This window comes from Paenibacillus sp. FSL R5-0887 (genome assembly GCF_038002305.1).
Lineage (GTDB): Bacteria > Bacillota > Bacilli > Paenibacillales > Paenibacillaceae > Paenibacillus_AQ > Paenibacillus_AQ odorifer.
This window is the reverse complement of the sequence record NZ_JBBOCE010000001.1, coordinates 3,343,470-3,401,140: the sequence shown is the minus strand read 5'-3', so window position 1 is coordinate 3,401,140 and position 57,671 is coordinate 3,343,470. Positions and strand designations below refer to the sequence as shown.

The following is a 57,671-nucleotide window of genomic DNA, read 5'->3' as shown; positions in this document are numbered from 1 at the left end:
CCCAAAGAACAGCCTGCTGCTGAAGTAGTGCCTGCACCTAAACCAGAAACTAAACCAGAAGTAAAACCAGAGACCAAGCCAGAAGCTAAACCTGCACCTAAACCAGTGACAAATATCTCACCTGAATCCAATTCTGCACCACACCCATCGCTAAACATCGCCCCTATTAATACACAAAATATTGCACCCAATCCTGCGCCTAATATGCAAATGGAAGTTGCTCCAGTGCAAGAAATTGAAATGCAGAGTTTATTTGTTCAGATTACGGTTCCAAATCAAGAACCGATTGCTCAACAAGAAGCACCTAAAGCTGAGAAGAAAGCAGACAATGATTGCACATGGGATAATTCCAACGGATACCCGGGCCTGGGAGGAAATCCTTATCTCTATGATTCATATCAAAATAGCCCTAATATGAACATGAACTGGGCACCAAGTTATGTTCAGCCAATGGCTTATGCACCAGAATGTATTTCACCATGTTATTTTTCGGGCAATATGTATTCTAATATGAGTCCAGAACAGTGGAATCCCAATGCCGCGCCAAACATAAGCCCGGAACAGTGGAATCCAAATGCCGCGCCAAACATAAGCCCAGAACAATGGAATCCCAATGCCGCGCCAAACATAAGCCCAGAGCAATGGAATCCCAATGCAGCGCCTAACGTGAGCCCAGAACAATGGAATCCCAATGCTGCCCCTAATATGAGTCCAGGACAGTGGAATCCGATGGAGGCTAATGTTGCTGGCATGAATGTTGGCGGGGATTTCTCCCCGTATGCTGTTCCTCAATATGGAGGACAGACGCCGAACCTTCCTTGGCCAACTTGTGGGTGCGGAGGCGTGCATATTCAACCAGTGCAAACTTATTCATATGACATGCCTGTATATAACACCTATCCTGAATATGGGAATCCAAACGCTTTTTCCGCATATGGAGCAGGAATGCCTAATCAGGGAACGGTACCTACTTCTACGCTTGGAGCATTTGGTGGACCGGATAACTCTAATATTCCATCCAATCCGCAGTATCCAGGGATAGGTAATTATTCGCAGCATAATCGGGTGCCGGAAATTCAAGAACCTGAAGCGTTCGTGCAGGAATCTCCCGAAACGGCTAGAACAGAGAGTGATGAGTCAACTTCTAACGCATCTCTCAAGAATAAGGGGAATGTAGCGAAGGAAACAGCAACAGGCAAAAAAGCAAAGACCTCAGGTCAACCTAGTAGCAAGAAAAGCAAAACTGCTACGAAATCTCAAGGTTCAGCAAACGAGTACTAAAAAACGTAGAAATCCTTGGATTTCAAACTAATAAATTTATATATTAAGCCGTTGTTTGACTTACGTGTAGATTCTGTATCCTTAGAATCTACACGTTTTTTTATAGGTAAATAGGGATAAAAGATGTTAAATAAAGTGGGGCAAAAGCACTTATTTATAAAATATAAATTTTTAAGTGTTGTTTTTATGTAGGGATATATGGTACATTATAAATCCAGTCGCAAAGAGGAACTATAAAGCTTTCGGTTGGTGAATGATAATCTGAATTAGATTGCAAAGAACTTTGAAAAAAGAGTTGCAATAAATCAGAAAGCATGATATATTATAAGAGTTGCTGCTGAGACATTAAACGGCGCCAACGAGAACTTGATCTTTGAAAACTGAACAACGAGTGAGTAGGAAATCACGTAAGTGAAATCCAAAATTAGAGAATTAATTTTCTCGTCAGATGTTTCAAAATGAGCATATCGCTCTTTTCAATACTAATTGGAGAGTTTGATCCTGGCTCAGGACGAACGCTGGCGGCGTGCCTAATACATGCAAGTCGAGCGGAGTTATTTTGAAAGCTTGCTTTCAAAATAACTTAGCGGCGGACGGGTGAGTAACACGTAGGCAACCTGCCCTTCAGACTGGGATAACTACCGGAAACGGTAGCTAATACCGGATAATTTCTTTTTTCTCCTGAGAGAAGAATGAAAGACGGAGCAATCTGTCACTGAGGGATGGGCCTGCGGCGCATTAGCTAGTTGGTGGGGTAACGGCCCACCAAGGCGACGATGCGTAGCCGACCTGAGAGGGTGAACGGCCACACTGGGACTGAGACACGGCCCAGACTCCTACGGGAGGCAGCAGTAGGGAATCTTCCGCAATGGGCGAAAGCCTGACGGAGCAACGCCGCGTGAGTGATGAAGGTTTTCGGATCGTAAAGCTCTGTTGCCAGGGAAGAACGTCCGGTAGAGTAACTGCTACCGGAGTGACGGTACCTGAGAAGAAAGCCCCGGCTAACTACGTGCCAGCAGCCGCGGTAATACGTAGGGGGCAAGCGTTGTCCGGAATTATTGGGCGTAAAGCGCGCGCAGGCGGCTATTTAAGTCTGGTGTTTAAACCTTGGGCTCAACCTGAGGTCGCACTGGAAACTGGGTGGCTTGAGTACAGAAGAGGAAAGTGGAATTCCACGTGTAGCGGTGAAATGCGTAGATATGTGGAGGAACACCAGTGGCGAAGGCGACTTTCTGGGCTGTAACTGACGCTGAGGCGCGAAAGCGTGGGGAGCAAACAGGATTAGATACCCTGGTAGTCCACGCCGTAAACGATGAGTGCTAGGTGTTAGGGGTTTTGATACCCTTGGTGCCGAAGTTAACACAGTAAGCACTCCGCCTGGGGAGTACGGTCGCAAGACTGAAACTCAAAGGAATTGACGGGGACCCGCACAAGCAGTGGAGTATGTGGTTTAATTCGAAGCAACGCGAAGAACCTTACCAGGTCTTGACATCCCTCTGAATCTGCTAGAGATAGCAGCGGCCTTCGGGACAGAGGAGACAGGTGGTGCATGGTTGTCGTCAGCTCGTGTCGTGAGATGTTGGGTTAAGTCCCGCAACGAGCGCAACCCTTAACTTTAGTTGCCAGCAGGTTAAGCTGGGCACTCTAGAGTGACTGCCGGTGACAAACCGGAGGAAGGTGGGGATGACGTCAAATCATCATGCCCCTTATGACCTGGGCTACACACGTACTACAATGGCCGGTACAACGGGAAGCGAAGCCGCGAGGTGGAGCCAATCCCATCAAAGCCGGTCTCAGTTCGGATTGCAGGCTGCAACTCGCCTGCATGAAGTCGGAATTGCTAGTAATCGCGGATCAGCATGCCGCGGTGAATACGTTCCCGGGTCTTGTACACACCGCCCGTCACACCACGAGAGTTTACAACACCCGAAGTCGGTGGGGTAACCCGCAGGGAGCCAGCCGCCGAAGGTGGGGTAGATGATTGGGGTGAAGTCGTAACAAGGTAGCCGTATCGGAAGGTGCGGCTGGATCACCTCCTTTCTATGGAGAATCGTTCTCTGCAATGAGAACATTCAAATCGGAAGTTTAACTTCCACAATCTCAGGTTTAGGCCTGTTACTCACTCGTTGCTCAGTTTTGAGAGTTTAAGCTCTCAAGTAAGACTTGATCCTTGAAAACTGGATACCGAAACGAATTTGCGTTTTAGAACATCTTTTAGCAACTTGTGCAAACAAGTAAATGTTATTAGTGAGATGATTCCAAAGAGAATGTCATCGTATGATATTTTCCTGCGGAAAAATCAAGGTTAAGCTAATAAGAGCACACGGAGGATGCCTAGGCGCCAGGAGCCGACGAAGGACGTGGCGAACAACGAAACTGCCTCGGGGAGCTGTAAGCAAGCTTTGATCCGGGGGTGTCCGAATGGGGAAACCCAGCTGTGGTAATTCGCAGTTACTCATTTCTGAATACATAGGAAATGTAGAGGCAGACCAGGGGAACTGAAACATCTAAGTACCCTGAGGAAGAGAAAACAATAGTGATTCCGTCAGTAGCGGCGAGCGAACGCGGAACAGCCTAAACCTAAGAGCTTGCTCTTAGGGGTTGTGGGACGTCTCACATGGAGTTACAAAGGAATATGGTAGGTGAAGAGGTCTGGAAAGGCCCGCGATAGAGGTAAAAGCCCTGTAGCCTAAACTGTGTTCTCTCCGAGACGGATCCCGAGTAGTGCGGGGCACGTGAAACCCCGTATGAATCCAGCAGGACCATCTGCTAAGGCTAAATACTACCTGGCGACCGATAGTGAAACAGTACCGTGAGGGAAAGGTGAAAAGCACCCCGGAAGGGGAGTGAAATAGAACCTGAAACCGTGTGCTTACAAAAAGTCAGAGCCCTATTAATGGGTGATGGCGTGCCTTTTGTAGAATGAACCGGCGAGTTACGTTTAACATGCAAGGTTAAGCCGAGAAGGTGGAGCCGCAGCGAAAGCGAGTCTGAATAGGGCGACTTAGTATGTGGACGTAGACCCGAAACCGTGTGATCTACCCCTGTCCAGGGTGAAGGTGCGGTAACACGCACTGGAGGCCCGAACCCACGTACGTTGAAAAGTGCGGGGATGAGGTGGGGGTAGCGGAGAAATTCCAATCGAACTCGGAGATAGCTGGTTCTCCCCGAAATAGCTTTAGGGCTAGCCTCGGTATAAGAGTAGTGGAGGTAGAGCACTGATTGGGTGCGGGGTCCGCAAGGATTACCAAGCTCAGTCAAACTCCGAATGCCATATACTTATTGCCGGGAGTCAGACAGTGAGTGCTAAGATCCATTGTCAAAAGGGAAACAGCCCAGACCATCAGCTAAGGTCCCCAAGTGTGTGTTAAGTGGGAAAGGATGTGGAGTTGCACAGACAACCAGGATGTTGGCTTAGAAGCGGCCACCATTGAAAGAGTGCGTAATAGCTCACTGGTCGAGTGACTCTGCGCCGAAAATGTAACGGGGCTAAACACACCACCGAAGCTATGGCTAGATACGTATGTATCTGGGGTAGGGGAGCGTTGTGTAGGGGTTGAAGGTGTACTGAAAAGAGCGCTGGACACTACACAAGTGAGAATGCCGGTATGAGTAACGAAAAGATCAGTGAGAATCTGATCCGCCGAAAGCCCAAGGTTTCCTGAGGAAGGCTCGTCCGCTCAGGGTAAGTCGGGACCTAAGGCGAGGCCGAAAGGCGTAGTCGAAGGACAACAGTTTGAAATTACTGTACCACCGTAATCCGCTATGAGCGATGGGGTGACGCAGGAGGGTAGTGACGCGGACTGATGGATGTCCGTCTAAGCAGTGAGGCTGATGTGTAGGCAAATCCGCACATCGTTAAGGCTGGGCTGTGATGGGGAGCGAAAATTGTAGTAGCGAAGGTCATGATCTCACACTGCCAAGAAAAGCCTCTAGCCAGGAGAAGGTGCCCGTACCGCAAACCGACACAGGTAGGCGAGAAGAGAATTCTAAGGCGCGCGGAAGAACTCTCGTTAAGGAACTCGGCAAAATGACCCCGTAACTTCGGGAGAAGGGGTGCCCCGGTAGTGTGAATAGCACGAGGGGGCCGCAGTGAAAAGGCCCAAGCGACTGTTTAGCAAAAACACAGGTCTGTGCGAAGCCGCAAGGCGAAGTATACGGGCTGACGCCTGCCCGGTGCTGGAAGGTTAAGGGGAGTGGTTAGGGGTAACCCGAAGCTATGAACCGAAGCCCCAGTAAACGGCGGCCGTAACTATAACGGTCCTAAGGTAGCGAAATTCCTTGTCAGGTAAATTCTGACCCGCACGAATGGCGTAACGACTTGGGCGCTGTCTCAACGAGAGATCCGGTGAAATTTTAATACCTGTGAAGATGCAGGTTACCCGCGACAAGACGGAAAGACCCCATGGAGCTTTACTGCAGCTTGATATTGAATTTGGGTACGATCTGTACAGGATAGGTGGGAGCCGTAGAAATCGGAGCGCAAGCTTCGGTGGAGGCGCCGTTGGGATACCACCCTGATCGTATCTAGGTTCTAACCTAGTACCCTTACCGGGTACGGGGACCGTGTCAGGCGGGCAGTTTGACTGGGGCGGTCGCCTCCTAAAGAGTAACGGAGGCGTTCCAAGGTTCCCTCAGAATGGTTGGAAATCATTCGCAGAGTGCAAAGGCATAAGGGAGCTTGACTGCGAGACCTACAAGTCGAGCAGGGACGAAAGTCGGACTTAGTGATCCGGTGGTACCGCATGGAAGGGCCATCGCTCAACGGATAAAAGCTACCCTGGGGATAACAGGCTTATCTCCCCCAAGAGTCCACATCGACGGGGAGGTTTGGCACCTCGATGTCGGCTCATCGCATCCTGGGGCTGAAGTAGGTCCCAAGGGTTGGGCTGTTCGCCCATTAAAGCGGTACGCGAGCTGGGTTCAGAACGTCGTGAGACAGTTCGGTCCCTATCTGTCGTGGGCGCAGGAAATTTGAGAGGAGCTGTCCTTAGTACGAGAGGACCGGGATGGACGTACCGCTGGTGCACCAGTTGTTCCGCCAGGAGCATGGCTGGGTAGCTACGTACGGACGGGATAAGCGCTGAAAGCATCTAAGCGTGAAGCCCCCTCAAGATGAGATTTCCCAATTAGTAAGACCCCTTGAAGACGACGAGGTAGATAGGTTGGAGGTGGAAGTGCAGCAATGCATGGAGCTGACCAATACTAATCGGTCGAGGGCTTATCCTAAAAATACCCCAAAAAGTGAAGAAGAAGCTGCGAAGCTAATTCCGAATACTTTCCGGGGGCCCCGTAAGAAGGGCAAACGCAAATTCGTTTCGGATTCAGTTTTCAGGAATCAAGCTCAGATTTATATAGTCCAAGTGACTGTGTGATGATGAATTTGTTTTCAGCATTTGGCGATGCTGAGACCTGAATAATGCATTTGTACCGCAAATGCCCGTTTGGTGGCGATAGCGGAGGGGTTCCACGCGTACCCATCCCGAACACGACCGTTAAGCCCTCCAGCGCCGATGGTACTTGGACCGAAGGGTCCTGGGAGAGTAGGACGTTGCCAAGCACGCAAGACCACTGTTGAGTAATCGACAGTGGTCTTTTTGTTGTACGATGTTTAGCAGTTTATTATAAGGATAGGCAATCACTGTGAAGTGGTTTTTGAATGAAAATTAGTTCATGGAGGCAAATGATCATGATTATATGGATAAATGGTGCTTTATCATTTTAGTTTGTGTGCCTCCCGAGAGACCTTGCTTAAGAGATTAAGCGTTAGAGTGAAGGAAAAGACTCTTGGGCTGCTCAGCAGATCGACAGGTGCATCAGAGGGCTTGATCACGAGGTATTTAAGCAGCATTTAGACACGAATGATAGAACTATAGGTGAAATCGTTGAGATAATATCTCAAAAGCTTCATATCAATCTATTACCTAGGGAAGAGTAAAAAGAAAAATAATTAGTTTAGGTATTGCTATACTTAATAATACATGATATAATCTTTTTTGTTGTCAAAACAATTTGTTTTTAAAACGGCCCGTTGGTCAAGGGGTTAAGACACCTCCCTTTCACGGAGGTAACATGGGTTCGAATCCCATACGGGTCACCATTTCTTCTTGAAACAGCTTCAGACTTCTAGAAAAAATGGTTGCATTACAGATTTGATTATGTTATGATAATTAAGTTGCTTCTTTATATGGAGGCTTAGCTCAGCTGGGAGAGCATCTGCCTTACAAGCAGAGGGTCGGGGGTTCGATCCCCTCAGCCTCCACCATAACACATCCCCAAAAGTGAGGTTAATGCTTCACTGAGGATTCCGGATACTTTCCGGGGGATCCAAGGGAATTAATACTTTTTTACTGACGCGGGGTGGAGCAGCCCGGTAGCTCGTCGGGCTCATAACCCGAAGGTCGCAGGTTCAAATCCTGCCCCCGCAACCAATTTTCATTAAGCAATTATTCTTCTGGAACCGTGGTGTAGTTGGCCTAACATGCCTGCCTGTCACGCAGGAGACCGCGGGTTCGAATCCCGTCGGTTCCGCCATTTTCTTGCTTTATGAGCCATTAGCTCAGTTGGTAGAGCACCTGACTTTTAATCAGGGTGTCGAAGGTTCGAGTCCTTCATGGCTCACTTCTTTAGTGAGTCGGACATCAATACATACCGTGTGCGGACGTGGCTCAGCGGTAGAGCATCGCCTTGCCAAGGCGAGGGTCGCGGGTTCGATTCCCGTCGTCCGCTCCATATAAATTTTGCGCCCTTAGCTCAGCTGGATAGAGCGTTTGACTACGAATCAAAAGGCCGGGAGTTCGAATCTCTCAGGGCGCGCCATATTTTAACTTAATACTTTGCCGGTGTGGCGGAATGGCAGACGCGCTCGACTCAAAATCGAGAGGGAAACCGTGGAGGTTCGAGTCCTCTCACCGGTATATCGAAAAAACTTGTAAGATTGCTTCCAGCAATTTTACAAGTTTTTTTATTTTCTGAGTATTGGTCATACCCCTGTCAAGTAGACAAATGAAAAAAGCTATGCTGCCAGCGCGCACCGATAGTTTTGCTTGAAAGCGGTGATATTTTTGCTCTTGAATTACACTGTTTGAGGTACAACTTCTCTGTTTTGAGATACGAAAAGAAGGATTCGAAACATGCATTATCTAGGGAGGTAGCTTTGCGAGAGTGCTGCCTTTAATGCCGAATACCTATTGTATGCCTGAGACGTGCATTGGAAGCCCTGAACCGAATGGAGCACGGCTTCCAATGTACGTCTCTTTTTCTTGTCCACTTCGTAACCGTATCCAACACGAGTTGAACATCGTTACGTTCTGACAATTGCAAAGTGACAATCTCGTTGTTGAATAGATCTTGTATGACGGATAAGTAATGAAAGTTAGTTCCGTCCGAAATATAGGTAATATCCGTTACCATTTTTTGCTGTGGTGCTGTGGTGCTGTGGCATGAAATTTACGTTTTAAGCGATTCGGGAAAACGATAGAAAGGGTATAACTAGACTGTCTTCGATTCTTTCGAATGATAGATTTGATCGATAGTTCTTTCATGATTCGCCATACTTTCTTGTGATTCACGTTGAAGCCTGCCTCCTACAAGGCAGTCGAAATGCGAGGATAGCCTAAATCTGGATGCGAAAAATGAATGGCCATCATGTGTTCCTTGATCTCTTGATTTTTGTCATTCCTGGCTCTGACGCTTAGGCTATGTAGCTAGCCATTTGTAGTAACTGGTCCGTGATATCCCTGCAATCGCTATGAGGTCTGTAATATGATGCGGGTAGCGTAGTTCTCTCGCTGCCTGGGAGCTTCTCCTTTATTAGATTTGGATACCGCTTTTTTAAATATCCACCTGCGCTTTCAGGTAGTCACTTTCTTCTTCGACACTACCAAAGGACGTGCGAGAGCGACCTTTCCTAGGATTCATCTCTTTTTCCTCATTTTTACGTTCATCGAAAGAATCTCCGTTTTTCCATTTTCTCACCCAAACCTTCAATTGCGTGCAACTACGGATACCTTGTTGTTCAGCTATGATCGTATAGCTAGATGATCCATCTAAGTAGGTTCTAACCGCCTTTAATTTAAATGCTTCTGTATACATCTGAAATGTTTGTCCTTTTTTCGCCATAAAAATATCCCCTCCAAGTGTTACTCGAATCTCCATGATAACATGTAGTTTTTTTCGAGTGTCTACTTGAAGGGGATAATACCACTGTTCAATAAAACGGAAGTTTTATTTGTTCTTGTTCTCTTTATCTTTTCAATTACCGATTTTTTCGGATGAAGCTGTTCAATTTTTTATAGTGATGCGAAATGGTCATACAAAAAATTCGGCTACAGACTGATCTCAAGATCTATCATTCAGGAGATTTTACTCATAATACCATTGACAACCATTTGTTAATAAAAATTTAAGATCTACACACCTAGATTTTTAAGGTGTTCAATCTATAATTTGTACCAAGAAGAATAGGTATAAAATGGAAGTTGAGAAAATTGGTGATAAATTAAAGTTATACGAAAGATTAAGTCAGTTGAAATAAACGATAAAATGTAGAATTACATATAAAAAATGGAGGTGTCTTAGTGAAAAAAATCTTAATGTTTGTATTAACTATAACCATTTTGATTGGAGGAAGCCTCTACTTCCAAAATCAAAGCAGCTACTCAGAATATGCAAGCATACAGGATGATAAAACCATCTCAGAGGATTTAATTACCTTAGATAATAATCCGAAGGATGTAAAGTCAGAGAATAAGAATCCGGGCAATGAGGAATCTCCAAAGGATGCAACGCTAGATGATAAAAGGACTTTTGAGGATATTGCTTTGGACAAACGTCTTGATGAAGGGAGGAAAAAAAATGAAAGAACTTATCGGGAGCAAGGAAGAAAAGAGTCTTCAATTAGGCCAACAATAGAAGTTCCATCTCTTTCTATCGAGGATATAACAGGCATCTACAAAACAGTTGATGCATACATGAGAGAAAATTCAGATCGGTTTCCCGAACCAGCGGACAATGGCACTAGGGGAAACACTGATGATCCGAGAATCCAAAATATTCTATACAAGGAAGAAAAAACAGGTATCATAGTAGGATTCGAAAATGAAAATCTGTTCGCATGGGAAGTGAAAAAGCTGGACGGAGAATATACCAACCTCCTGTTAGGTAGAAAGTCTACGGGAGAAGAATGGCAAGTTCTCTCGGAAGGAGACGTATATCAATTGAGAGAGGAAATTAGCGATGGAAATTAAAGCGGAGAATTTAACAAGAACATTTGGAATGAAACGGGCAATCAGTGAACTGAATTTTACATTGCCTGAAGGTGTGTATGGGCTTTTGGGAGATAATGGGGCAGGGAAAAGCACCTTGATGAGAATCCTTGTGGCAATTGACCATCAAACTAGTGGTAAGGTTACCTTTAACGGCAAGGATATCTTCCATATGAACGACGACTACCGGAATCTTGTGGGATATATTCCCCAGGATTTCGAGGTTTATTCCGCGTTTACAGCAACAGAATATCTGGAATATATGGGAGCACTGAAGGGGTTGTCAAAAAAAGAACTGATGCACAAAGTTCCAGAGGTATTACAGTTTGTCAACCTGGAGAATGTTGCTAATAAAAAGGTCAAAACCTTTTCCGGAGGGATGAAAAGGCGGGTGGGCATTGCCCAAGCCATTATTAACGATCCGAAGATATTAATTTTTGACGAGCCCACCGCTGGGCTTGACCCCCATGAGCGAATCCGTTTTTCAAACATCATAAGCGAAATGGGACAGGACAAGATCATCTTGTTTTCTACCCACATTATTTCGGATATCGAAGCAATTACCACCAATGTGATCATCCTAAATCAGGGGAAAATTAAAGAGCAAGGTAATGTGCAAAAGATGTTATCCGGGATTAAAGGAAAAGTATTTACTGAGGAGATGGACAGAGAGCGACTGGCCTCCTTTAAAAAGGAGCACCTGATCGTACGGATCCGGCAGGAAGAAAACGTTGTTAATGTCCGTTACTTGGGAGAAAAGGAATCAGGCGCAATCGTATGCGAGCCCACGCTGGAAGATTACTACATCTACTTAGGGAGTGGGAGCCATGCGTAATTTCATTCCATTAGAACTGAAAAAAATATTAAATAAAAATACAGTAATTATCAGCCTACTCTTTCTCACTATTATTCTGATCCCCTGGATTCAAACCGCCAAGAGTATAGATGTCTTGGATGATGAGGGAACCATACATAGCGGTCTTGGAGGCTGGAAAATTTTAAGGGAGCGCACGGTTGAGGGCACGATGACGACGGATTATTTATTACAAATGAAACAAAACTACGAAAACAGCGTGGACAAACCTTATATTGAAGGCGAAGTAGATACAGATCGCAAGTTGGGAAAAAGATTAACTTTTCCTCACGATGCGCTGAACTGGGAACTGAACTTTCCATATATAAAGTACCGTGTTCTCGATAACAGCTTAAATTTAACGGATGAGCAGCTCTCCAATTTTTATGTAGATTGGAAGGGCAGTTTTACCGAATATTTATCCACTGAACAAAATCTATTTCCTTATACAGAGAAACAAATCGAAATCATATCCCAGAAAATGCAAAAAGTACCCACCCCATTTTTATTCAAATATGATAGTGGCTGGGAGTACCTGAAAATAGGTTTATTAAATACGATCTACCTTTTCTTTATGTTCTTGGCGTTTATCCTATGCGAAGGATTCTCCAAAAACAGCAGCAAAGGAATTGACAAGGTGACCTTATCCACCAAGGAGAGCAGGAGGAGGCTGCTCAGCTACAAGCTTGGTGCCGCTTGTGTGTTTTCTACGATAGCCTATTTTGTGTATATTGCGATCATACTGCTGTTTATTACCGCAGTGTATACGCTGCACGGCTGGGACTCTTCGGTTCAAATCGGAACAATTACATTTTATTCTATGAATCAGCTTCAAGAGGGGTTACTCTATATTTCCATGGGATACTTTTCCACACTTGTCGTGACGCATCTTATCCTGTTTTTGTCCGTGGTTTTTAAAAGAGGGAAACTGGTATTAGCACTTTCACTGATTTATTTTTATCTCGTAAATACTTATCAGATGGGGAGGGGGGCGCTGATTGAAAAAGTGATGGTCTTCATGCCCCAGAACTTTATCAATAATCTTATAGGCATAGAGAAATTATATTTTGTGGGTAATACTGTATTTCCTTATGTTTTTGTCGCCCTGTTTCTGGGTACTGTGTACATTCTCTTATCTCGAATCGGTATCTCTATATGGATGAGAAGATATTATTTACAGTAGAGGAAGGTAGGTGAAATCATGAGCTATTTATCAAAAGTAAACAGAAGTAAAATCCTAAACATAAACATATTCGGTTTTTTGTTGGCATTGTTTCTGATACTTACCTTTTACAACTTAGACACCATCAAAACAGGTTATTTAAATCAGGCAAGATATGAGGTAACAGATGGGACGGAATACCGGTATTTCTATCAACCGGAGGTATTGGATGAAGTTGAGATTAATAAAATTTTGGAAAAATACAGAGAACTTAGCCTACCAGAAGACAGGAATAAAGCGGATGTTGCAGATTTGCCAGCCTTGGATATAATTATCCAAGTGTATGGCTGGAACTGGACTGGAATACGGGATGTCTCAGCAGAACAATTTTATCAGGACAGGGCAGACATCATCAAAAGTGCACAGAAGGAAGCGGGGAGTTCTAGGGAAGGAATCAGCAACGGGAATTTTGCAGCGGCTTCTCTCTCCGAACCTATCCGGATGGGTTATGCCGAGGGATGGAAGAACGTTAACTCAGGGATGAGCCAGTGTGTTTTTATTGTCCTGGTTCTCATTTCCATTCTACTGGTCCCAATTTTTAATGAAGACGAGACCTTGGGCGTGGACGGACTGGTCAAATCCACGAGGTTTGGAAAACGTAAGCTGAGTAGGATACGGATTATCAACGCCTTCCAGCTCTCTTTATTGCTTTATCTGACGGCGGTAGCGATTTACATTACGCCTATATTCTTTATGTACGGTTTACAAGGAGCGGATTTGCCTATACAAAGTAGTCCACAATTTTTTTTATCAATGGTTGCGGTGAATTATTTCGAGCAGTTTTTAATCAACCTGGTTATTGGATATGTGGCAATCTCACTGATGACAGGGATTACTTTATTGATCAGCGTATTAGTCACACAGATTTATACTGGCTACGCCCTGTTACTATTCACCATAGCCATATCTTACGCCATTCAGATGAGCGAGGTATTCTTTCTGAAACATTATGTGGGCAATTTTCTGCCCATGCAGATAGCCAAGTTCAATAGCTATTACACAAGTTTTGAACCCTATGGAGGTATTTCTAGAATTATTGCCGTTCCTTCCATTACTGTTGCAGTTTTATTTATACTCCTACTATTTTTGCCAAGATGGATTAATAAAATGAGGTTTACTTCTTAGATTGAGCATTACGCATAAAGTTAAAACACATCAAGGATAAAAAAATGAAGTGAAGTTCGGAAAGAAGGTAGATGATGTATTCATTTTTTATTTTATGCGAAGCTGGATCAGAAAAAGATGGTATTAGCAACAACGGTTTAGCTCACGTTCTAGAGCACTTTGTTATACTGGCGATGCTCAAAGATTTTTTCACAGAGAAAGAAAGTAATTTGAGAGGACAAACAAGTTACTGCTATTGCTTATATAGTTGGAGCAATGCGAAGTACCAAGTAGGTTTAAACCTTATCTTTGAATTTGAAAACTATGTGAGGAGGATATTAGATAATAAAAATGAATATTATGACTTAATGTTAATGGCCATTAGAGAGGTCGAGGAAGAAATACTATCGAAACACAATGAGGTGGCAAAGATCAATGTAATGATTCATTTTTTAAATAAAGATATTGTTTCTCGACCAATAGGCCTACTTGAGGACGTAAAAAGTTTGAACGTTGACCAATTATTTGAGACTTTAAGTAGTATTTATGTAGCAGGAAATTTAAGATATTTCATTTTTAATCATGAAAAAAATGAGTTTGTTATTTCTGACTTGCCTCAAAAAACAAAGCGAAAAGGTTGTGTGGAAAAGCAAGAATTCCATGACAAAGAACTGGAACGGATAGCATCTAATTTAAATATAGATGTACAAATATTTAAATTATTTTGTAATAGTGATAAAAAAGTTGCACTTTCTAGTACTTATTTTTCTAAGATTTTTAACAAAGAACAAACGATTCTCAATGAATTGTACTTGATAAGTATTTGCAAATTATTAGATAAAGCTTATGGTGTCAAAAATAACTGTAAATTTGAAATTATATTTTTTAGTAATGAGGACTCTACTAGAATTTACTATATATTTGAATTAACGAGCAGCAATGATATTTACGAGACTCCAAATAAGATAACCATAGATGTGGAACAGATAATAAATTTCATGCTTGAAAGTGTAAATTTCCACGAGTTAAAAGAGGAGTTAAGGATAAATGTATACAGTAATAGATTTAGTCCAATAAGTCGAAGTGAATGCGAAGCAGAGATATTGAATAAAGTTTACTTTAATAATTTTCAAGTAATAAAAGATTATGAAGATTTTGCTGATATTTTACGGAATGTTACGATTGATAAATTCAAAGGATTCTTGTATTTTGCGTTAGGGGAGGATAGATGACTTAATTATTTTTGAATAACGTAAAAGACAGGCCGATAGTTTTCCTCGCTTTGGAGTCTAGAGTCCATTTTCATTGATCAAAATAAACTTGCCGGATGACTGACTTCTATGATACACCACACTTTCACTAGACGAATGGTTTCATTATATAAATTGGTACGGGTGTCGCACCTGGTCATCAAGTCGCCCTCAATGCGAATATGTGGATTGATTCGCTTCTTTACCTTCACAATGATCTGAGCAGTTGAGTGCTACCAAAGCATTGATATTGAGTAAGCCAAGTGTTGATAGGAATCAGGTCAATGTTACCTTGAGAATGAATGCACTCTTCGGGCGATGGAAGCGGTTCGTCCGTCATCATCGCGTTCTTGATGTTGAACATAGAGTAAGGGAGTTTATCAGGTTGTTCGATACCAAAGTACATCGTTAGATTCCCTTGAGGATCAAAATCAATCAGTAATATCTTTTTTCCTTCATTATATAAGGCGTAAGCCAGGTTATAAGCGGTGGTGGTTTTACCTGTACTGCCTTTTTGATTAGCGATAGTGTTTACTGTTGTTTTTCTCATATCAATTCCCCTCCCTGAAGCCAAAGCTTCGATATTATCTGTCAATGATAGGGAGCGGGCTGATCTGTTATAGTTCTCTCCGAGTTCTCTCATTTGTGCAAAAGCGACTACTATTTGAGAAGATTCCCGGAAGCCTTGCGGCGTTTAAATCTAACGAAAGAACCTGCAAAAAAACTTGATCTTACAAGGATTTTCGCGGGCTTTAGATTCCTTTTCTTTGACTTAGTTTCTGCTATCTTCCCGATAGCATGAGCGACTCAAAATCGAGAGGGAAACCGTGGAGGTTCGAGTCCTCTCACCGGTACCAACTAAATCAACTCAAAGTTCATTAGATACTATATCTGATGAACTTTTTTGTTTGTTTTTTTACAATTCCGTTCATGCCTGTGCCGGAAAACTTTTGATACATCCTTCAAGTGTGAATAAGAAATTGTACTTAGTTGTACTGAGGAAGATTAATGTAAGCGGATATGTGAATGAGATAGAGGCATTCCTGAGGAAGCTCCATTTCGAAAGCTATAAGCAATCATGATACTAAACAGCGATTGACAAAATAGAGGAACTACCTAATACTAATTGATAATCATTATCATTTATTGTGAAATATAATTAATTCAAATAGATTGTGGAGCAGATCGGAGTGTATTGCAAAGATGAGGCTGAAAGATCATATTTTCGCATGGAATTATGCCGCTGTTAAAGTACTTGATATTCGACATGCTGTGATGAAGCCTGGGGACAAGCTGCAAGGCTATGTATTACCAGCATGTGGATTTATCTACTGTGTGCGGGGTACGGCCAGCTTGAATCTCAACGGCATAGATTACGACGCAGACCGTCACTTTATTGTGCATGGTGGCAAGGGCATGAGACTAAGTATAGAGACAGGGAAGTTGTTTCAATACTATTTATTATTCTATAGAGCCTCCTTGCCAGGAAGAAAGGATTTAGCAAGACTTTTAGAACGCAGCAATCCATTTCGGATGCAGTATAGCTTCGAATCTTTGGAGCCATTACCACTGCACTATCAACTAATGGCAATGGAACAACTTTGGGCACAAGGAAGCCAATTGGAAAGAATTCAAGTTAAAGGCTTGTTCTATCAGTTTATACATGAATTATTAAAGCAGTTCACAAAGGATGGAATTAACCTCAGGCAACCGGATGTCATTGGGCAGGTTGTCCGTTATATTGAGGAGCATTATCGTCATAATTTATCACTAGAATCTATAGCGGAGCAATTTAATTATAGCCCTCGTCATCTATCAACCCGCTTTAAAGGGGAGACGGGGTTTAGCTTAATTGAATATTTGATACGATTCCGGCTTAAACATGCAGAAGAGCTATTACGATGTACCGATGCTCCACTTCGCGAAATTGCAGAAGAAGTTGGATATAGCGATGTATATTACTTCAGTCGTATGTTCAGTAAATACAATGGTCAATCTCCCATCCGGTTCCGCAAGGAAAGCAGGCAGGTGAGCTCATCGGACAATCGTCCATTTACCACCGCCAAATTCTCCATTGGCGAGCACATATCCTCCCGATATAATGTTATTGAGTATGATAATCATTATCATTACTATTACCAAAATGAAATAACCGGAGGGTCTTCACCTATGAGATTAACAAAGACGTCAAGTTTTATTGTAGCGATGCTGCTTAGCTTTACCTTGCTTTTAAGTGCATGTGGATCTGCAAGCGTTGGTTCTAATGCCACGAATTCTAATGGATCCAAAGCTTCTGAAGTTACATCATCACCAGCAAATAATTCAATTGCAGCTGACAATGTCAATAAGGAGGCTCAGACAAGAACTATCTCTACAATAAAGGGAGATATTGTTGTTCCAGCTAATCCAAAGAGGGTTGTCGTGTTATACCTTCAAGGGGATCTTGTGGCCCTCGGCATTAAGCCAGTAGGGACTTCGAGTGTTTTTGAAGGAGCGGCCTTTGCAGAAGAGCTGGGGGGGATTGAAGATCTAGGTTCATGGTATGAGCCTAATCCAGAGGCTATTATGGCAGTAAAGCCGGACTTGATCATAGCTGCTTCTGAAGAAACTTACGAAATCCTTAAGGATATTGCACCGACCGTTCCAATTCCCTATGAAAAAATGGCGACGGATGAACGTGTAATGAAGATTGGCGAGGTATTTGGCAAGGAGCAGGAGGCACAAGCTCTACTAGATAATTTCCACGAGAAGTTGGAGAAGAGCAAGCAGCAGCTTGATGAACTTGGAATTTTGGATAAGACAGTAACCATTATCGAAGGCGGCAAAAAAGAGATGGCGGTGATCGATAGCAAGCTTTATGGAAGGGGCTCTCAGATCATTTATGAATATTTAGGGCTAAAAGCACCAGAGATTCTTCAGAAAAAGATTGATGGCAGAGAGAAGGCTACTGGAGGGTTTGTTTCCTTAGAGGTGTTACCTGAGTATATAGGAGACTTCGTGTTCCGCTCTGTATGGGATGGGGCTGATGATTTGTCGGACAATCCAATTTGGAACAGCATTCCAGCAATCAAAGAAGGTAGATTGATCGAAATCGGGTTTGATTTTTCATATTATTCCGATATCTACTCTCTTGATAAGCAGCTAGATTTTGTAGTTGAGAAGCTAGTGTCAGCGTATGAAAAAAAATAGAAAGCTAGATGATAGAACAACCGTTATCCCTGATTTAAGAGGGAAATCGTATTTCGGTCTGTTTCTACTCCTAGGGATACTGCTGCTGCTGCTTTCAGTAGCAGCTTCTATCTCATTTGGCTCTGCTTCTATGAGCCTGAAGATGGCATGGACAGCGATTTTTAATTTTGATCCTGAACTGACCGAGCATCAGATTATTCATGCCCTTCGAATTCCGCGTACAGCAGCTGATATTATTGCGGGTATGTGTCTCGCGGTAGCAGGAGCGGTTATGCAGGGCTATACGCGAAATCCCTTAGCAGATTCCGGATTAATGGGAGTAAATGCAGGAGCAGCTCTTGCAATGGCCGTTACACTGGTTTTTCTTCCAGGGCAACTGCAGACAACAACCTTGCTGGTTAGCTTTATTGGCGCAGGACTTGGAGCAGGATTAACGTACCTTGCCGCTTCATTGAATCGTTCAGGAATGACACCTCAACGACTGGTGCTAGCTGGAATATCAATTACAATGCTATTTGGAGCTGTGGGGTCATTTATCTCATTAAACTATGGAATTGGTCGTGCCCTTGCTTATTGGACTTCGGGTAGTGTGGCTGGAGCAACATGGGTGGAAATTAGGCTAGTTATACCTTGGTTCTTAGGTGGACTGGCTTTGTCACTATTCATTTCACGCTCTATCACTGTTTTAAACTTGGGAGAAGAGATCGCGAAAGGCTTCGGGCAACGGATCGTTCTCGTTAAGATGATAGCTATGCTAGCGGTCCTTTTACTTGCGGGTGTAGCTGTTGCACTTGTAGGGCCAATCGGCTTTGTAGGGTTGATTATTCCGCATATTATGCGTTTTTTTGTAGGTGTAGATTATCGTTATATTATTCCGGCATCAGCCATTTACGGCGGTGCACTTATGGTTGTAGCGGATATCGCAGGAAGGCTGATTAATCGTCCGGCAGAGACAGCACTGGGCATTATTTTTGCAATGATTGGTGTTCCTTTCTTCTTGCTAATTGCGAGCAAAGAGAGGAGAGCCTTCAAATGAATGTTGTTAAATCGCATAAGGCTACAATATGGATTCTATCTCTCATAATACTGCTTATTGCAGGAGCTATTCTTAGTCTTAATATGGGAAAGGTGTCCCTCAATCCACTTGAAGTATTTCAAGTATTGCTTGGACAAGGTCCAGAGGAGCATAATCTTGTTGTTTATAAGTTTCGTCTTCCTCGGATCGTATTAGCGATACTTGTTGGATTTGGGATGGCACTGGCAGGTGCAGTTATGCAGGCTTTGCTGCGCAATGATCTGGCTGATCCCGGCATGCTTGGTATTAGCTCAGGTTCAGGTCTTATGGTGTTGCTGATTATCTCAACGGTAAGCATTCAAGGCGCCGCTATAACATTATTACTGCCGTCTATGGCATTCTTAGGTGGTCTGCTGGCAGCAGCTCTGATCTATGTTCTAGCCTATAGAAAACGTCGTATGATTTCTTCTACACGACTTATCTTGACTGGTGTTGCGATCAATATGGGGTTTAGTGCGCTGTCGCTATTCCTGACTTTAAAGCTTGATGACCAGAAGTATGAGTTTGCGCAGCGTTGGCAAGCAGGATATTTATGGGGGGACAAGTGGTCTTATATCAGCTTGTTGGCACCTTGGGTATTGCTGCTATTCGTATATATTCTTTCTAATTTCAGGACATTGAACGTCTTGGTGCTAGGCAACGAAATTTCGATAGGATTAGGAGTCGCTGTAAAGAAGAAATTTTTGCGCTTGGCAATTGCGGCTGTAGGCATAGCTTCTGGCTGTGTAGCGCTCGGGGGCTCGATCTTCTTTATTGGATTGATTAGTCCGCATGTGGCTCGCAAGCTGGTAGGTCACGACTACAAAGTGCTTCTACCTACTTCAGCGCTTATTGGTGCGCTATTGCTGCTTGTAGCGGATACGATTGCTCGAACGGTCAGCTTTAAGTCAGATATTCCCGCAGGAATTATTGTAACAATGCTGAGTGTGCCTTACTTCCTATATCTATTGATGCGTTCAAAATAAATATCGATAGGTTCGAGCCTCTCACCGTATACTAAAAAGGTCTATAAGATTGCTTAATAAGCGATTTTATAGACCTTTTTCATTTTCAGAGCTTATTGAATTTCTAATAGGAGCATTAGATTTTCCTCTACTACTACTTCTGAATTACCCTATTTCCAAAGTTCTAGTATATACCGTTAGCTTCGCATTCGATGATATAGAGAAACAGAAGGACAGATCACTTGCATTTCATTTACACAGTTGTATAATAGAAACGGTTATACAACTGTCTGATCAGTCGATTGATTCATGAATAATGAAATTAAGAAGCTACCTGATGCAGATTTAGAAATATCTGATCTCTATGGTTTAGCAAAAACTATTCGCAAAATGGAAATATTAGATATGGAGGGGAATTTCCATGAAAGAGCGGTTTATATCTATTCTTAATACGAAGAAAAAACGAAACGGCATCACTCTATTTTATACCGTCCTGCTCTTGATCGGGGTAATCAGCGTGTTGACGGCGTGCACTAATATAAAAGGCAGCGAATTCATCAAACCCGGCACGATTTATTCCATTGGCTTTGAGGGGGAGCAAGTTGTTGTTAATGATGCTGGCAACTCGTACTCCATAGATGCAGAGGGGAACGTTTCTGTTTTATATCGGAATGGAGCTGTTAAAGCAAATGTGCCATTAAAATTGGATACGACCGGAGGGGTTCTGGGAATGGGACAAGAGAACACCGGTTATTTTATATCCGAGGATAAAACAGCTATTGTTTATGGTTTTGCAGATGGAAAATCATTGCCGCTGCATGTTTTAATCAGTAATGATAAGGGACAGACATGGAATGACTATCCTATTCCTGGTGCAATGGGATATGAAACAAAATTTATCGGTTTCACGAATAAAAATGATGGTTGGCTGGTCAGTGGTGCTTCACAAGGAGTTGGGAGTGCGCTGAATTACGTATATCAAACCTCTGACGGAGGTAAGACGTGGAAAGAGATAGGCAATCCAAATGATATTTATTCGGAACATTTGACCGGCGTGGGATTTTCTAGTTCGGATATCGGGTTTTTAGGGTACAGATATTATATGGATGAGGGTCCTGTAATTTATTGGACCAAAGATCAGGGGCAAACTTGGGAAAGGCTTGCTGTATCGCTTCCAGAAAAGTTTGATAAATATAAAAAAAATCCCCTTTCTCCTATCTTTAATAGAAAGGAAGGACTGTTCCCTATCTCGTTAATTGATCAAGATACCGGTGTGGCAGGAACTATATATCTTACCAGTAAAGATGAAGGAATCACTTGGGTTTATGATGAAGCTTATGATAAGCTTCTAAATCCTTTTTTTACAGGGGACCATAAAAAGAACAATTTCGACTTGAAATAGATTATTGTTATATGAAATATCTACTAAGCCATTACTATCCTCAACGACCTTCTGGATACTTTTTAAGCCTATACCATGACCGGATTTATTAGTTTTTGTGGAGCAGATGTCGCCAAAACGATTCGTATGAATTTCATTCACATAAGGATTCTGAATCCGGATGAACAAGCTTTCATTAAGATAATGCATATGTATGGTTATATAGCACTCTTCATTTCTTTTATCGCAACAAGCTTCAATGGCATTGTCCAGTGCATTTCCTAAAATCACACTGATAACTGTGGTGTCGAGCGTCAGCTGTACAGGGATGTTCAAGTCTAACTTGAAGGGGATCTGATGCTTCTCAGCGACCTGCTGCTTGTAGTTGATAATGGAATCAATAATCGTATTCCCGCTATTGCTAACGCCTATTGGGTTGTCTATTTGCCCCAGTAAGTTGTCCAACTCATTCAGATTGGCATCTTCACCGGATTGTACCTTTGCGCGTAAACCTATGAGAATATTTTTAATATCATGCTGGAACTTAAAAGATTCTTCCTGTATTTCTTTTGTCAAAAGATATTGATTTACATAGTAAGCATTTTGTTGCTCAAGTAAATAACTTTGGTTCTGCGCAGATTGGATAACTAACATACGGTCACATAAGATAAATATCAATAAATTTATGATGAGTAGTCCTGTGGACAGGATTGGAACAAGGGTAGGGAAGGACTGCATATAAAGGCTGGATGCGAAGCTGTAGATCCCTAGTGTGCTTATAGAAGGGCAAATAAATAATAGAACCCAATACCATTTAGATAACCCGCCATTTCCAAAGGCTTTAGCTACGCGCACGGATACAAAAGCTAATATAAACATCAGCAGCTTGGAAAGAAACTGGTTCAGAATATATCCCTTTGTCGAGTAAAATAGGGGCAGTGATAACTCACTAAGCGTAATAAGCGCAACCAGAAAAAGAGCGGCAACGATCCGCCATTTGATATTTCCATTGTAAAAAAAAGATAAGAGAGCAATCAGGCCAATATTGAGTGTGAGTAGGATTGAGCCTGGCAGTGAGCTATAGTGCAGAAAGACAATACAGAGGAAATATAGAGAGTACAAGATAACAAGATTGGCTTTGGTGGTAAGTCGGCTAACGAAACAATGGCTGTAGAAGTAATGAATGATGATAGGTAAAAGTGGAAGCGTTACTAGATAGAATAACTCCTCCAGAAAGATATTATCCAACAAGACTCCCCCTGAATTTCAGATATTTTTTCTTAAAATCGGCACTATATTTTGCACTAATGGGTAAGGCTTCACCATTTAGGAGAATTACTCCCTGGTTACTGATTTCTTTAATAAAGTAAAAGTTAACGATGTAGGATTGATGGATTCGGACAAAATCGCTCACAGGAAGCTTCTGCTCTTCCTCGTTTAGTGTACTGTAGTAGTCGAGTTGATCGTTGCAGGAATAAAGAATAATTCTCCGCCGGTTGCTTTCCAGATAGATGATATTTCGATAGGGGATTAGAATTTCTTTTCCTTTTTGCTGTAGTGATAAGAAGTTTTTTTTGCCTTGCTGCAGCTTGCGAATTACTTTTTCAATCGTAGAAATCAGTTTTTGCTTAAATATCTCTGAATCGATAGGTTTCTTGATAAATCCCGAGGGCTGAACATCGAAGAGTTGCAGATGATATTCATCATGACTAGAGACATAGATAAGCTGCACTAGATCATTTTCATCATTTCCCCGCAGTACATACCCAGCTTTTATTCCATCCATATCCGCCATTTCAATGTCCATAAAAATAATATCAAACGCGCAGGCCTCTTGAATGGCCTTAGTGAAGCTTTCTCCGGAATAAAAGATCGACACCTCTATTTTCCTTGTGAAATTCCTTTGAGTCTCCAGAATAAGTCTCTCTATTAATTCAGTAGTGGGAAAGTCATCATCACAGACAGCAATACGTATCACTTTATCATTCCTTTCGACAAGAATTGTCCAAAATATCCGGGAATTTGTCGACCATATAAGTCACATTATACAAATCCTTCTTAATAATTACATTAACTAACTTGATTGTTACAGTTTGAATGTAGAGTTCATGGCAACATGTTAGGATGTGGAAAAGTGAAAAGAGGAGTGTTTGATTTGACTCAAACGATCTTTGAGGCCAAAGGTTTAAGCAAACAATACGGAGAGTCTTTTGCTCTTCAGGATGTCTATATGACGATTGGGGTAGGAGATATTTATGGGTTTGTTGGCGAAAATGGGGCAGGTAAAACTACATTAATGAAAATAATAGGCGGATTGGTACATCCGACACATGGCGAAATCTCTCTTTTTGAAAAAAAGGACACAAAAGCTGTTCACGAGGCGAGGCGAAAGGTTGGATTTCTAATTGAAAGGCCAGCGCTTTATCCTAATCTAAATGCGAAGCAAAATCTTACGTTTTATTGCCGTGCGTTTGGGATTAAGGATAAGAGCAGAATTGCGGAAGTATTGCAGGCAGTTTCTCTGGCAGATGCCGGTTCTAAGCTAACCTCAGAATACTCCCTTGGGATGAAACAACGTTTAGGTCTGGCTATTGCTCTACTTAACGATCCCAAATTTCTGGTATTGGACGAGCCTATTAATGGTCTTGATCCGTCAGGCATTGTTGAAGTGCGAAAGATCCTGGAGAAGCTATCCAAAGAACAAGGAGTGACTATATTAATCTCCAGTCATATTTTAAGTGAGTTGCAGCTACTTGCGACCCAATACGGTTTTATTCATAAAGGAAGGTTAATCAAAGAAGCTTCTGCGGAGGAACTCTTACATACGGCGGAAACAAAAATCTGTATTCGAACGGCTGATCCCGCAGCGACACTTCAGATTTTAAAAAGTGAACTCCAACTAGAAACCATTACGATCAGCGAAGCTGGAGAAATTCAAATTCCTAAAGAGAGTACAAATCTAGAAGAGCTGATGTCTTTTTTTCTAAAGCGGGGCATCCATATTGAAGGGATTAACCTGTCGGCTCCAAATCTTGAGAACTATTATATGGATCTAATTGCTGGAGGTAACGAATGAGGAATTTTCTTAAGGCTGAAGCTTATTATGTAACCAAGGATCCCATGTTCAAGGGGATAAGTCTTCTTTTGCTGTTTGGAAGTGCCTTATTACTGGTTTGGATGGGGGTACAAGTAGGATTTGATATAGATGGTCCTTTAGAGCCTTTAATCACTAGCATTCAGTTATCTTTTTTTCTGTATTTTATCATCCCGATTTACGTTTGTTTTTTTGCTACCGAGGGATTTGAGTATGGGTCGGTTCAAACCATTATCGCTTCGGGTCAGAGCAGGTCATTATATTTACTGGGAAAATATCTGACCGAATTAAAAGTTGTATTATGGTGGGTAATTCAATTTTTTGGTCTTTTTTATGTATTGTATATGCTGGCAGCGCTTGTTACGGGTTCCCATATCGGAAATGAAAGCTTAGAGGGGAAGTTTATCGTTGCTATGGGGGCTATTGGATTCAATATTTTGTATCTCGCAGCTTATTCCGCTGTCGTGCTGTTGTTAGGAGTATTGATGAAAAAATCGGCTACCGCTGTTATTGCCACGTTTGTTTTTGTATTTGGCGATTTTCTGCTCAGTGGTTATCTGAAAGACTCTTCGTATGTATATCTGAGAGTGATTTCTGAAAATACGCTAACGACGCAAATTTTTAAATTCTCTGCTGTAAATTCACATGAAATATATACCCTAAACGAGGGTGTTCGTATGATCCTAATCCCTGTTGTAATCATAGGAGTTTGCTTGAGCGTTGCTTTAATTTCTTTTGAAAAGAGAGATGTGCATCTATAGGAAGGAAGGATGGATTATGAAAAAGGATAACAAAAGATTCACTATGATCTTAAGTATTTCGGTAGTAGTTATTATTTTTTGTGTTCTTTTTGTGAGTATACGAATATCTTGACGCTGTCTATCTAGTTTTACTAGAACGTGAGGATTGAATCGCTCTCTTGTAAAAAAGCCACGGCGTACGTTAATAACGTACCTCGTGGCTTTAGGTGTTTATGGAAGGACATTGCCGGCAGCACGGTAGATTTCATACCATTCTTGCCGAGTGAGAGTAATATCGGAAGCTTTGGCAATATCACGCAAGCGCTGCGTATTAGTTGTGCCAACGACAGGCTGCATATTTGCCGGATGTCTGAGAATCCATGCGATGGCAATCGCTGTATTGGTTACGTCTTTTTCAGCTGCTAAGCGGTTAATGACCTCGTTCAATTCAGGGAACTTATCGTTATCTAAGAATACGCCTTCAAAGAAGCCATATTGGAAAGGCGACCAAGGCTGAATGGTCATGTCATGCAGGCGACTGTACTCCAAAATCCCGCCATCATGAACAACTGAACCGGAGTTAGTCATATTCACATTGAAACCTGTATCAATCATGCCAGTGACCATAATGCTCAATTGCAGCTGGTTGAACAGCAGCGGTTGCTTTACATTTTTCTTAAGCAGCTCGATTTGCAACGGGTTCTGATTGCTGACACCAAAGTGTTTGACCATACCTTTGCTTTCCAGAATATCAAAAGCCTCAGCGACTTCTTCTGGCTCGAATAGCGTATCAGGACGGTGAAGCAGTAGGACGTCGATATAGTCTGTTTTCAAGCGCTTAAGGCTGCCTTCTACGGATTGCAGGATATGTTCCTTGGAGAAATCAAAAAAACCGTTGCGGATTCCGCATTTGGTTTGGATCATCATTTTATCACGCATACCCGGATTGTTCTCCAGTACACCTGCGAATACTTCTTCGGCTTTGCCAGCTGCGTAGATGTCGGCGTGGTCAAAAAAGTCTATTCCGAGCTCGAGGGCACTATGTACATGTGTATCTGCTTCTTTTGCAGATAAATCAGCAATCCGCATACAGCCAAGCGAAATTTGTGACACCTCAAGTGCGCCGTTTGCTACACTAATTTTTTTAACCAAAAGTGACTCACTCCTTCGAATGTTAGTAGAACATGCAGTATTCAATCAAACCATATCATAAAGAGGGGAGGTAAGCCAATGTCTATCTAAAAGAGAAAGAGGTTATCTCGTCAGTAGAATTCACTACTTCAGAGACAACCTCATTTGTCTATAGATCAGTTATTAATACATATTTGGAATGTCGACATTAGGATCAATGTCAGCTTCGTAGTCTACACCCTCTGTTCTAAAACCAAACAGGTTAAAGAAATCTTGGCGGTAGCCTTCAAGATCAGCAAGCTCACCTGCATTGTCGGTTGTCAGCTCGTCCCAACGTTTCATAACCTCAGTCTGAACATCCTCACGCATTTCCCAGTCATCAATTCGGATCAAGCAGCCTCCGTCAGCAGTAGCTTCGCCCCCACTGTAAAGATGCTCAGAGAATAAACGGTACATTTGTTCAATACAGTTCTCGTGCAGCCCTTTTTCCTTCATTACTTCATACAATGCAGAGATATAAAGAGGGACTACAGGAATCGCGGAGCTGGATTGGGTTACCAGAGCTTTGTTCACGGAAACAAAAGCACGTCCACCTTGAGTGGACAGGCGATCATTCAGTTGGATCGCTGTTTGTTCCAGATCATGTTTGGCTTGACCAATCGTTCCGTCGCGATAGATAGGGTGAGTGATTTCAGGCCCGATATAGGAGTAAGCAACGGTTGTAGCTCCATCGGCAAGCACGCCAGCTGCTTGAAGCTGATCGATCCACATTCTCCAATCTTCGCCGCCCATAACTGCGATGGTCTGACGTACTTCCTCTTCTGAAGCAGGCTCAATAGTGGTCATGGAAACTTCACCTGTGTGGAAGTTCAAGGTTTTGTTCGAATAAGCGGTTCCCACCGGTTTAATGACGGAGGAGAAGGTTTCTCCTGTTACCGGATGAGTGCGGCGTGGTGAAGCGACACTATAGACAACTAAATCAACTGTGCCATATTCAGCTTTAATCAATTCAATGGTCTTCTCTTTGATAGCATCGGAGAAGGCATCGCCAACTATGCTGTGAGATTTAAGTCCAAGCTGCGCTGCTTGTTGTTCAAAAGCTGCGGAGTTGTACCAGCCAGCAGAAGCTGTACGTTGACCTTCAGCAGCTTTATCAAAGAAAACACCAATAGTGTTGGCGCCAGCACCGAAAGCGGCTGAAATTCTGGAAGCTAGTCCGTATCCGGTAGAAGCGCCAATGACTAGTACATTAGCAGGTCCCTCAATATTCTTTTGTGCTTTTACATATTCAATTTGTTGTTGTATTTGTTTGGCGCATCCCTCTGGATGGGCTGTTGTACATATAAATCCGCGAGTTTTAGGTTGAATAATCATCAAGGAATTCCCCTTTTTATAAAAATTAAAGTCCAATGTTACTTCAGAGAAAGTATAGCAAACAATATTTACTAATACAAAGAATTTAGGATATTGGAGAAGAATGATTGCTCTCCACTACGATCGACTGCCATCCGCTGCCGCTTACGGACCCAGATGACGTTATATGCAAATTTATCGCCTTTTCAGCAGGGTTTCGGACCCCAGAGACGTTATTGCTTAGAAAAAGGTTCATATTAGGTGTATTTTGTGCCAATAGAGGCTATGAGGTCCGTTGGAATTCCAAATGTGCAATAATGCTGCGTTACGGGTCAACTGTGTCCGATAGGGCATTGTGCGGGGAGCTGTGATAGGTCGATCGAACGAACGTACGAAGGAAATAAAACGAACGAATGACGAATCTTACGAATCATGGCAATCGAACTATCTAACCCGAATCATCCGATGAACCCAAGCAGAAAAGGGGCTGCCCCAGCAGCCATTTCGTGGCCATGGGACAACCCCTTAATCTAATGAGGCTAGATTACGCCTTAAATATGGAATCTATAGTTTTGATCTCTTCTGGTGTCAGCTGCACCTTCAGCGTCTCTAAATTGGAAACGATCTGCTCAGGACGTTTGGCGCCCGGAATAAGCGCATCGATGGAAGGTACGGTCAAATACCAGGCAAGTACGACATGTGCGACTTCGACACCTTTGGCATTGGCAATCTGACGAACCTTGTCCACCTTCTCCAGATTCTTGGCAAAGGTCTCCCCTTGAAATAGCGGGTCATTTTTTCTAATGTCGCTGAATGTATCGCCTTGCTTATATTTGCCGCCCAGCAGGCCCGACGCAAGTGGGAAATAGGGCACGAAAGAAATGCCATGCTCCTGCGTATAAGGCAGCAAATCTTGTTCCGCATCACGATGCAGCAGATTGTAGTGGGATTGAAGAACATCCACATGACCGTCTTTGTTGGCTTCTTTCAGCTGATCAATGGAGAAGTTAGACACCCCGATGGCTCTAATCTTCCCTTCATCCTTCAGCTTCTTAAGTTCACCTACAGCTTCGTCCTTAGGTGTGCTTTCATCAGGGAAATGAATATAGTAAAGATCAATATAATCAGTCTGGAGGCGTTTCAAGCTGTCTTCTACAGACTGTCTTAGAAAAGCTGGAGAGTTGTCGAGTGTAATCTTGTCACCGGTAATCACGTGAGCGCCTTTAGTAGCAATGACCACATTGTCGCGGCCGCCTCTTTCCTTCAGCACTTCGCCAATCAGTTCCTCGGATCTTCCTGGTCCATAAATAAAGGCGGAATCAATAAAATTAATCCCATGATCCAGAGCGCTGCGCACAATATTTCTGCCGGTTTCATCATTTAAACCCGGAAATAAATTATGCCCGCCAACAGCATTGGCACCCAGACCCAGCGGGAGAACCTGCAGATTGGTTTTTCCTAAAGTTATTTTATTAGCCATAATCAATAGTCAGCTCCTTAAAATATAATACGTACTATATTAAGTATAGAGAATAACTCGGGTCAGGACAAATTTTGCCTTCCAGCTTTATACATGAATATTTAAACCGGATAAGTTATGATAGTAAGAAAAATTTTATATTTGCGTTCGTGCAATCATGATGAGGAGAAGGAGGTCCGTCTTATGCTAGTCATTAATCAAAATGAAGTGGCCGAACTGTTAGCTATGGAATCTTGCATCTCCGTTATGGAATCTGTTTTGAAGGCTCTGTCCGCTGGACAAGCCGTACAAAGCTTAAGACAAGTGCTTCCTTTACAAAAGAGCAATCTGCTCGGCTTAATGCCGGGTTATTTGCAGCATGAAGAGGTAGCTGGTGCCAAAATCATCAGTGTATTTCCCAGCAATCATGGTTCAGGCCTGCCTTCTCATCAAGGTCTTGTTACCCTATTCGATTCATCTACGGGTGTTCCGAAAGCTATAGTGGATGGACAAAAGATTACAGCCATTCGTACGGCGGCAGTCAGTGCAGCAGCAACCCGATATCTGGCCAGAGAGGATGCCGAAATCCTTGCTCTTCTTGGAACTGGGGAACAAGCAAAAAGTCATCTGGAAGCGATGTTGCGGGTTCGACCCATCCGTGAGGTAAAAGTATGGAGCAGGACACTCGCAAAGGCACAGGATTTTCAAATGGAGATGAGCCAAAAATATGATGTGCAGATCATTGTTGCCGAGACAGTTCAAGCGGCAGTCAGCGCAGCGGATATCATTTGTACCGTGACAGCATCCACCGAACCTGTGCTCAAGGGAGAATGGCTGAAACCGGGTGTACATATCAATGCTGTCGGCGCATGCAGACCAAATGACCGTGAGCTGGATTCGGAGACCGTCCAATTAGCTAAGTTATATGTAGATCGGCTGGAATCCGCTCAGAATGAATCTGGTGATTATTTAATCCCGCTGAACGAAGGCAAAATTACAGCAGATCATATTGTCGGGGAGATTGGTGAGCTGATCAGTGGCACTATCGAGGGCAGAAGGTCCGCAGCTGACATTACTCTTTTTAAAGGATTAGGGCTGGCCATTGAGGATTTAGCAGCAGCTAATTTTATATATAATGAAGCTGTTAGATTACATAAAGGCACTGAAATTGCATTCTAAGGAGCGACTACACGATGAGCACTTATGAAGGTCTGTATGATTTCAAGTTGACGGAGCAAGAGGAGGAGCGGGCTAAACGCTTGCATGAACAGAACATTATTATCGATCTGCTGTTTCAAGGCCCCTTATCTCCAAGCGCGATTCCAGACTCTATCTCTGACAGAATCAAAGAATTATGTGAGCCTTATAAAGATGAGCCAATGGTATACAGCAGTATGCCTGCAAAAATCATCACAAAGCTATCTGCGAGCGGAGAGATCCCTGAGTATAAGGAAGAGTGGTACAAGTCCGGAATTACAGCAGGGAACCGCGAACTTCATTTGGAATCCTTAGACAGCATCATTACAAGCATGGCAGAGGTGCAACTGCAATTCGATTCTGCAGATTGGTTAATCAAAGCCTTAACTGCCGAAGACATACGTGCTGCCAAGCGTAATGGTTATAAAGCGGGCATTATCACAGCACAAGAAACGGATGGTCTGGGCACGAATCTCGATCAATTAGATGTACTTTATAACTTCGGATTAAGAATTATACAATTGACCTACAACAATCAGAACCAGATTGGGGCGGGCTGCGCAGAACAATCGAACGCCGGGGTCACTAATTTTGGGAAAAGATTCATTGCACGCTTGAACAAGCTGGGGATCATTGTAGATACGGGGCATTGCGGGAAACAGACTACGTTAGATGCCTGCGCTTATTCCACAACTCCGGTGATTGCTTCACATACGGGTGTAGAGGCGATCTATCCGCATATGCGCTGTAAAAGTGATGAGGAGATTATCGCGATAGCCAAGACGGGTGGAGTTATTGGTATTTTTGCTATGCCTTGGTTTGTTCATGAAGATCCTAAACATACAACTATTGACCATGTGCTGGATCATATCGAATATGTAATCCGGCTTGTAGGCGTGGATCATGTCGGAATTGGAACGGATTGGCCGATGAGCGATGTGCTCTGGTCATTGGTTTATTTTAAAGAACATATCGCACCCAAGCTTGGATTCGCCAAAGGAGACGGTCCTTCTACAGAAACCGTTGCTGGACTTGAGAAATATAGTTATTTTATTAACTTTACTAGAGGTTTGGTTGCCCGCGGTTATGCGGATGCAGATATTGCTAAGATCATGGGCGGCAACTGGCTGCGCGTATTTGAAGAAATTTGCGGATAGGGGATAAACAGATGACAACCTACTTACACACATCTACATTTAACGTCTACTTTTCTGGTGTTTATACAGGCAAAATTCATTTTACAGAGCAACAGATCATGCTGGCTAAGGTCGATCCGCGCAGAAGAACGCAAATGCAGGACAATGTGCTGGATGGACAGTTCAAGACCGTACTCCCGCTTCAAAAAATCCATAAACATTTGGATGCTTATGCTAATGCAGAATGGGCAGAAGACGAGGTAGTGCTGAGTAATGGCGATATCTATCAAAAGCATATCCAGTATCAGGCGCAGATTGAAGGCCGCGAACTGACCTCACAAGTATGGGCGCTGCGCAAAGAGACGGCTCTGGACATTGTGACTTTGGACGGGGAAATTATCGCTTTTTTAACGCCGAATCGGTATGGTATTGAGCTTATGGTTAAAGCAGGTTATGAGAAGCTGACTCCGTTAGTGGTCTACGACGATCCTCTTCTATCTAAGGCAGAATATGGTGTGAACGATTTGGGTACTGATCTGATTCCGATGCGCGATGGGGTGAAGTTGGCGACAGATGTTTTTTTACCAGAGGGCATTAAGCCGGGAACTAAGCTGCCGACAATTCTCGTAAGAACATGTTATGACCGCAACGGAAAAAAAGAGATTTTTATGAGATGGGCCAATAAAGGTTATGCAGTAGTATCGCAGGATGTTAGAGGTCGGGCGGATTCGGAAGGCGAACTGATTCCTTTTTATAATGAACGGGATGACGGTTATGATACGATTGACTGGATTATTGCTCAGGACTGGTCGGATGGCAACGTCGGCATGTGGGGCGCATCCTATCTAGGTTTTGTTGTTGTGGCGGCGGCCACCAGTGGGCACCCGAATCTGAAGGCGGTTGTGGATGAAGTGAACGTGGGCTCTCCATTTGTTGATACCGTTCGCAAAGGGGGAACCCTTTGTTCTTGGCCATTGCTCTCTTGGACTCTTGCTCAATCTGTGGGTACTCGGACGGATTTTGATATCTTTGGAGGCATTACGGTGAATCCGGAAGCAGCCGTTGATGCAAGACCGATTAAAGAGATCCCTCAGCAAATGATTGGTAAAACATCAGGTCCATGGGATCTGTGGAGCCAGCATCCGGAGTATGATGATTTCTGGAAAAACTGTACTTTTACCGAGCGCGGTGATCAGGTGCAGGTGCCTATGTATGTTATCTCAGGTTGGTATGACGGCGACAGCGCCGGCGTATCGGAAACATGGAGAATGTTGACAGAACATGATGTGCCAAATCGAAAAATCCGTCTGGGCGCTTGGGAGCACGGGCCGAACAGAGCTAGAGACTACGAAGGCGTGAGCTTCGGCAATGATGCCGTAGTCTATGATTACGATGTTTCTGTGCTGCGCTGGTTCGACCGCTTCCTCAAAGGCATTCCAAATGGAATAGATCAGGAGCCTAGAGCCTCTTATTATGTTGTTGGTGAAAATCAGTGGAGAACGTCCGCAGATTGGACACCTGCTGAAGCCACAACTTCTTCCTTCTACCTTTCCAGCGGCGGGCGGGCGAATTCAGGACATGGGGATGGGCAACTGCTTGCAGCGCCTGAGGAACATTCTCCTGAAGATACTTATATCTATAATCCTCATGATCCTATGAATGATAGCGGTGAACGAGAGCCTGAGAATTTGCGAAAATACGAGCTGCGCAATGATATCCTTGTCTACACTAGTGATATTCTGACGGATGAGCTGACTGTGGCCGGAGAATTGTCTGCGGTTATCTATGCTGCCAGCACTGGCAAAGATACGGATTGGGTTGTTACGCTTAGTGACGTGAATGAACAAGGGGACTCTATCCGGTTATCCAATTATATTGTCAGAGCTAAATACCGTCATGGATTGGAAGCGCCTGAGCTGCTGATTCCTGGGCAGGTGGAGAAATATGATATTTTCATGCCGAATATTGCCCATAGATTTGCTGTGGGACACCGAATTCGGTTCTCGATTACTTCGTCCAGTAAATTCGTTGCTTTCCCTAATACAAATACAGGCAGTAATCCGTATGAAGATTCAGAAGCGATTACTGTGCTGCAGACTGTTTACCATAATCGTGAGTATCCGAGCCATGTGAAGCTGCCGGTGGTTCCTAACGCTTAAATGTGACTTTAATACGAAGAAGGGGCTGTACAAAGGTAAAGGGAATTAACACTTGAAGCTGAAGCAGCATTTGATGACAAATGATACTTCAAGTGACGTACCGAGAGAGTACTGAGTGAACACCGAGTGAACACCGAGTGAGGCCTAGGTGAAACAAAAAGTGAAGAATGAGCTTATGCTTCAATTGAAGCGAAAAGTAAAACTCTTATAGAGCGATTAGGGAATTTCTCCCTGAAATTCTTAGGATTCTGGTCGTCAGGCATATAATTGAGGAAAAACTCCCTAATTTTATGTCTGATTCCCCGGAAATAAGGAAAACAGCCTATTTATTAGGGAGGAATTCCCTGGTTTCGTTCATTTAGAGCAAATTTCTCCTACTTTCAGGGAGTTTTTCCCTAATTAGTTTTAGATCCACTCCGCACAACGCGCAAACGCAGAACACATACTCCCAGCACCAGAACGCATTCCCCAGCACGCAAACGCAGAACGCCTACATCGCCACCATCCCAAACGCCCAATCCAATGGCATAGCGCACTAAGAACTAATAGTCTATTGGCGAAGCAAAAGCTTTGGTGCAAGAAATGGTCGATCGTCATGAAATAGGTATCACCTTAGACCGGTATGTGAAACCTCTCCCCAGAATCCCCCTTCCAGACTTATACCATAAATCTTGAACTATACTGCAAGGTCAACCTTGTATTTTTGGAGAAATGTCGATTATTCACAGAAAAGCGCATAAATGCTCCCTTCTTAGGTCACAATAGGGAAAAACCAGAATGAAGGGATTAACGTGAACGCGTTTCGCTTAAAAAAACAACTTTGGCGGCGATGGAGACGTTGGAAAAAGGCGCTTTGGGTAGGAGCTGCTTGTATAGCTTTTACTGTACTGGCTTGGCGCAGTATGCAGGTACCTGAGGAAATCAGTGGACTGCTGACGAATTCTAGCTGGGCGGATAGTGCCGATAGTGAGCTGGCCGCAGCTGTCTTTAAAGTAGGCGAGGACAGTGATGAGGCAAAAGAGAAGGGCACTTTAAATAATGAACAACTGCTGCAAACCATCACCCAAAGTGGGCTCAGCAGAACCGTTCATTTAAAAACAACCTATGTGTCCGGAGAAGAGATTCAGACGTTGCCGGGCGTAAAGAATCCGCTGCAGCTGAAGACTATAATCAATGAACACCCTGAATGGAGCGGTTGGATTAGTTCAGAAGGGGATTTGTGGCTGGAACAAAAAGTGAATGATTTATCGACAATGATAAAAAATGAAGCTTACATTGGTGTAGATGCGTTTGGGAATTTGACCTTGTTTAAAGGTCCGCCAGTTCAGGAGAAGGTACTGAAGACTTTTTTTCAAATGGATATGGGTTCCCTGAAATCCTCATTGCCGGAAAATATTTGGAAAGAGCTTCATGAGGGTATTCGTGTTCAGGATATTGAAGAGTACAACAGTGTGCTGTCTACCTTCAGTGATTATGCCCGCGAAGCTGCTGAGCATGTCATGCAGAACAAGCAATAGCTTTGATAAAGCTGTCCTAAAGTCATTATTAATGGCTGAGGGCAGCTTTTTTGTGTGAAATGAAACGGGGAAGAGTCTTAGCTGTAGGCCTAAAGTTGCCATTTCGCTGCAAACAGTAAACTTTTTTTCTCCCGCAAGGGCGATTTTTGCTATAATGGTTAGAAGGAATACATATGTTCGCTTCATGGCGGAGGAATGGATGAAAACGGTGGAATAATCTGCCTGTTATAGAGGAGAGATCGTGTTTGCGTATTTTGGGAATTGATCCGGGGCTGGCGATCGTCGGCTTTGGCTTTGTGGATAAGGAAGGACATAAACTGACCCCCGTCCAATATGGTTGTATTCAGACTGAGGCTCATACGCCTGAAGAAGAACGACTGCTGCATGTCTATGAAGGCATGGGTCAGCTCATTGATAAATATAAACCCGATGCTGTGGCGATAGAAAAGCTGTTTTTCGCTCGCAACGTTACTACAGCATTGCCAGTGGCGCAGGCCCGCGGTGTGACTATATTAGCTGCAGTACAGCGGGGTCTCCCCGTCTCGGAATATACACCTATGATGGTAAAGCAGGCTGTTGTGGGTTATGGTAAGGCTGAGAAACGGCAGGTCCAGGAAATGGTGAAGCTGCTGCTGAAGCTATCGGCGATTCCGAAACCCGATGATGTGGCGGATGCGCTGGCGGTAGCGGTATGCCATGCCCATTCGAGCAGTCTTAATTCTAAATTAAATGAGGTATTGCGAAAATGATAGATTTCTTAAGAGGACCCGTCGTTCATTTGGAGTCGGAATATGTGGTGTTGGATGTGCAGGGAGTAGGATACCGGGTATTCTGCCCGAATCCTTATGCTTTTGCTAAAGTAGAAGGACCTGTAACGATCTATATTCATTACCAAACACGTGAGGACGCTACGCTATTATTTGGGTTCCCGACTCGTGAGGAACAAAAATTGTTCCGCAAGCTGATAGAGGTATCTGGCATCGGTCCTAGGGTTGCGCTTGGAATCCTGACAGGTGGAACACCGGATCAGTTGATTTCAGCGATTTATCAAGAGAATATAACGTTCTTAACGAAATTACCGGGCATTGGCAAAAAGACGGCACAGCGTATGATCCTTGATTTGAAGGACAAGCTGGACGGACTCAGTATGGCTTCAATGCAAACGGGATTGTTTGCAGTGCCAACGGAGGAAGCAACGGATGGATTGGCATGGCAAGAGGCGCGGGATGCGCTTAAGGGGCTGGGTTATACCGAAAGCGAATTGGACCGCGTGTGGCTCGCGTTGAAGAAAGAGGGAGCAGAGACAGGAACTGTAGATGTGCTGATGAAGAAAGCACTAGGGCTGCTATATATAGCTAAGTAAAGCCGTACACATCCTAAAGAAAGGGAGCGATAGGAAATGGATGACCGGATTATATCCGCGAATTTGATGATGGATGAGCAGGCGGTAGAACTAAGCTTGCGTCCTCGTTATCTGGGAGAATATATCGGCCAGACTCAGGTGAAAGAAAACCTGAAAGTATATATAGAAGCGGCCAAAATGAGAAGCGAAGCGCTGGATCATGTGCTGCTGTACGGACCTCCGGGTCTGGGCAAAACAACGCTCGCTAATATTATCGCCAATGAGCTGGGTGTGAACCTGCGAACAACTTCCGGCCCTGCGATAGAGCGTCCAGGCGATCTTGCCGCTCTGCTGACGAATCTGCAGGAAGGCGACGTGCTTTTCATTGATGAGATTCACCGTTTGCACCGCACGGTCGAGGAGGTTATGTATCCTGCGATGGAGGATTTCGCGCTGGATATCATGATCGGCAAAGGGCCAAGTGCCCGTTCGGTACGATTGGATTTGCCGCCGTTCACACTGATAGGTGCCACAACCCGGGCAGGACTACTGTCTGCGCCACTGCGTGATCGTTTCGGAGTGGTCAGTCGCCTGGAATTCTATAACATAGATGAGCTGAGTTACATTGTTTCTCGAAATGCGGATCTTTTAGGCATTGAGATTGTTGGCGATGCAGCAGAAGAGATCGCGCTTCGTTCGCGGGGCACACCGCGGATTGCTAACCGCTTATTGAAGCGGGTCCGTGATTTTGCTCAAGTGCGCGGAGATGGAATTATAACTCCTGAAATTTCTGGGGAAGCATTGAAGATGCTTCAGGTGGACCCACGTGGTCTGGACAGTATTGACCACAAGATGTTAAGTGCTATGATTTCAAGCTTTCGCGGCGGTCCTGTAGGACTGGATACGATTGCAGCTACGATTGGTGAGGAAAGTCAGACGATTGAGGACGTATATGAGCCGTACCTGCTACAGATAGGGTTCTTGCAGCGGAGTCCGCGTGGAAGAATTGTAACCCCGGCCGCTTATCATCATTTAGGGCTTCCGCTCCCTCCGGAGCAGCACTAGTTCGTCACTACAATTATAAAGGAGGATGCTGGATGAAGCATACGAAGAGGAAATGGAGAGGGGTCGCCCCGCTAAGCAAAGGATTGCTTGCGGCTGCGCTTGCTGTAGGAAGTTTCCTGATCCCTGCGGGTGCCAGTCATGCCGATTCTAATAGCACGATACGAGTTGCTCTTTATGCTGATATTGGAAGTAAATATAAATCAACTGTGCCAGTAGTAACACTGCAATCAACGCAAAGCTTTACTTTGCTGTCGGATCAAGCAGGAAGTGCTCCTTTGGTATCTGTCCCAGCACAGAAGCAAATTCGTATAAGTCTGGACGGATATAGAGTTAAGGTGATGGAGGTTTCAAGCTGGCAGACAGCAGCGGATGCAGCTAAAAAGCTCCAATCCACCTCCGATAAACCGCAGATTTTTGCAATCTCCAGAAATGGAGCGACTGTGTATCAGTTGTACACGGGCGTCTATGCTAGTGAAGCAGCTGCCAAGGATGGGCTTACCCGTGTAGTCAAAGCAGGGTTGAGTATTCCTGCTGACCAAACCCCAGCGGTGAAAGGTAATAAACATTTATCAGCTGGCCGCTATTCTTCGGAGCAGGAAGCAGATGTGGCGCTTAATAGCCTCACTGCAGCTGGTTTGGATGCTTGGAAGGTGTTTCTGGCAGGAAACGATGGCAGTGCACAAGTAGAGGTATGGGTAGGCGAAGCTGCCAACGATAGTGATTTAACAGCTGTTCAAGCCGCTGTGTCTACGGCGGCACCACAATTTACGGTTTCGGTGGCGACCTCGCCCGGATTAATACTGCGTAAGGATGCCGGACTGGATTTTAGCAGTGAAACTCAAGCCGATCATTATCTGGTTTCTGGAAGCAATGCTAAATTTCTTGCTGCAGGCAGCGAGGCTGGGATTCAGTTAGTGGAAAGATCCAAGCGTACATATCGCGGAAATTTTGAACTGAGCAATTTGAGCGGATCGCTGGCTGTAATTAATGTAGTGCCGCTGGAGCAATATTTGTATGCCGTAGTTGGAGGAGAGGTTTCCTCCAGCTGGCCAGAAGAAGCGCTAAAAGCTCAGGCTGTCGCCGCCCGCAGCTATGCGCTGTCCCAAGGCAACCGTTTTGATGTAGCGAATGTAGTAGATACCACTCTTAGTCAGGTATATAACGGAATCGGGTCTGAAGCTCCCTCCATTATCAAAGCTGTAGATACTACTGCTGGTGAAGTGCTGATGAGTGGTGGTAAAGTTGTTGAGGCTGTATTTTCTTCCAATAGTGGAGGTATGACAGCTGACCCTTCAGAGGTTTGGGCGAATGGTGGCGATGTATTTGCTAGTGTTCCAAGCGTTGAAGATGTTTCGGCAGCTGCTGCTAAGAAGTGGTATTATGTTCTGCTTGCGAATGGTACCTCTGGTTATGCACGTGAAGATAATATTAAATTGACGGGCAGCAAAACCGCTGCCGGACTCGATATAGTTACCGCTACAACCAAAGATGTGAATATACGTCCTCTGCCAGTTATTGAGAGCAGTGTTAGTGCAGTCGGAAAGCTGAATCCGGGTGAGAACGCTGTGGCTCTGGATAAAGTATATGAGTCTGGCAGCTATAGCTGGATCAAAGGGCCGTATACCTCTGCTGAACTTCTAAAAAGCCTGCAGGGTAAAACAACAAGCACGCTCCCTTCCAGCATCTCTAACCTGCAGGTCACCCAGCGCGGTCCTTCTGGAAGAGCGATTCAGGTGAAAGCTAATGGTCAGGCTCTGAATGTGAAATATCCTGATATGTTCCGCTCCGCGTTTAATGGATTACCTAGTACATTGTTTGATATTGTGGCACCCGGAAGTTATACTGTATTAGGCGCTGACGGCGCTACCGCCACAATTAGCAGCTCGCAGAGTGCTGGCGTGCTTTCCGCATCGGGGAAGGTTAATGTGAATGGCAGTGGAACTGTAGTGATGGGCGGAGATTCTGCGGCCAGAGTGATCACTAACAGCTCGGGCTTTCTGTTCATTGGACAAGGCAACGGCCATGGTCTAGGCATGTCGCAGTGGGGCGTGAAAGGCATGGCGGACAGCGGGTATGATTACAAGCAAATATTGCAACACTATTATAAGAACGTTACTATAGTTAAGGAATGAAGACAGACCATGAATGTAGATGCTTATGATTTTCATTTGCCGGAAGAATTGATTGCCCAGACACCTCTCGCTGATCGCAGTGCTTCTAGACTGCTTCTAGTGAATAAGGAGGATGGAGAGCTGGCTCACCGGCATTTTACCGATATTATTGATTATTTTAATCCCGGAGACACGCTTGTTCTAAATGATACGAGAGTCATTCCAGCGAGATTGTTTGGAGTGAAAGAAGATACTGGTGCTAAGGCGGAAGTGCTTCTCCTGAAGAATCTTGGGGATGATCGCTGGGAAGCACTTGTAAAGCCAGGGAAAAAGCTCAAGACAGGCGCGGTGATCATCTTTAGTGATGAGCTTCGTGCCGTTATCGAGGATGAAGCTGATATGGGCGGCCGTACGCTTCGTTTCATATATCAGGGTATTTTTCAGGAAATTCTGGACAGGCTGGGAACGATGCCGTTGCCACCTTATATTAAGGAAACACTGGATGATCGTGAACGATATCAGACTGTGTATGCTCGGCATGAGGGATCGGCCGCTGCGCCTACCGCAGGGCTTCATTTTACCCAAGAATTGCTGAAACAGATTGAGGCTAAGGGTGTAAATATCGCTTATATCACCCTTCATGTAGGTCTCGGTACTTTTCGTCCGATGTCTGTAGAGAAGGTTGAAGAGCATGTTATGCATTCTGAGTATTTCGTAATGTCTCAAGAAACGGCAGATACCATAAATGCTACTAAGGCACGAGGCGGCCGTATTATTGCAGTTGGTACAACGTCTTGTCGGACACTTGAAACGGTCGGAAGACAATGTGAAGGTGGTCCGCTTGTGGAATGCAGCGGCTGGACGGATATTTTTATCTATCCAGGGTATAAGTTCAGTGTAGTAAATGCGCTAATTACCAATTTCCACCTGCCAAAGTCTACTTTGGTTATGTTGGTTAGCGCTTTGGCAGGTCGGGAACATATTCTAGCTGCTTATGAAGAAGCGATAGAGCAGAAGTACCGATTCTTTAGCTTTGGAGATGCAATGTTTATTTATTAAGGTAAGAGGATGGGTTAACTTATGGCAGCAATTACTTATGAGCACATCAAAACGTGCAAACAATCCGGAGCCAGACTTGGAAGAGTCCACACTCCACATGGTGTGATTGAGACACCAGCATTTATGCCAGTCGGCACACAAGCTACAGTCAAGACTATGAGTCCTGAAGAGCTGAAAGAGATGGATGCCCATATTATTTTGAGCAATACTTACCATCTGTTTCTAAGACCAGGCCATGATATTGTTCGTGAAGCTGGTGGACTGCACAAGTTCATGAACTGGGATCGCCCGATTCTGACAGACAGCGGCGGGTTTCAAGTATTCTCGTTAAGCGACATGCGCAAGATTACGGAAGAAGGAGTTCATTTCCGTTCCCATTTAAATGGGGATAAGAAATTCCTGTCTCCGGAAGTAGCGATGGAGGTTCAGAACTCTCTGGGTTCAGATATAATGATGGCATTTGATGAATGTCCTCCATTCCCGGCCGAATATGATTATGTGAAAAAATCACTGGAGCGCACCACGCGCTGGGCAGAACGTTGCCTGAAAAGTCATGCTCGTCCTAACGATCAGGGTCTTTTTGCTATCGTGCAAGGGGGCATGTATGAAGATCTGCGCCGTCAGAGCGCGGCTGATTTGACTTCCATGGATTTCCCGGGGTATGCTATTGGGGGGCTCAGCGTCGGAGAGTCCAAGCAGCTAATGTATGAAGTGCTGGATTATACAGTTCCCCTGCTGCCACAAGGCAAACCTCGCTATTTGATGGGCGTGGGTTCACCGGATGCGCTGCTGGAAGGATCAATCCGAGGAGTAGACATGTTCGATTGTGTCTTGCCTACTCGTATTGCCCGTAATGGAACAACGATGACCAGTCAGGGAAGACTCGTTGTACGCAACGCTAAGTATGCCCGTGATTTTGGGCCGCTTGATCCGGAGTGTAATTGCTATACATGCCGGAATTATTCCCGCGCTTATTTGCGCCATCTAATCAAAGCCGATGAAACCTTCGGACTTCGATTGACGACATACCACAATTTGCACTTCTTGTTGGATTTAATGCGTAAAGTGCGTGAAGCCATCAAAGAAGATCGGCTGCTTGATTTTCGCGATGAGTTTTTTGCCAAATACGGATTATATGATAATCTTAAAGGCTTTTAGGGTTTGATTTAAGAGTCATGCTTTAATGTACTTTGAAAGGGGGGAGAAATATGATTCAATCGTTTCAATATGCAACTGGCGCAGGTGGTGGAGGTAGTATACTAGGCCTGGTAGGTCCCTTTGTCCTTATGTTTGTAGTATTCTACTTCTTGCTGATTCGTCCGCAACAAAAGAAGACCAAAACTCGTAACGCAATGTTGAAAGCTCTGAAAAAGGGCGATAAAATCGTTACTATTGGAGGACTTCACGGTACGATCATGGAGATTTCCGATGATATCGTGGTTCTGCGGGTCAACGATGTAACTAAGCTGACTTTTGATCGCGGTTCCATCAGCCACGCTGTGGCGACGGATGTCGAAGAGAAAGTATAGACTTGTTATTTAAGTACATAAAAAGCGGTGTCTTCTCATTGGAGAGGACACCGCTTTTTTGATCTTTAAGGTTATTAAGATTTAGCAGTTTAACTTTAACGTACATTTGTTACGCGGCTCGGAACGGTAAGCGACTCTTCACGTCCCCGCAAAGTTAATTTGGCGAGTTGAACGCCAACTGTAGAGGCTAGTACAGCTAGCAAGGTTCCACCAATCATATCTGTAAGCCAATGAATGCCCAGATAGAAAATTCCAAAGACGATTACAACTGCAGAAATACTAGTGATGGCCATCCAGCGGCGGTTCCCTGAACGGAAGGCCAGAAGTGCCATTGTAACAGATATGGACGTATGTAGACTCGGGAAGCAGTTATTGAGACCGGATAGCGGTCTATATTCCTGTTCGAATTTCGGAAATACATCCAGCATAGTAAATTTGACGCCCGCTGGCAGATAGGACCAAACCTCGTTTACCGGGAAGTAAAGATAGAATGGAATCGCCAAGGCATAGTTGATAATAATAGCATAGCAGGTGGCATATAACATCACCCGGTTTTTATCTAACAGATAGACCCCTAATGATGCTGCTAGAACAGACTGAAGCATGAAAATGTAGAAAAAGACGATGATCGGTGTTAACCATGGACTGTAGAATATATCCTGAACGGCTTGGACAAAATGACCCTCTAGACCAAATATAAACGGCGTATAATCAGAGGTAAGATGCATTTTTTGTTCAATTTGCAGTTCATATTTATTTATGGCTAATACGCCAAACATTCCTGCAATCAGCAACAAAAACTTATAGGATCGCAGCATCTCTTTCCCAATTTCAACCAATGCCATGAGTGGATTACGTTTAGCGCCAATCCATACTAATATCACTACTAATGCAACTGTGTACAAAACAATATGGTTCATTGATTGGTAAAACAAAGCAATCGAAGCCTCCTTGATCTCTTAATGAAGTCAGATGATCACAGTTTAACATATTTTCAAGGAATGTTTCGAATTTAATGGAATTATAATTTTAGCTTTTTTGTAAATTAACGCCAAATATTCCGCCGAGAGCGCCAATTGCTGCAGCTGCCAGAACCCATAGCAGATCCACACCAGAGGGTGCGCTGTCCAGTGCCAAAAAACCGATCAACAGAACGATAATCCCATAAAATGCGCCTGTAAGACTTCCTTGATACCAGCCTTTGCTCGTGGCTCTGCGACCGGCGGTTAGTCCTCCGAATGCTGCAGCTATGCCGTGTACAATGTACGTGTACATTGAGAGATCCTGCTCCTTCAGACTGCTGCCCCATAACAAAAGTGAGAGGACAAACGCACCCATCAGCATCCAAAGGAATGATCGACATAGGCCAGATAACACAGGATTGGCTATTCTCCACGAGAACATGCGCCGGATTAAATACATGGTACAACCTCCTAAAGTTTTTTTGAGGAAAAAGAATCAACATAGTTATTATTCATTGTATGGGATGGCTTGCCCCAATAGTACAAGAAAGGGCATTGCAGCCTTTTTACCATTAATTAATATGCCGGCTTCCGAATGTTCCCTGCACAGAGCGGTCAGAATAGGGTTACATTAATCCACCCGAGGAAACAAGTCTGCGGGTGAGAATGGAGGGGAGCGAAGCTATATGTTCCAGCATATCTCTACCCATATTTTCTTGACCGTGCTGATGTATTTCTTCATATTCCTGTGTATGCGCATCATGGGGAAGAGGGAAATAGGTAAGCTGTCTGTATTTGATCTAACGATCTCCATCATGATTGCTGAGATTGCTGTTTTTGTGCTTGAGGATATTAATCGGCCGATCTATGAAGGAGTCGTTCCGATGGCAACATTGGTGTTGATACAGGTAATTGTGGCTCAGCTCAGTCTTAAGAGCAGAAAGCTCAGACTTTTAATGGACGGCAAACCGAGCATACTCATTTCTGGCGGCAAGCTGCACCGGGGTGAAATGCGTAGGCAGAGATATAATATCGATGATCTGCTGCAGCAATTGCGTGGACAGAACATCGCCAGTCCTGCTGACGTGGAATTTGCAATCCTGGAGCCTAGTGGACAGCTAACGGTATTCGAGAAAGAGAAGGGGAGTTCATCCTCTAACCCATCAGGCAATAGCAGTGCAGCTGCTGAGCATAAAAAGAGTGACGATAATAAAGGAAATAAGAACCGTAAGATAGAGCTGCCGAAGAATAAGATCAGATATGAAGGACTTCCAATCCCTCTGATTATGGATGGCAAGGTGCAGGATCAGAATTTAGAGATGATTGGAAAAACCAGATTTTGGTTAAGAACTCAAATTCGTCAAAAAGGAGTATCTGATTTCAAAAATGTATTTCTATGCTCCATAGATCATAAGGGCAGAATTTATGTCGACCGTTTGGACAACAGATAGCTTTTTAGAGCCTGCGTTTGATAAACGGCAGACGGTCCAAGTCACGAATTGAGATAAGGCCAGCTAACAGACTGATTCCGAAATACAGGACCATTCCTATCGCAGAGGCAAATATAAATTGAATCCATTGTACATCTGCAATGGGAATGGAAGTGTATACATAATGCACGCCCGCTCCCATAATGACCATTGCACATAAGGTTTTTATGGTTTCAGTTACTCTTAAAGATAATGAAATAAGACTGACCACACTGTATCCGTGAAGCATCGTAACCAGAATGCTGTTCACAATAATGGCTATGATGGCGCCGTAAATTCCATATTCAGGTTGCGATGCCAGTATTACGATCAGAATGATTTTGACTACTGCTCCAATTAAGGTATTGATGAGTGCCCTGCCCGGTCGATCCATAGCTTGCAGCGCAGCTTGTAAAGGAGCTTGAACATAAATGAACAAGGCGAATGGAGCCATGAGCTTCAGCATAGGAGCTGTATCCGCGTTACCATATAACAAATTGCATAGCGGAACCGCCAGGATATACATAAGAACAGCAAAAGGAGCCCCTGTTACCAGCGCAAGCCGCAACGCTTGATGCATACGCTTGTGAATGGTGGGCAAGTCCTTTCTTGCCGCAGCTTCTGATATGGAAGGAACCAGAGACACGGCAAGTGAAGAGGTTAATGCCCCGGGCAGCAGCAATAAAGGAACAACCATCCCTTGTAAAGACCCGTACTGAGCTGTAGCGGCAGCAGCGGCTATACCTGCCAAGGCGAGACTGCGCACAGTAATAATAGATTCCAGCAGATAAGAAAAAGAGCCTACAAGCCGACTTGCCGTAACGGGAATGGATATGCCTAGTAACCGCCGTAATATGGGGGAGTTGGCTTTCACACCTTGTGTATCAGATGGGATAACCTCCGGCTCGAGAGCGGGTTGCTCTGGAGTCGGATTTGTCTGCTTTTTATCTTTTTTAGTAATGACATAATATTGCCACAGAATCGCTAACATTCCGCCAATTTCTCCAACCGTCACACCTAACATCGCTCCAGCCGCCGCCATAGCAATACCCTTAGGAAGCAACAACCAGGAGAACCAGAGCATAAAGAATATTCGAACTAAAGATTCGAAGATGGAGGAGAGCGCCGATGGAATCATGTTCTGCTTGCCTTGGAAATAACCGCGGTAAATTGCAGATACGGCGACAATCCCAATCATTGGGATCATGGCAATAAACGTATAATAAACTCGATGGTCTGTTAAGATAACATTGGAGACCCATGAGGCACTTACCAAAGCAACCAATGTAAAGAAGATTGCAAGTCCAATACTAAGAGCAAGTCCAGTACGTAAAATCAGCCGTGATTTTTCAGGCCGATTCTCTCCTTCTGCTTCCGCTACCATCTTGGCTATCGCCAGTGGAATCCCGCCTGTAATGACAGTAACCAGCACAAGAAAAAAAGGATACGCGAGCTGATACAGACCCACACCTTCTGCTCCGATAATACGGGGTAAAGCAATCCGGGGAATAAATCCAAGCATCCGATTAATGATGCCGGCGGCTAGCAAGATTAAAGTTCCTTGTATAAAGCTCTGTTTCTTCAAAGGTCACGCCTTCTTCCCAAAATGAAATAAAACGCTGGCGAACTTGTCTATTCTTATGGATATGCTGTACCCCTATCTCGGCATGCCTTGTTTTAGTGGCATTAACTTTTTGTGACGGAAGAAGGAAAGCGAAGAACAAGAGTCGAATATCTATGGTGAGCATACGAACATGAGCGATCTTTGGAGGTGTCAACACGTGGAATCGGAACAGTGGAATCATGATCAACATAGTGAAGAAATCGAAGCCATGTGCCGCAGCAAAGCTGAAGAATTCCGGCTCCTCGGCTATGAGTATGTAACCAGCAAGGATATTTGGGATTGCATCAGCCGTAATTATGATAAGGAAGGCTTGCCTCCCCTACATAAGCTGGTAAACGACATTTATTCCTTGAAAGCCAATAGTTACATGAATTATTTGACTATTGCGGCCTATCGGGGGTTGAACTGAACAATAAACCACATATTTCTTTTTGCGAACTGCCTGATAAAGCAGTAAAGTAAGAGAATAATAACTCCACATCTCCTATTAAAACGGATGTCTTGCTGATTTAGGCAGGGGCGGCCGTTTCTTTGTGTGAGTATAGCTCTATCAATGCTGTGAATTGACGGTCATTTCGCGTGTAGCTATAATAGGAATATTGAGTTAATGAAAGGGGAACTAGCTAGAGCATGAAGAGACTAATGGGCTTTTTTATTACCGTGCTCGTTTTGACAGGCGTTATGGCATTTACTACTCCTGGACTGCTGGACAAGGTTAGACTTGGTCTTGACCTGAAAGGCGGATTTGAGATTTTGTATCATGCTGAGCCTATGGAAGCGGGAGCAGCATTGTCCCGAGCTTCTCTGCTGAAGACAGCGGAAAGCTTAGAAAAACGGGCGAATGCGCTCGGAACAAGTGAACCAGAGGTAACTACTGAAGGTACGGACCGTATCCGTTTGAAAATTGCGGGCGTAACGGATGAAGCCGAGGTTCGTAAAAAAATGAAGGAACCTGCAGTTCTGACTTTCCGTAGTGCTGCTGAAGGTGACGCTGAGGGAACTTACAGCAAAATCGAACTGGTAGGTAGTGATTTTGTTGAAGGTGCTGCAGAAGTTGGACGGGATAACCTGAATCAGCCAATCATCAGCATCAAGATTAAGGACAAGGACAAATTTGCAGAGATTACTAAACGTCTCTTGGGAAAGAATCTCGCAATTTACTTGGATGAGAACAAACTATCTGACCCTACGGTACAAGCAGTACTTACCGATGGCAGTGCTTCTATTTCTGGTAACTATACAATTAAGGAAGCGCGCGAACTTGCAGACACGATTAACCTAGGTGCATTGCCACTGAAGCTGACGGAGAAATATTCCCAAAGTGTGGGTGCTACCCTGGGTAAGCAATCGCTTGATCAAACGATTCGAGCAGGTCTGCTGGCTTCTGTGATTATCCTTATTTTCATGATCGGAATGTATCGTTTGCCAGGTCTTTTGGCTAGTTTTGCCTTGCTCTTGCATACATGGGCGCTAATCGCGGTCTTCGTCTTCGCGGACTTCACCTTGACGCTGCCTGGTATAGCCGCATTTATTCTGGGTATAGGTATGGCGGTAGATGCTAATATCATTACCAACGAACGGATAAGGGAAGAAATGCGCAGTGGAAAAAGTATACTGTCCTCCGTTAAGGCAGGGAATAAATCCTCTTTCCGGACAGTAATGGACTCCAATGTGACTACTATTATTGTGGCAGCAGTTATGTTTGCCTTCGGTACAGGTGCGGTCAAAGGCTTTGCATTGGTGCTGATTGTAGAAATCGTGCTGAGTATCGCCACGAATCTTTATTTCTCCCACTGGTTGCTTAGCCAGCTTGTCAAAGCGGGTAAGCTGAACAAACCGAAGAGCTTCGGTGTTAAGGAGAGTGAAATCCGTGCGCTTTAAGAAAGAGCTTGATTTCGTACATTTGAGTAAATATTTCTATATTTTCTCTATCGCATTGACAGTAGCAGGATTGATTTTCCTGGCGACATTTGGCCTGAATTACAGCGTTGACTTTAAAGCTGGATCTAATGTGGACATCTCCCTATCCAAGAATTTGAACTTGGATCAGGTTAAGACTGCAACTAGTGCAATCGATGTCGATCATGAACCGACGATTTCGTTTGGTGATCAGCGTGTGAATATTCGTTATGACGAAGTTCTTGATGAGGCTCAAGATGAAGCCCTAAAAGCTGAAATCCTTAAGCTGGATGACAAAGCATCATTTGAAATTAACACCGTGGACACTGAAATGGCAAAAGAATTGGCACGTAATGCTATTTATGCAGTTCTGATTTCTTGTCTGGGGATTATTATTTATGTAAGTATTCGTTTTGAATGGCGTTTCGCCGTGGCATCGATTGTGGCCTTGCTCCATGATGCCTTTATCGTAGTCGCGCTCTTCTCTATCTTCCGCTTGGAAGTGGATTTGACGTTCATTGTAGCGGTGCTTACGATCATCGGTTATTCCATCAATGATACGATCGTTATCTTTGACCGTATCCGTGAGAATTTACGTTTTGGTAAACAGAAAACTTATGAAGACTTGAAACACCTTGTGAACAAAAGTGTGGCTCAAACGCTCATGCGTTCTCTCTATACTGCATTTACCGTATTTATTGCGGCGTTCTTCCTGTTATTGTTCGGAGGCGAGTCGATTAAGATGTTCTCGCTTGCGATGGTAATCGGCTTGCTCTTCGGAGCTTACTCTTCCATCTTTATTGCAAGTCCACTCTGGTTAGTGCTTAAAAAGCGTGAGAAGGTTAAAGTGAAGAGCAGCCCGAATAAAGGTTAGAAGAAATTAGCATCGAAGTTCTACTTTTCTTATACGTTTAAGAAAGCCGCGTCAAATGCGACGCGGCTTTCGAAATCTTTAGGGTCATGTCATGTGTATTGAATCATCATGAGATTACTTGCTATTGGTAAGGAGGGCCTCGTATGAATAAAGAACGATCACCGCAAAGCGAGACGGTTGCTTGGACAGGGATCATTAGCGATGTTACTTTGGCAGTAGCTAAGGGGAGTTTTGGCTATATTTCAGGGAGCAAGGCATTAATGGGGGATGCTTTGTATTCCGGAGCAGATGCAGCAGCTAAATTGGCGGATATTCTTCCGTGGCGCTCTGAGCAAGTGAGAAAGAGTAAGCAACGGATCGAAGAACGGCGGGGCACTAAGGAGCCGCTGCTGGCTATACTTTTTTCGGTATTTATTCTTATGGGGGGACTGCAGATCGCATTCTCTGCAATCCGCGACTTAACAGATGGAAAATCATCTACACACGGACAGCTGGCGTTTGTAACCGTCTTAGTATCTATTGTGTTTAAAGAAGCTGTTTTTCAATATCAATATCGCTACTTTAAAAAAATAGGTGATGGCAGTCATGCTGCATATGTTAATAGTCATCGTTTCAGCTTATATACATCTATCACAGTATTAGTCGGAATTTCGTTATCCATGGGTGGTACCTATTGGCATCCTCTATCTTATATGGATCCTATTGCCGCGCTCTTAACCGGAGTTTTAATTCTTCGTAAAGGCTATTCACTCATTGCTAGCTCTATTAACACTAAAAACGCGCAGGAGCTTCCTTCGGAGGAAGCTGCTAATTTTATTGAAACAGTGCAACGTGTTCATGGCGTCATTCGCGTAGAGCATTTGAAGGCACTTGAGCAAGGGAATTATGTGAATCTTCAAGTGAAAATCAGTGTGAATCCGCGGATTACGGTGATGGAAGCACAGGATATTTCGGAATGCGCTAGGAAGCTGCTGCAGCACCGGTTTGTTCATGTCGGTGAGGTGCATATGGACGTTGTTCCTTATGATCCCGGCTATCCGTACAAAAGCAATTATGAATTGCCGGATAATGATATTCCTACGTTGCTTCAGTAGTTTGCAAGGTGAGAGAAAGGTGAGTTCTATTGCTTTATTCAAAAACAAGATGGCAATCTCCGGCAGCCAATCCCGACACAGTTAGGGATATGGCCCGGAGCCTTTCTATTTCTCCACTCTTATCCTCACTATTAGTAAATAGAGGAATGAACACGCCTCATGAAGCTCTAAGCTTCATGGATGGCAGTGAGGAAGAACAGCATGATCCGTTCCTACTCAAAGGAATGGCTGAAGCGGTTCCTAGAATTAGAAAGGCTTTAAAAGATGAAGAACATATTCTTATTTATGGCGATTATGATGCCGACGGGGTGTCCAGCACAGCACTTATGATTCATCTGCTGCGCTATTTAGGCGCTTCCTTTGATATTTATATCCCACACCGCTCTAATGAGGGTTATGGGCTGCATAATCATGCCCTGGATTGGGCTTTACAGCAAGGTGTCTCCTTAATCATTACAGTAGATACTGGCATTAGCGCTTATCATCAGGTTGCTTACGCTAATGAACTGGGGATCGATGTGATCGTTACGGATCACCATGAACCTCCTGAGCTTTTGCCAGAGGCCTATACGCTTATTAATCCCAAGCTGCCAGATTGCCCTTATCCGTTCAAAGGATTAGCGGGTGTAGGTGTGGCTTATAAGCTTGCTCAGGCTATTCTAGGGGAAGAGACTCCCACAGAATGGGCAGAGATTGCAGCGATAGGAACGGTTGCGGATTTAATGCCGCTGCTTGGCGAGAACCGTGAGATTGTTAGAAATGGCTTGGAAAGTATGCGGCATTCAAGTTTCCCAGGGATTCGTGCCTTACTCGCTGTCAGCGGTGTGAATATGAGTACTGTGAGTGCGGTCAATATCGCTTTTGGCATGGCGCCGCGCATCAATGCCAGTGGTCGCCTGGATCATGCTGGACGGGCTGTGTCCCTCCTCACTACCGAGCATGCGGCTGAGGCAGAGCAGCTAGCTGGAGAGCTTGACCTGCTTAACAAAGAACGCCAATTGGTGGTAGAAAGAATTGTTGTTGAGGCCACTGCCAAGCTGGAGCAAATGACACAGGGTGGCGAAATCCCAGACATCATTGTTCTTGCTGATCATGGCTGGAATGTAGGTGTGGTAGGTATAGTGGCTTCCAAACTGCTGGAGCGTTATTATCGGCCTGTGATCATTCTAGATATACATCCAGAGACCGGAATGTGCAAAGGTTCTGCTCGCTCCATACCTGGACTTGATATCTACGCTGCACTTTCTTCTTGTTCTGATTTAATGGATCATTTTGGAGGTCATCCAGCCGCTGCGGGAATGAGCCTGCATCGGGATGGATTAGAAGCCTTTGCTGCAGCATTAAATGAATATGCGTCCGGGGTGTTAACGCCAGGGCATTTCGTTCCTGTTGCTTCCGCTGATGCAGAGGTGTCAATCTCGGATTTATCACTGCAGACCGCGCTAGAATTGGAAAGGCTTGCACCTTTCGGAATGTCTAATCCGTTGCCGAAGTTTATTATTCGTGGGGCTACCGTGAAAGAGACACGTACAATGGGTCAAGATGGAAAACACCTGAAGATTGTATTGCAGCAGGGGAAAAACAGCATTGAAGCCTTGGCGTTTGGTAAAGGCGCTTTATCCAGGCTGCTACCGGCGGGTACTACGATCAACGTGTTAGCTGAGCTGTCGATCAATGAATGGAATGGCTCACGCAAATCAGAGCTGATGCTGCAGGATTTATCTGTGCAGGATGCCCAGTTATTCGATCTTCGTGGTGCTGCTGACGCCGTACGACAAGCCGCACATATTAGAGAACTACTTCTTCCTTATAGTGGTGCGGGTCCGTATCGAGCTGCTGCAGTGTTTCAGAACGGACGTAGTACGCCTGCAAGTGAATTGATAGGAATGTCTTTATGGGTATATGATAAAGAAGCTGGCATTAGCGCTGCTGTTAAGGATGAGCCCCTTCAGGAGTCAGGGCATGTCTCTCTGTTATGCATACTGGATATGCCGGAGACTCCTGAACAACTGGATGCGCTGCTCCAAACCTTCCCTAATGCTGATAATATTGCGTTATTGCATTCTATCAAGGATGGCCGAGAACGACTTATTACTCCGACACGGGATCATTTCAAAATACTATATAAACTGTTGGCTTCGATCACCTCAGTTGCAACGCCTGAGAACGAAGTTTTGCTGCGGTTAAGCCGCCAGTCCTCGTTAAGTATCCGCATGCTTAACAACATGCTTGATGTGTTTGAGGAGCTTGATTTTATTAAAAGAAGTCAGGGAAGTGTGGCGTTTATTACTCAGCCAGTAGCTAAAAGTCTGACAGCTTCGAGTCATTTTGTCCGACTGGGACAGATGGCGGAGATGGAGCAATACTTCATGGAGGGCAGCCTGTCAGAGTTACAGGACTGGATGTTATCGCGTCGTTTAGGCGTATCATAATCCATGCGAATATGAGATGCTGAGCGTACCCAATGGTGTATAAAAATGCAACGCTCATATAACAAAGCGAATGCTTACGAAGCAAGTTTTGCCGATCTGAAATCACTGTAGCTTATGCTTACAAAACAAAGCGAATGCTTACGAAGCAAGTTTTGCCGATCTGAAATCAAAGCAGCTTATGCTTACAAAACTTATAGGAGATGATAAATTTGGATTTTAAAGATAGTATTCGTGTGATTCCTGATTTCCCTAAAGAAGGTATTAGTTTTAAAGATATCACCACATTGCTTAAAGACGGTGAGGCTTACCGCCAAGCGATTGACGCGTTGAAAGCTCTCGTAGCGCATTTGGAAATCGACGTTATCGCTGGACCAGAAGCACGTGGCTTCGTAGTTGGAGCACCTCTTGCTTATGCGATGGGAGTAGGTTTTGTGCCGATTCGTAAAAGCGGGAAGCTTCCATATGAGACTATAGAGGTAGGTTATGATCTTGAGTATGGCAAGGACACCCTTGCTGTTCACACAGATGCCATCAAGCCTGGTCAAAAAGTATTGATCGCTGATGATTTATTGGCTACTGGTGGAACCATTGCTACTTCGGTTAACCTTGTAGAACAGCTTGGCGGTAAAGTGGTAGGTGCTGCTTTTCTGATTGAGCTGGTTGAGCTTGCTGGGCGTAATAAGCTTTCTGGAGTTGAAGTTCTTTCCTTGGTGAATTACGAGGATTAATCTTGTAAAGTTTGTCTTTTCCCGGGAAATAAACGGGGATTCGGCGCTCGAATTATGCTGAAAAGTGCAAAGATTAACGCGTGACGCAAAGTGTGGAAGTTAAACATTAATTGGAAAATGTAAGATAATAACAGCAACTCTCTGCCTTGTAGCGGAGAGTTGCTGTTTTGTATCTGCGTTAATAAAAAAAGCTGCCCAAGTCCATAAATGGATGTTGGAGCAGCTTTTTTAAAATTCTATTTTTACAATCGATTAATGGGCAGTTTTATCACTTTCTCCGCCATCATTAGACAGTCCAAGCACTTCAATGAGTTTGAAGAACAATGCCAATACGATACCAACAATTGTAGCCAGCGCCATACCACTTAGTTTAACGTTGCCCATAGTAAGGGTTGTACCACTGATTCCGACAACGAGTACCAACGTAGCCATGATCATGTTCGTAGCCTTGGAAAAATCAACTTTTTGCTCAACGAAAATACGTAATCCGGAAGCCGCAATTACACCAAACAGCAACAGGGATACACCACCCATTACAGGGGTTGGAATATTAGCGATGACGGAGGAGAAAGTACCAGAGAATGAAAGCAGAATAGCAATCACCGCTGCGCCGCCGATTACATATACCGAATATACTTTAGTCAACGCCATAACCCCGATATTTTCACCGTAGGTTGTATTTGGAGTAGAACCGATAAAACCGGAGATAATTGTAGATATCCCGTTCCCCATCAGAGAGCGGTCAAGTCCAGGATCTTTTGCCAAGTCTCTGCCGACAATATTGCTTGTAACAAGTAAATGTCCAATATGCTCAACAATAACAACTAATGATACCGGGATAATAGTGAATATTACATTCCAATCAAATGAAGGAGTAACAATGGAAGGATGCGCTAAAAATTTTGCATTAGAGATAGCAGCGGTATCCACCATTTTCAAAATATATGCTAAACCATAACCAGTGACGATACCAATAAGGATGTGAATGATTTTTGGAAAACCGCGGAAGAGTACAGCTCCAATTACAGTTACACCAAGTGTCACCATAGAAAGTGCGATTGTTTTGCCATCTGGAGTCCAGTCTGTAACTGCAACGCCTTCAGGAGCAATAAGTCCTGCCATTCGTGCGGCAACAGGTACAAGTTCAAGTCCGATCGTAGCTACGATCGCTCCCATTACTGCCGGAGGGAAAACAACATCAATCCATTTGGTTCCTGCATAACGAATGATCAATGCCACGAGCACGAATATAATACCAGTGACGATAAAAGCACCCAAAGCAAGCGAGTATCCTTTCATGTGATCATTTGGGTAACGACTGAGTACTGACAATACCGGTGCAATAAAGGCAAAGCTGGAACCAAGGTACGCAGGGATTTTACCACGACAGATCCAAATGTACAGCAATGTACCGATACCATTCATAAGCAAAATCATTCCAGGGTCGACCCCGAACAAGTTAGGCACTAGCACTGTACTGCCAAACATGGCAAACAAATGCTGGAGACTTAATAGAAAGCCTGGGCCCCATGGAAGTTTTTCATTAACTTGAATTTCGCGTTGCAATGGAGTTCACTCCTCTTTCTTATCTGATATTAGGTTGTCCGGCGAAAATCCGCCTTTACTAGATTAAATAGAACTTGGCTTTTTTACAACAACATTTTCACAAGTGTTATTAATTTGTCCGAATTTAATTACTTTTACTTCTGGAATACCATGAGATGGCAAGTGTTGACGTAATCCTCCTTAAGCCTCATAATTATAGACAACTTTGAATAAGGGCGTAAGTAAGCTTGGACAAATGAAATGATTGGAACCTGCAGATTTTTGAACAGTTGCGGGTTCATTTTATTATAGAAAGGAATCGGATACGACGAGAATGGGCATTGAGCGATTAATTGATAAGGCTGGCGCCTATATAAAAGATAAAGATCTTCTCCGCATCCGGGAAGCTTATGAATTTGCCGATCAGGCTCATCACGGGCAGATCCGCAAGTCGGGGGAGCCATACATTCTGCATCCGCTGGCGGTGGCAGATATTGTCGTCAATATGCAAATGGATGTTATATCTATTGTTGCAGCGCTTTTGCATGATGTGGTGGAAGATACGACGGTCTCACTGGAACAAATCCGCGCTAAATTTGGCGATACCTGCGCAATGCTTGTTGACGGCTTAACGAAGCTGGAACGCATTCGCTTTCGCTCAAAGGAAGAGCAGCAGAACGAGAATTACCGCAAAATGTTTATTGCTATGGCCCAGGATATCCGGGTCATTGTCATTAAACTAGCGGACCGTCTGCATAATATGCGAACGTTAAAATACCAATCTGAAGAGAGCCAGCGCCGTATTTCTTATGAGACGTTGGAGATCTTCTGTCCTGTAGCTGACCGGCTGGGGATTTCCGCGATTAAGTGGGAGATGGAGGATATTGCGCTTCGTTACTTGAACCCGCAGCAGTATTACCGGATTGCTAATCTGGTGCATAAGAAGCGGGCTGAACGTGAGCAATTTATCGACAGCGTAATTGGCCGTATTCGTGCCAAGCTGGATGAAATGGGCATTGAAGGTGATCTTTCCGGCCGCCCGAAGCATATTTACAGTGTTTATAACAAAATGAGCACAAAAAACAAGCAGTTTAATGAAATTTATGACCTGCTGGCCATTCGAATCATTGTGGATAATATCAAGGACTGTTATGCAACCCTTGGAATTATTCATACCTTATGGAAGCCAATGCCGGGGCGTTTTAAAGATTATATAGCTATGCCAAAAGCCAATATGTATCAATCTCTGCATACTACTGTGGTAGGACCAGGCGGAGAGCCTACTGAGGTGCAAATTCGCACCTGGGAAATGCACCGCACGGCAGAATACGGGATAGCCGCACACTGGGCATACAAAGAAGGCAGCAGTAATAATGCTAATCCGGAGAATCGGATGCCTTTCTTTCGCGAAATATTGGAGCTGCAGCATGAAGCTAAGGATGCCGAAGAGTTCGTAAAATCACTAAAAATGGATTTTTTCTCAGACCTCGTGTTTGTATTTACACCTAAAGGTGAGGTTATTGAGCTTCCTGCCGGTTCTGTGCCTCTTGACTTCGCGTTCCGCATTCATACAGAAGTGGGCAATCGTACGATTGGTTCCAAGGTGAATGGGCGGATCGTGCCGCTTGATCACAAGCTGAAGACGGGCGATATTGTTGAGATTTTGACGTCTAAGCATTCTTACGGACCTAGCCGTGACTGGCTCAAAATTGCACAATCCTCTCACGCAAGAAGCAAAATTAAACAATGGTTCAAAAAAGAAAAACGTGAGGAAAATGTCGAAAAAGGTCGCGAAGCGATTGAACGTGAACTGAAGCGCCTGAATGTTGAAGTTTCCGAGTGGATTTCTGATGAAAAACTGTTGGAAGCTGCGAAAAAATTTGCTTTTAATGATGTAGAGGATATGTTGTCTGCCGTTGGTTTTGGTGGGATTACCGCTTCGCAGATTGCCTCCCGTTTGACGGAGAAGCTGCGCAAGGAGCAGGAAGACGCTGCTAACCACTTGGAGCTTACTTCAGAGATGAAGGAGATCAAGTCTTCCGGCGAGAGACGAAATCAACCCACCAATGGCGTTAGTGTAAAAGGAATTGAAAACTTACTTGTTCGTTTTGCACGATGTTGCAACCCGGTTCCGGGTGACGACATTGTAGGTTATGTTACACGGGGCCGGGGCGTATCTGTACACCGCCAGGATTGTCCTAACATTCCGGGTGAAGGTGACGGAGAAGAAGCAGCTAGAGTGATTGAAGTGGAATGGGAAGGCACGATGGAAGCAAACTATAGTGTGGATATTGAGATTACAGGCCATGATCGCAATGGACTGCTCAATGAAGTACTGCAGGCTGTGTCCGAGAGCAAAACGAACATTTCAGCGGTCACTGGGCGCTCTGACAAGAATAAGATGGCAATGATTCATATGACCATCCTTATTCGTAATACGGAGCATCTACAATCCGTTGTAGATAAAGTGAAACGAGTCAAGGATGTATATACAGTGAATCGGATCATGCAATAAGGCAAGGAGCGAAGTAGTGCGATGAGAGTTGTAGTACAGCGTTGTAAGGACGCCAAAGTAACCGTGGATGAG

At 44.1% G+C, this 57,671-nt stretch carries 45 protein-coding genes, 8 tRNA genes and 3 rRNA genes (2 of these 56 cut by a window edge); 43 read left to right on the top strand and 13 right to left on the bottom strand.

Annotated features, from left to right (window positions below):
- From MKY14_RS15170 to MKY14_RS15115, 12 genes are all read left to right on the top strand, one after another.
- Nucleotides 1–1,281: the 3' portion of a LysM peptidoglycan-binding domain-containing protein gene (locus tag MKY14_RS15170; RefSeq protein ID WP_340976762.1), read on the top strand. Its footprint begins 417 nt before the window's first position; 1,281 of the gene's 1,698 nt are visible here — the last part of the coding sequence; the start codon falls outside the window, past its left edge; its stop codon occupies nucleotides 1,279–1,281.
- Nucleotides 1,282–1,764: 483 nt separating this feature from the next.
- Nucleotides 1,765–3,321, top strand: a 16S ribosomal RNA gene (locus MKY14_RS15165).
- Between the two features lie 263 nt (nucleotides 3,322–3,584).
- Nucleotides 3,585–6,510 (top strand): 23S ribosomal RNA (locus MKY14_RS15160).
- 214 nt (nucleotides 6,511–6,724) lie between these two features.
- Nucleotides 6,725–6,841: ribosomal RNA gene (gene rrf, locus MKY14_RS15155) — 5S ribosomal RNA — on the top strand.
- Together the 16S, 23S and 5S rRNA genes with 8 tRNA genes alongside form the textbook arrangement of a ribosomal RNA operon.
- Before the next feature lie 465 nt (nucleotides 6,842–7,306).
- Nucleotides 7,307–7,381, top strand: a tRNA-Glu gene (locus MKY14_RS15150).
- An 89-nt stretch (nucleotides 7,382–7,470) separates the two neighbouring features.
- Nucleotides 7,471–7,546 (top strand) — tRNA-Val (locus MKY14_RS15145).
- A gap of 89 nt (nucleotides 7,547–7,635) precedes the next feature.
- Nucleotides 7,636–7,712 (top strand) — tRNA-Met (locus MKY14_RS15140).
- Between the two features lie 25 nt (nucleotides 7,713–7,737).
- Nucleotides 7,738–7,815 (top strand) — tRNA-Asp (locus tag MKY14_RS15135).
- 14 nt (nucleotides 7,816–7,829) lie between these two features.
- A tRNA-Lys gene (locus tag MKY14_RS15130) sits at nucleotides 7,830–7,902 on the top strand.
- 36 nt (nucleotides 7,903–7,938) lie between these two features.
- Nucleotides 7,939–8,013 (top strand) — tRNA-Gly (locus MKY14_RS15125).
- A gap of 10 nt (nucleotides 8,014–8,023) precedes the next feature.
- Nucleotides 8,024–8,100, top strand: a tRNA-Arg gene (locus tag MKY14_RS15120).
- A gap of 19 nt (nucleotides 8,101–8,119) precedes the next feature.
- Nucleotides 8,120–8,198, top strand: a tRNA-Leu gene (locus tag MKY14_RS15115).
- 256 nt (nucleotides 8,199–8,454) lie between these two features.
- On the opposite strand, the gene MKY14_RS30845 is transcribed toward MKY14_RS15115, so the two are convergent.
- From MKY14_RS30845 to MKY14_RS15105, 3 genes are all read right to left on the bottom strand, one after another.
- On the bottom strand, nucleotides 8,455–8,694 hold the full coding sequence (locus MKY14_RS30845) for a hypothetical protein (protein ID WP_445254977.1): 240 nt from the start codon (nucleotides 8,692–8,694) through the stop codon (nucleotides 8,455–8,457).
- Entirely contained in the window at nucleotides 8,688–8,852 is a 165-nt protein-coding gene (locus tag MKY14_RS15110; protein ID WP_139331146.1) for a hypothetical protein, read from the bottom strand. Before MKY14_RS15110 ends, MKY14_RS30845 begins: the two co-directional genes overlap by 7 nt.
- Nucleotides 8,853–9,114: 262 nt before the next feature.
- Nucleotides 9,115–9,402: a transposase gene (locus tag MKY14_RS15105; protein WP_076185546.1), complete on the bottom strand. Its 288-nt coding sequence runs from the start codon at nucleotides 9,400–9,402 to the stop codon at nucleotides 9,115–9,117.
- A gap of 458 nt (nucleotides 9,403–9,860) precedes the next feature.
- Here MKY14_RS15105 and MKY14_RS15100 point away from each other — a divergent pair, with 458 nt between their 5' ends.
- The 5 genes from MKY14_RS15100 to MKY14_RS15080 all read left to right on the top strand — a co-directional run bounded on the left by MKY14_RS15100 (nucleotide 9,861) and on the right by MKY14_RS15080 (nucleotide 14,958).
- Nucleotides 9,861–10,529: a hypothetical protein gene (locus tag MKY14_RS15100; RefSeq protein WP_340976758.1), complete on the top strand. Its 669-nt coding sequence runs from the start codon at nucleotides 9,861–9,863 to the stop codon at nucleotides 10,527–10,529.
- The gene (locus MKY14_RS15095; protein ID WP_076220372.1) at nucleotides 10,519–11,382 is read left to right on the top strand and encodes an ABC transporter ATP-binding protein; all 864 of its coding nucleotides are present in this window, start codon (nucleotides 10,519–10,521) and stop codon (nucleotides 11,380–11,382) included. Before MKY14_RS15100 ends, MKY14_RS15095 begins: the two co-directional genes overlap by 11 nt.
- A complete protein-coding gene (locus MKY14_RS15090; RefSeq protein WP_076185530.1) occupies nucleotides 11,375–12,583 on the top strand; it encodes a hypothetical protein in 1,209 nt (402 codons plus the stop codon). The genes MKY14_RS15095 and MKY14_RS15090 overlap by 8 nt, the downstream gene beginning before the upstream one ends.
- Nucleotides 12,584–12,601: 18 nt before the next feature.
- On the top strand, nucleotides 12,602–13,747 hold the full coding sequence (locus MKY14_RS15085) for a hypothetical protein (protein ID WP_076220373.1): 1,146 nt from the start codon (nucleotides 12,602–12,604) through the stop codon (nucleotides 13,745–13,747).
- A gap of 71 nt (nucleotides 13,748–13,818) precedes the next feature.
- The gene (locus tag MKY14_RS15080) at nucleotides 13,819–14,958 is read left to right on the top strand and encodes a hypothetical protein (protein ID WP_340976756.1); all 1,140 of its coding nucleotides are present in this window, start codon (nucleotides 13,819–13,821) and stop codon (nucleotides 14,956–14,958) included.
- Nucleotides 14,959–15,184: 226 nt separating this feature from the next.
- Here the strand turns inward: MKY14_RS15080 and MKY14_RS15075 are convergent, their stop codons facing one another.
- Nucleotides 15,185–15,526, bottom strand: coding sequence for a ParA family protein (locus MKY14_RS15075; protein ID WP_340976755.1), 342 nt, complete (start codon nucleotides 15,524–15,526; stop codon nucleotides 15,185–15,187).
- A gap of 653 nt (nucleotides 15,527–16,179) precedes the next feature.
- Between MKY14_RS15075 and MKY14_RS15070 the strand changes: the two genes are divergently transcribed.
- The 4 genes from MKY14_RS15070 (at nucleotide 16,180) to MKY14_RS15055 (ending at nucleotide 21,586) form a co-directional block, all read left to right on the top strand.
- A complete protein-coding gene (locus tag MKY14_RS15070) occupies nucleotides 16,180–18,165 on the top strand; it encodes an AraC family transcriptional regulator (protein ID WP_340976754.1) in 1,986 nt (661 codons plus the stop codon).
- Nucleotides 18,152–19,201, top strand: coding sequence for a FecCD family ABC transporter permease (locus MKY14_RS15065; RefSeq protein ID WP_339244595.1), 1,050 nt, complete (start codon nucleotides 18,152–18,154; stop codon nucleotides 19,199–19,201). Before MKY14_RS15070 ends, MKY14_RS15065 begins: the two co-directional genes overlap by 14 nt.
- Nucleotides 19,198–20,205: a FecCD family ABC transporter permease gene (locus tag MKY14_RS15060; RefSeq protein WP_340976753.1), complete on the top strand. Its 1,008-nt coding sequence runs from the start codon at nucleotides 19,198–19,200 to the stop codon at nucleotides 20,203–20,205. Before MKY14_RS15065 ends, MKY14_RS15060 begins: the two co-directional genes overlap by 4 nt.
- A gap of 400 nt (nucleotides 20,206–20,605) precedes the next feature.
- Nucleotides 20,606–21,586 carry a WD40/YVTN/BNR-like repeat-containing protein gene (locus MKY14_RS15055; RefSeq protein ID WP_248549473.1) on the top strand — a complete coding sequence of 327 codons (981 nt, stop codon included), beginning with the start codon at nucleotides 20,606–20,608 and terminating at the stop codon, nucleotides 21,584–21,586.
- On the opposite strand, the gene MKY14_RS15050 is transcribed toward MKY14_RS15055, so the two are convergent.
- The gene (locus MKY14_RS15050) at nucleotides 21,533–22,813 is read right to left on the bottom strand and encodes a sensor histidine kinase (RefSeq protein ID WP_076304235.1); all 1,281 of its coding nucleotides are present in this window, start codon (nucleotides 22,811–22,813) and stop codon (nucleotides 21,533–21,535) included. The two genes, MKY14_RS15055 and MKY14_RS15050, sit on opposite strands and share 54 nt — an antisense overlap.
- Entirely contained in the window at nucleotides 22,806–23,543 is a 738-nt protein-coding gene (locus MKY14_RS15045) for a LytR/AlgR family response regulator transcription factor (RefSeq protein ID WP_076193193.1), read from the bottom strand. The genes MKY14_RS15050 and MKY14_RS15045 overlap by 8 nt, the downstream gene beginning before the upstream one ends.
- A gap of 156 nt (nucleotides 23,544–23,699) precedes the next feature.
- On the opposite strand from MKY14_RS15045, the gene MKY14_RS15040 reads away from it, so the two are divergent.
- Both MKY14_RS15040 and MKY14_RS15035 read left to right on the top strand, forming a co-directional pair.
- Nucleotides 23,700–24,641: an ABC transporter ATP-binding protein gene (locus MKY14_RS15040; RefSeq protein ID WP_339169432.1), complete on the top strand. Its 942-nt coding sequence runs from the start codon at nucleotides 23,700–23,702 to the stop codon at nucleotides 24,639–24,641.
- Complete coding sequence (locus tag MKY14_RS15035; protein WP_076130409.1) at nucleotides 24,638–25,420, top strand: hypothetical protein; 783 nt, start codon at nucleotides 24,638–24,640, stop codon at nucleotides 25,418–25,420. Before MKY14_RS15040 ends, MKY14_RS15035 begins: the two co-directional genes overlap by 4 nt.
- Nucleotides 25,421–25,630: 210 nt before the next feature.
- Here MKY14_RS15035 and MKY14_RS15030 read toward each other — a convergent pair whose 3' ends face one another.
- The 3 genes from MKY14_RS15030 to MKY14_RS15020 form a co-directional block, all read right to left on the bottom strand.
- Nucleotides 25,631–26,551, bottom strand: coding sequence for an aldo/keto reductase (locus tag MKY14_RS15030; protein WP_038573011.1), 921 nt, complete (start codon nucleotides 26,549–26,551; stop codon nucleotides 25,631–25,633).
- Nucleotides 26,552–26,713: 162 nt separating this feature from the next.
- Nucleotides 26,714–27,904 (bottom strand): enoyl-ACP reductase FabV, encoded by a 1,191-nt coding sequence (fabV, locus tag MKY14_RS15025; protein ID WP_076193199.1) that lies wholly within the window; start codon nucleotides 27,902–27,904, stop codon nucleotides 26,714–26,716.
- Nucleotides 27,905–28,427: 523 nt separating this feature from the next.
- Nucleotides 28,428–29,363, bottom strand: coding sequence for an aldo/keto reductase (locus tag MKY14_RS15020; protein ID WP_076185518.1), 936 nt, complete (start codon nucleotides 29,361–29,363; stop codon nucleotides 28,428–28,430).
- A 183-nt stretch (nucleotides 29,364–29,546) separates the two neighbouring features.
- Here MKY14_RS15020 and MKY14_RS15015 point away from each other — a divergent pair, with 183 nt between their 5' ends.
- The 11 genes from MKY14_RS15015 (at nucleotide 29,547) to yajC (ending at nucleotide 42,457) form a co-directional block, all read left to right on the top strand.
- Nucleotides 29,547–30,521 carry an ornithine cyclodeaminase family protein gene (locus MKY14_RS15015; protein WP_076278865.1) on the top strand — a complete coding sequence of 325 codons (975 nt, stop codon included), beginning with the start codon at nucleotides 29,547–29,549 and terminating at the stop codon, nucleotides 30,519–30,521.
- Nucleotides 30,522–30,535: 14 nt separating this feature from the next.
- Nucleotides 30,536–31,696 (top strand): dipeptidase, encoded by a 1,161-nt coding sequence (locus MKY14_RS15010; protein ID WP_076278864.1) that lies wholly within the window; start codon nucleotides 30,536–30,538, stop codon nucleotides 31,694–31,696.
- An 11-nt stretch (nucleotides 31,697–31,707) separates the two neighbouring features.
- Nucleotides 31,708–33,834, top strand: coding sequence for a CocE/NonD family hydrolase (locus tag MKY14_RS15005; RefSeq protein ID WP_340392663.1), 2,127 nt, complete (start codon nucleotides 31,708–31,710; stop codon nucleotides 33,832–33,834).
- A 791-nt stretch (nucleotides 33,835–34,625) separates the two neighbouring features.
- Complete coding sequence (locus MKY14_RS15000; RefSeq protein WP_076130403.1) at nucleotides 34,626–35,351, top strand: BofC C-terminal domain-containing protein; 726 nt, start codon at nucleotides 34,626–34,628, stop codon at nucleotides 35,349–35,351.
- Nucleotides 35,352–35,596: 245 nt separating this feature from the next.
- A complete protein-coding gene (gene ruvC, locus MKY14_RS14995) occupies nucleotides 35,597–36,100 on the top strand; it encodes a crossover junction endodeoxyribonuclease RuvC (protein WP_036677679.1) in 504 nt (167 codons plus the stop codon).
- Nucleotides 36,097–36,714, top strand: coding sequence for a Holliday junction branch migration protein RuvA (ruvA, locus tag MKY14_RS14990; RefSeq protein ID WP_036677675.1), 618 nt, complete (start codon nucleotides 36,097–36,099; stop codon nucleotides 36,712–36,714). Before ruvC ends, ruvA begins: the two co-directional genes overlap by 4 nt.
- A gap of 36 nt (nucleotides 36,715–36,750) precedes the next feature.
- Entirely contained in the window at nucleotides 36,751–37,758 is a 1,008-nt protein-coding gene (gene ruvB / locus MKY14_RS14985; RefSeq protein ID WP_036677672.1) for a Holliday junction branch migration DNA helicase RuvB, read from the top strand.
- A 32-nt stretch (nucleotides 37,759–37,790) separates the two neighbouring features.
- Entirely contained in the window at nucleotides 37,791–39,890 is a 2,100-nt protein-coding gene (locus tag MKY14_RS14980; protein ID WP_340976745.1) for a SpoIID/LytB domain-containing protein, read from the top strand.
- 9 nt (nucleotides 39,891–39,899) lie between these two features.
- Nucleotides 39,900–40,928: a tRNA preQ1(34) S-adenosylmethionine ribosyltransferase-isomerase QueA gene (gene queA, locus MKY14_RS14975; RefSeq protein WP_076130401.1), complete on the top strand. Its 1,029-nt coding sequence runs from the start codon at nucleotides 39,900–39,902 to the stop codon at nucleotides 40,926–40,928.
- Nucleotides 40,929–40,949: 21 nt separating this feature from the next.
- Nucleotides 40,950–42,086, top strand: coding sequence for a tRNA guanosine(34) transglycosylase Tgt (gene tgt / locus MKY14_RS14970; RefSeq protein WP_036677666.1), 1,137 nt, complete (start codon nucleotides 40,950–40,952; stop codon nucleotides 42,084–42,086).
- A gap of 50 nt (nucleotides 42,087–42,136) precedes the next feature.
- Nucleotides 42,137–42,457, top strand: a complete 321-nt coding sequence (gene yajC, locus MKY14_RS14965; RefSeq protein ID WP_036677664.1) for a preprotein translocase subunit YajC — start codon at nucleotides 42,137–42,139, stop codon at nucleotides 42,455–42,457.
- A gap of 95 nt (nucleotides 42,458–42,552) precedes the next feature.
- On the opposite strand, the gene MKY14_RS14960 is transcribed toward yajC, so the two are convergent.
- Nucleotides 42,553–43,392: a phosphatase PAP2 family protein gene (locus tag MKY14_RS14960; protein WP_248549480.1), complete on the bottom strand. Its 840-nt coding sequence runs from the start codon at nucleotides 43,390–43,392 to the stop codon at nucleotides 42,553–42,555.
- A gap of 94 nt (nucleotides 43,393–43,486) precedes the next feature.
- The gene (locus tag MKY14_RS14955; RefSeq protein ID WP_339169415.1) at nucleotides 43,487–43,879 is read right to left on the bottom strand and encodes a TIGR04086 family membrane protein; all 393 of its coding nucleotides are present in this window, start codon (nucleotides 43,877–43,879) and stop codon (nucleotides 43,487–43,489) included.
- Between the two features lie 226 nt (nucleotides 43,880–44,105).
- On the opposite strand from MKY14_RS14955, the gene MKY14_RS14950 reads away from it, so the two are divergent.
- A complete protein-coding gene (locus MKY14_RS14950; protein WP_076130399.1) occupies nucleotides 44,106–44,870 on the top strand; it encodes a DUF421 domain-containing protein in 765 nt (254 codons plus the stop codon).
- A 4-nt stretch (nucleotides 44,871–44,874) separates the two neighbouring features.
- Here the strand turns inward: MKY14_RS14950 and spoVB are convergent, their stop codons facing one another.
- Complete coding sequence (gene spoVB / locus MKY14_RS14945) at nucleotides 44,875–46,473, bottom strand: stage V sporulation protein B (protein WP_076185511.1); 1,599 nt, start codon at nucleotides 46,471–46,473, stop codon at nucleotides 44,875–44,877.
- A 196-nt stretch (nucleotides 46,474–46,669) separates the two neighbouring features.
- Here spoVB and MKY14_RS14940 point away from each other — a divergent pair, with 196 nt between their 5' ends.
- From MKY14_RS14940 to MKY14_RS14915, 6 genes are all read left to right on the top strand, one after another.
- Nucleotides 46,670–46,921: a post-transcriptional regulator gene (locus MKY14_RS14940; protein WP_036677655.1), complete on the top strand. Its 252-nt coding sequence runs from the start codon at nucleotides 46,670–46,672 to the stop codon at nucleotides 46,919–46,921.
- Between the two features lie 221 nt (nucleotides 46,922–47,142).
- Complete coding sequence (secD, locus tag MKY14_RS14935; RefSeq protein WP_036677653.1) at nucleotides 47,143–48,393, top strand: protein translocase subunit SecD; 1,251 nt, start codon at nucleotides 47,143–47,145, stop codon at nucleotides 48,391–48,393.
- A complete protein-coding gene (gene secF, locus MKY14_RS14930; RefSeq protein ID WP_052097271.1) occupies nucleotides 48,383–49,285 on the top strand; it encodes a protein translocase subunit SecF in 903 nt (300 codons plus the stop codon). The genes secD and secF overlap by 11 nt, the downstream gene beginning before the upstream one ends.
- Before the next feature lie 143 nt (nucleotides 49,286–49,428).
- Nucleotides 49,429–50,379 (top strand): cation diffusion facilitator family transporter, encoded by a 951-nt coding sequence (locus MKY14_RS14925; protein WP_339169411.1) that lies wholly within the window; start codon nucleotides 49,429–49,431, stop codon nucleotides 50,377–50,379.
- A 29-nt stretch (nucleotides 50,380–50,408) separates the two neighbouring features.
- Nucleotides 50,409–52,811: a single-stranded-DNA-specific exonuclease RecJ gene (gene recJ, locus MKY14_RS14920; protein ID WP_340976742.1), complete on the top strand. Its 2,403-nt coding sequence runs from the start codon at nucleotides 50,409–50,411 to the stop codon at nucleotides 52,809–52,811.
- 209 nt (nucleotides 52,812–53,020) lie between these two features.
- Nucleotides 53,021–53,539 (top strand): adenine phosphoribosyltransferase, encoded by a 519-nt coding sequence (locus tag MKY14_RS14915; RefSeq protein WP_036677647.1) that lies wholly within the window; start codon nucleotides 53,021–53,023, stop codon nucleotides 53,537–53,539.
- A gap of 252 nt (nucleotides 53,540–53,791) precedes the next feature.
- On the opposite strand, the gene uraA is transcribed toward MKY14_RS14915, so the two are convergent.
- On the bottom strand, nucleotides 53,792–55,105 hold the full coding sequence (gene uraA / locus MKY14_RS14910) for a uracil permease (protein ID WP_340976741.1): 1,314 nt from the start codon (nucleotides 55,103–55,105) through the stop codon (nucleotides 53,792–53,794).
- 313 nt (nucleotides 55,106–55,418) lie between these two features.
- Here uraA and MKY14_RS14905 point away from each other — a divergent pair, with 313 nt between their 5' ends.
- Together MKY14_RS14905 and dtd are read left to right on the top strand one after the other, a co-directional pair.
- Nucleotides 55,419–57,599, top strand: coding sequence for a RelA/SpoT family protein (locus MKY14_RS14905; protein WP_340976740.1), 2,181 nt, complete (start codon nucleotides 55,419–55,421; stop codon nucleotides 57,597–57,599).
- 21 nt (nucleotides 57,600–57,620) lie between these two features.
- Nucleotides 57,621–57,671, top strand: the start of a protein-coding gene (dtd, locus tag MKY14_RS14900) for a D-aminoacyl-tRNA deacylase (protein WP_036677641.1). 393 nt of this gene lie beyond the right edge of the window; the window shows 51 of its 444 coding nt (coding positions 1–51); its start codon is at nucleotides 57,621–57,623; its stop codon lies beyond the right edge, outside the window.

What these genes read in the sequence shown, in the direction of transcription:
- MKY14_RS30845 (WP_445254977.1), bottom strand. Translation starts at nt 8,694, where the DNA reads ATGGTAACGGATATTACCTATATTTCGGACGGAACTAACTTTCATTAC.
- MKY14_RS15105 (WP_076185546.1), bottom strand. Translation starts at nt 9,402, where the DNA reads ATGGCGAAAAAAGGACAAACATTTCAGATGTATACAGAAGCATTTAAA.
- MKY14_RS15095 (WP_076220372.1), top strand. Translation starts at nt 10,519, where the DNA reads ATGGAAATTAAAGCGGAGAATTTAACAAGAACATTTGGAATGAAACGG.
- MKY14_RS15090 (WP_076185530.1), top strand. Translation starts at nt 11,375, where the DNA reads ATGCGTAATTTCATTCCATTAGAACTGAAAAAAATATTAAATAAAAAT.
- MKY14_RS15085 (WP_076220373.1), top strand. Translation starts at nt 12,602, where the DNA reads ATGAGCTATTTATCAAAAGTAAACAGAAGTAAAATCCTAAACATAAAC.
- MKY14_RS15080 (WP_340976756.1), top strand. Translation starts at nt 13,819, where the DNA reads ATGATGTATTCATTTTTTATTTTATGCGAAGCTGGATCAGAAAAAGAT.
- MKY14_RS15075 (WP_340976755.1), bottom strand. Translation starts at nt 15,526, where the DNA reads ATGAGAAAAACAACAGTAAACACTATCGCTAATCAAAAAGGCAGTACA.
- MKY14_RS15070 (WP_340976754.1), top strand. Translation starts at nt 16,180, where the DNA reads ATGAGGCTGAAAGATCATATTTTCGCATGGAATTATGCCGCTGTTAAA.
- MKY14_RS15065 (WP_339244595.1), top strand. Translation starts at nt 18,152, where the DNA reads ATGAAAAAAAATAGAAAGCTAGATGATAGAACAACCGTTATCCCTGAT.
- MKY14_RS15060 (WP_340976753.1), top strand. Translation starts at nt 19,198, where the DNA reads ATGAATGTTGTTAAATCGCATAAGGCTACAATATGGATTCTATCTCTC.
- MKY14_RS15055 (WP_248549473.1), top strand. Translation starts at nt 20,606, where the DNA reads ATGAAAGAGCGGTTTATATCTATTCTTAATACGAAGAAAAAACGAAAC.
- MKY14_RS15035 (WP_076130409.1), top strand. Translation starts at nt 24,638, where the DNA reads ATGAGGAATTTTCTTAAGGCTGAAGCTTATTATGTAACCAAGGATCCC.
- fabV (WP_076193199.1), bottom strand. Translation starts at nt 27,904, where the DNA reads ATGATTATTCAACCTAAAACTCGCGGATTTATATGTACAACAGCCCAT.
- MKY14_RS15020 (WP_076185518.1), bottom strand. Translation starts at nt 29,363, where the DNA reads ATGGCTAATAAAATAACTTTAGGAAAAACCAATCTGCAGGTTCTCCCG.
- MKY14_RS15015 (WP_076278865.1), top strand. Translation starts at nt 29,547, where the DNA reads ATGCTAGTCATTAATCAAAATGAAGTGGCCGAACTGTTAGCTATGGAA.
- MKY14_RS15010 (WP_076278864.1), top strand. Translation starts at nt 30,536, where the DNA reads ATGAGCACTTATGAAGGTCTGTATGATTTCAAGTTGACGGAGCAAGAG.
- MKY14_RS15005 (WP_340392663.1), top strand. Translation starts at nt 31,708, where the DNA reads ATGACAACCTACTTACACACATCTACATTTAACGTCTACTTTTCTGGT.
- ruvA (WP_036677675.1), top strand. Translation starts at nt 36,097, where the DNA reads ATGATAGATTTCTTAAGAGGACCCGTCGTTCATTTGGAGTCGGAATAT.
- ruvB (WP_036677672.1), top strand. Translation starts at nt 36,751, where the DNA reads ATGGATGACCGGATTATATCCGCGAATTTGATGATGGATGAGCAGGCG.
- MKY14_RS14980 (WP_340976745.1), top strand. Translation starts at nt 37,791, where the DNA reads ATGAAGCATACGAAGAGGAAATGGAGAGGGGTCGCCCCGCTAAGCAAA.
- queA (WP_076130401.1), top strand. Translation starts at nt 39,900, where the DNA reads ATGAATGTAGATGCTTATGATTTTCATTTGCCGGAAGAATTGATTGCC.
- tgt (WP_036677666.1), top strand. Translation starts at nt 40,950, where the DNA reads ATGGCAGCAATTACTTATGAGCACATCAAAACGTGCAAACAATCCGGA.
- yajC (WP_036677664.1), top strand. Translation starts at nt 42,137, where the DNA reads ATGATTCAATCGTTTCAATATGCAACTGGCGCAGGTGGTGGAGGTAGT.
- MKY14_RS14955 (WP_339169415.1), bottom strand. Translation starts at nt 43,879, where the DNA reads ATGTATTTAATCCGGCGCATGTTCTCGTGGAGAATAGCCAATCCTGTG.
- MKY14_RS14950 (WP_076130399.1), top strand. Translation starts at nt 44,106, where the DNA reads ATGTTCCAGCATATCTCTACCCATATTTTCTTGACCGTGCTGATGTAT.
- secD (WP_036677653.1), top strand. Translation starts at nt 47,143, where the DNA reads ATGAAGAGACTAATGGGCTTTTTTATTACCGTGCTCGTTTTGACAGGC.
- MKY14_RS14925 (WP_339169411.1), top strand. Translation starts at nt 49,429, where the DNA reads ATGAATAAAGAACGATCACCGCAAAGCGAGACGGTTGCTTGGACAGGG.
- MKY14_RS14905 (WP_340976740.1), top strand. Translation starts at nt 55,419, where the DNA reads ATGGGCATTGAGCGATTAATTGATAAGGCTGGCGCCTATATAAAAGAT.